This window comes from Pseudonocardia sp. N23, from assembly GCF_002583555.1.
Taxonomy (GTDB): Bacteria; Actinomycetota; Actinomycetes; order Mycobacteriales; family Pseudonocardiaceae; genus Pseudonocardia.
In genome coordinates this window covers 154,915-204,376 of sequence record NZ_BEGX01000057.1, presented here as the reverse complement: position 1 = coordinate 204,376, position 49,462 = coordinate 154,915, and the positions used below count along the sequence as shown (strand labels likewise).

45 protein-coding genes are annotated in these 49,462 nt (G+C 73.6%); 29 read left to right on the top strand and 16 right to left on the bottom strand.

The genetic code is table 11. The features are described from left to right. On the bottom strand, positions 1 to 817 hold an 817-nt coding region (locus tag TOK_RS17725; protein WP_098958977.1), incomplete at its 3' end, for an oxygenase MpaB family protein. Positions 818 to 932: 115 nt separating this feature from the next. Then, on the bottom strand, positions 933 to 1,835 hold the full coding sequence (locus tag TOK_RS34180) for a hypothetical protein (RefSeq protein WP_098958976.1): 903 nt from the start codon (positions 1,833 to 1,835) through the stop codon (positions 933 to 935). A 108-nt stretch (positions 1,836 to 1,943) separates the two neighbouring features. Between TOK_RS34180 and TOK_RS34175 the strand changes: the two genes are divergently transcribed. Then, positions 1,944 to 3,191, top strand: coding sequence for a sensor histidine kinase (locus TOK_RS34175; protein WP_253258443.1), 1,248 nt, complete (start codon positions 1,944 to 1,946; stop codon positions 3,189 to 3,191). Further along, on the top strand, positions 3,188 to 3,871 hold the full coding sequence (locus TOK_RS17710; protein ID WP_253258442.1) for a response regulator transcription factor: 684 nt from the start codon (positions 3,188 to 3,190) through the stop codon (positions 3,869 to 3,871). Before TOK_RS34175 ends, TOK_RS17710 begins: the two co-directional genes overlap by 4 nt. 4 nt (positions 3,872 to 3,875) lie before the next feature. On the opposite strand, the gene TOK_RS17705 is transcribed toward TOK_RS17710, so the two are convergent. Beyond that, on the bottom strand, positions 3,876 to 4,496 hold the full coding sequence (locus TOK_RS17705; RefSeq protein ID WP_098958975.1) for a TetR/AcrR family transcriptional regulator: 621 nt from the start codon (positions 4,494 to 4,496) through the stop codon (positions 3,876 to 3,878). A gap of 128 nt (positions 4,497 to 4,624) precedes the next feature. On the opposite strand from TOK_RS17705, the gene TOK_RS17700 reads away from it, so the two are divergent. From TOK_RS17700 to TOK_RS17645, 12 genes are all read left to right on the top strand, one after another. Further along, a complete protein-coding gene (locus TOK_RS17700; protein WP_098958974.1) occupies positions 4,625 to 6,202 on the top strand; it encodes an anthranilate synthase component I in 1,578 nt (525 codons plus the stop codon). Next, a complete protein-coding gene (locus TOK_RS17695) occupies positions 6,199 to 6,855 on the top strand; it encodes a Trp biosynthesis-associated membrane protein (RefSeq protein WP_172457620.1) in 657 nt (218 codons plus the stop codon). The genes TOK_RS17700 and TOK_RS17695 overlap by 4 nt, the downstream gene beginning before the upstream one ends. A gap of 49 nt (positions 6,856 to 6,904) precedes the next feature. Further along, a complete protein-coding gene (trpC, locus tag TOK_RS17690; RefSeq protein ID WP_098958972.1) occupies positions 6,905 to 7,744 on the top strand; it encodes an indole-3-glycerol phosphate synthase TrpC in 840 nt (279 codons plus the stop codon). 49 nt (positions 7,745 to 7,793) lie between these two features. Further along, entirely contained in the window at positions 7,794 to 9,092 is a 1,299-nt protein-coding gene (trpB, locus tag TOK_RS17685) for a tryptophan synthase subunit beta (protein WP_098958971.1), read from the top strand. After that, positions 9,089 to 9,898: a tryptophan synthase subunit alpha gene (trpA, locus tag TOK_RS17680; RefSeq protein WP_098958970.1), complete on the top strand. Its 810-nt coding sequence runs from the start codon at positions 9,089 to 9,091 to the stop codon at positions 9,896 to 9,898. Before trpB ends, trpA begins: the two co-directional genes overlap by 4 nt. A gap of 313 nt (positions 9,899 to 10,211) precedes the next feature. Next, a complete protein-coding gene (lgt, locus tag TOK_RS17675) occupies positions 10,212 to 11,237 on the top strand; it encodes a prolipoprotein diacylglyceryl transferase (RefSeq protein ID WP_098959085.1) in 1,026 nt (341 codons plus the stop codon). Between the two features lie 4 nt (positions 11,238 to 11,241). Beyond that, positions 11,242 to 11,901 (top strand): DUF2461 domain-containing protein, encoded by a 660-nt coding sequence (locus TOK_RS17670; protein ID WP_098958969.1) that lies wholly within the window; start codon positions 11,242 to 11,244, stop codon positions 11,899 to 11,901. A 130-nt stretch (positions 11,902 to 12,031) separates the two neighbouring features. Beyond that, the gene (gene pyk, locus TOK_RS17665; protein WP_098958968.1) at positions 12,032 to 13,450 is read left to right on the top strand and encodes a pyruvate kinase; all 1,419 of its coding nucleotides are present in this window, start codon (positions 12,032 to 12,034) and stop codon (positions 13,448 to 13,450) included. 37 nt (positions 13,451 to 13,487) lie between these two features. Next, positions 13,488 to 14,402, top strand: coding sequence for an acyl-CoA thioesterase II (locus TOK_RS17660; RefSeq protein ID WP_098958967.1), 915 nt, complete (start codon positions 13,488 to 13,490; stop codon positions 14,400 to 14,402). Between the two features lie 230 nt (positions 14,403 to 14,632). Beyond that, positions 14,633 to 15,181: an OsmC family protein gene (locus TOK_RS17655; protein ID WP_098959083.1), complete on the top strand. Its 549-nt coding sequence runs from the start codon at positions 14,633 to 14,635 to the stop codon at positions 15,179 to 15,181. A gap of 4 nt (positions 15,182 to 15,185) precedes the next feature. Continuing rightward, positions 15,186 to 16,487, top strand: coding sequence for an O-acetylhomoserine aminocarboxypropyltransferase/cysteine synthase family protein (locus tag TOK_RS17650; protein WP_098958966.1), 1,302 nt, complete (start codon positions 15,186 to 15,188; stop codon positions 16,485 to 16,487). Continuing rightward, complete coding sequence (locus tag TOK_RS17645; protein ID WP_098958965.1) at positions 16,487 to 16,990, top strand: CoA-binding protein; 504 nt, start codon at positions 16,487 to 16,489, stop codon at positions 16,988 to 16,990. Before TOK_RS17650 ends, TOK_RS17645 begins: the two co-directional genes overlap by 1 nt. Positions 16,991 to 17,051: 61 nt before the next feature. Here TOK_RS17645 and TOK_RS17640 read toward each other — a convergent pair whose 3' ends face one another. After that, positions 17,052 to 17,564, bottom strand: coding sequence for a hypothetical protein (locus TOK_RS17640; RefSeq protein ID WP_098958964.1), 513 nt, complete (start codon positions 17,562 to 17,564; stop codon positions 17,052 to 17,054). 131 nt (positions 17,565 to 17,695) lie between these two features. Here TOK_RS17640 and TOK_RS17635 point away from each other — a divergent pair, with 131 nt between their 5' ends. Together TOK_RS17635 and TOK_RS17630 are read left to right on the top strand one after the other, a co-directional pair. Beyond that, positions 17,696 to 18,682 (top strand): malate dehydrogenase, encoded by a 987-nt coding sequence (locus TOK_RS17635; protein ID WP_098958963.1) that lies wholly within the window; start codon positions 17,696 to 17,698, stop codon positions 18,680 to 18,682. 202 nt (positions 18,683 to 18,884) lie between these two features. After that, positions 18,885 to 19,445, top strand: a complete 561-nt coding sequence (locus TOK_RS17630) for a Uma2 family endonuclease (RefSeq protein WP_098958962.1) — start codon at positions 18,885 to 18,887, stop codon at positions 19,443 to 19,445. 27 nt (positions 19,446 to 19,472) lie between these two features. On the opposite strand, the gene treZ is transcribed toward TOK_RS17630, so the two are convergent. The 4 genes from treZ to TOK_RS17610 form a co-directional block, all read right to left on the bottom strand. Then, the gene (gene treZ, locus TOK_RS17625) at positions 19,473 to 21,209 is read right to left on the bottom strand and encodes a malto-oligosyltrehalose trehalohydrolase (RefSeq protein WP_098958961.1); all 1,737 of its coding nucleotides are present in this window, start codon (positions 21,207 to 21,209) and stop codon (positions 19,473 to 19,475) included. 42 nt (positions 21,210 to 21,251) lie between these two features. After that, entirely contained in the window at positions 21,252 to 23,624 is a 2,373-nt protein-coding gene (gene treY / locus TOK_RS17620; RefSeq protein WP_098958960.1) for a malto-oligosyltrehalose synthase, read from the bottom strand. Next, positions 23,621 to 25,804: a glycogen debranching protein GlgX gene (gene glgX / locus TOK_RS17615; RefSeq protein ID WP_098958959.1), complete on the bottom strand. Its 2,184-nt coding sequence runs from the start codon at positions 25,802 to 25,804 to the stop codon at positions 23,621 to 23,623. Before glgX ends, treY begins: the two co-directional genes overlap by 4 nt. A gap of 192 nt (positions 25,805 to 25,996) precedes the next feature. Continuing rightward, on the bottom strand, positions 25,997 to 26,461 hold the full coding sequence (locus tag TOK_RS17610; protein WP_098958958.1) for a PPOX class F420-dependent oxidoreductase: 465 nt from the start codon (positions 26,459 to 26,461) through the stop codon (positions 25,997 to 25,999). 100 nt (positions 26,462 to 26,561) lie between these two features. Between TOK_RS17610 and TOK_RS17605 the strand changes: the two genes are divergently transcribed. The 8 genes from TOK_RS17605 (at position 26,562) to TOK_RS17570 (ending at position 38,159) form a co-directional block, all read left to right on the top strand. Further along, on the top strand, positions 26,562 to 26,990 hold the full coding sequence (locus TOK_RS17605; protein WP_098959081.1) for an HIT family protein: 429 nt from the start codon (positions 26,562 to 26,564) through the stop codon (positions 26,988 to 26,990). A 1-nt stretch (position 26,991) separates the two neighbouring features. Further along, positions 26,992 to 27,624: a histidine phosphatase family protein gene (locus tag TOK_RS17600; protein WP_098958957.1), complete on the top strand. Its 633-nt coding sequence runs from the start codon at positions 26,992 to 26,994 to the stop codon at positions 27,622 to 27,624. A gap of 253 nt (positions 27,625 to 27,877) precedes the next feature. Next, positions 27,878 to 29,137 (top strand): MFS transporter, encoded by a 1,260-nt coding sequence (locus tag TOK_RS17595; RefSeq protein WP_172457619.1) that lies wholly within the window; start codon positions 27,878 to 27,880, stop codon positions 29,135 to 29,137. Between the two features lie 2,270 nt (positions 29,138 to 31,407). Next, entirely contained in the window at positions 31,408 to 32,694 is a 1,287-nt protein-coding gene (locus TOK_RS17590; protein WP_172457618.1) for a GGDEF domain-containing protein, read from the top strand. A 144-nt stretch (positions 32,695 to 32,838) separates the two neighbouring features. Next, on the top strand, positions 32,839 to 34,146 hold the full coding sequence (locus tag TOK_RS17585; protein WP_141566432.1) for a GGDEF domain-containing protein: 1,308 nt from the start codon (positions 32,839 to 32,841) through the stop codon (positions 34,144 to 34,146). A 152-nt stretch (positions 34,147 to 34,298) separates the two neighbouring features. After that, positions 34,299 to 36,296, top strand: coding sequence for a 1-deoxy-D-xylulose-5-phosphate synthase (gene dxs, locus TOK_RS17580; protein WP_098958953.1), 1,998 nt, complete (start codon positions 34,299 to 34,301; stop codon positions 36,294 to 36,296). Then, positions 36,296 to 36,961 (top strand): response regulator transcription factor, encoded by a 666-nt coding sequence (locus TOK_RS17575; RefSeq protein WP_098958952.1) that lies wholly within the window; start codon positions 36,296 to 36,298, stop codon positions 36,959 to 36,961. The genes dxs and TOK_RS17575 overlap by 1 nt, the downstream gene beginning before the upstream one ends. Positions 36,962 to 36,971: 10 nt before the next feature. Further along, the gene (locus TOK_RS17570) at positions 36,972 to 38,159 is read left to right on the top strand and encodes a cell wall metabolism sensor histidine kinase WalK (RefSeq protein WP_098958951.1); all 1,188 of its coding nucleotides are present in this window, start codon (positions 36,972 to 36,974) and stop codon (positions 38,157 to 38,159) included. 88 nt (positions 38,160 to 38,247) lie between these two features. Here the strand turns inward: TOK_RS17570 and TOK_RS17565 are convergent, their stop codons facing one another. From TOK_RS17565 to TOK_RS17555, 3 genes are all read right to left on the bottom strand, one after another. Continuing rightward, on the bottom strand, positions 38,248 to 39,474 hold the full coding sequence (locus TOK_RS17565; protein ID WP_098958950.1) for a ribonuclease D: 1,227 nt from the start codon (positions 39,472 to 39,474) through the stop codon (positions 38,248 to 38,250). Positions 39,475 to 39,509: 35 nt separating this feature from the next. Next, positions 39,510 to 40,163, bottom strand: coding sequence for a response regulator transcription factor (locus TOK_RS17560; RefSeq protein WP_098958949.1), 654 nt, complete (start codon positions 40,161 to 40,163; stop codon positions 39,510 to 39,512). Between the two features lie 316 nt (positions 40,164 to 40,479). Beyond that, positions 40,480 to 41,073: a DUF3000 domain-containing protein gene (locus TOK_RS17555; RefSeq protein WP_098958948.1), complete on the bottom strand. Its 594-nt coding sequence runs from the start codon at positions 41,071 to 41,073 to the stop codon at positions 40,480 to 40,482. A gap of 96 nt (positions 41,074 to 41,169) precedes the next feature. On the opposite strand from TOK_RS17555, the gene hemE reads away from it, so the two are divergent. From hemE to hemQ, 3 genes are all read left to right on the top strand, one after another. Further along, positions 41,170 to 42,240: a uroporphyrinogen decarboxylase gene (hemE, locus tag TOK_RS17550; protein WP_098958947.1), complete on the top strand. Its 1,071-nt coding sequence runs from the start codon at positions 41,170 to 41,172 to the stop codon at positions 42,238 to 42,240. Continuing rightward, entirely contained in the window at positions 42,237 to 43,676 is a 1,440-nt protein-coding gene (gene hemG, locus TOK_RS17545; protein WP_098958946.1) for a protoporphyrinogen oxidase, read from the top strand. The genes hemE and hemG overlap by 4 nt, the downstream gene beginning before the upstream one ends. Positions 43,677 to 43,746: 70 nt before the next feature. Beyond that, entirely contained in the window at positions 43,747 to 44,442 is a 696-nt protein-coding gene (gene hemQ, locus TOK_RS17540; RefSeq protein WP_098958945.1) for a hydrogen peroxide-dependent heme synthase, read from the top strand. A 166-nt stretch (positions 44,443 to 44,608) separates the two neighbouring features. Here hemQ and msrB read toward each other — a convergent pair whose 3' ends face one another. Both msrB and TOK_RS17530 read right to left on the bottom strand, forming a co-directional pair. Further along, positions 44,609 to 45,064, bottom strand: coding sequence for a peptide-methionine (R)-S-oxide reductase MsrB (gene msrB / locus TOK_RS17535; RefSeq protein WP_098958944.1), 456 nt, complete (start codon positions 45,062 to 45,064; stop codon positions 44,609 to 44,611). 51 nt (positions 45,065 to 45,115) lie between these two features. Continuing rightward, entirely contained in the window at positions 45,116 to 45,427 is a 312-nt protein-coding gene (locus TOK_RS17530) for a hypothetical protein (RefSeq protein ID WP_098959080.1), read from the bottom strand. 75 nt (positions 45,428 to 45,502) lie between these two features. Here TOK_RS17530 and ligD point away from each other — a divergent pair, with 75 nt between their 5' ends. Beyond that, positions 45,503 to 46,543 (top strand): non-homologous end-joining DNA ligase, encoded by a 1,041-nt coding sequence (ligD, locus tag TOK_RS17525; protein ID WP_098958943.1) that lies wholly within the window; start codon positions 45,503 to 45,505, stop codon positions 46,541 to 46,543. A gap of 141 nt (positions 46,544 to 46,684) precedes the next feature. After that, positions 46,685 to 46,918, top strand: coding sequence for a hypothetical protein (locus TOK_RS17520; protein WP_098958942.1), 234 nt, complete (start codon positions 46,685 to 46,687; stop codon positions 46,916 to 46,918). Between the two features lie 26 nt (positions 46,919 to 46,944). On the opposite strand, the gene TOK_RS17515 is transcribed toward TOK_RS17520, so the two are convergent. The 3 genes from TOK_RS17515 to TOK_RS32700 all read right to left on the bottom strand — a co-directional run. Beyond that, positions 46,945 to 48,540 (bottom strand): alpha/beta hydrolase, encoded by a 1,596-nt coding sequence (locus tag TOK_RS17515; RefSeq protein ID WP_098958941.1) that lies wholly within the window; start codon positions 48,538 to 48,540, stop codon positions 46,945 to 46,947. A 77-nt stretch (positions 48,541 to 48,617) separates the two neighbouring features. Further along, entirely contained in the window at positions 48,618 to 49,268 is a 651-nt protein-coding gene (locus tag TOK_RS17510) for an alkaline shock response membrane anchor protein AmaP (protein ID WP_098958940.1), read from the bottom strand. After that, the coding region (locus TOK_RS32700) for a hypothetical protein (RefSeq protein WP_216361993.1) at positions 49,265 to 49,462 on the bottom strand (198 nt) is incomplete at its 5' end. The genes TOK_RS32700 and TOK_RS17510, both read right to left, overlap by 4 nt.

Here is a 49,462-nt window from a genome sequence, read left to right as displayed (position 1 = left end):
CCGCCCGGCCCCCGACCCGGACGACGGTGCGGTCGAGCCGTGGCCGGTACGGCAGGCCCAGCGGCGAACGCGCCCAGTCCGGCAACAGCCCGACCGCGGCCGCGCCGAGCAGCGCGTACGGCAGCCGGGCGGCGCCGGGCAGCGGAGGCTCGCGCAGCAGGAACCGGGCCGTGTCCCGGGCCGCGGCGCTGCCGTCGAGCTCGGGCCGGAACGCCTCGATCCGCGCCTCCAGCGCCGCCTGCGACTCGGGCGGGTCGACCACGCCGAGCGCGCGGGCGACGAACGCGGCGTCGGCGACGTAGCCGTCGCGGGCCACGGCGTCGAGCGGGGTGGTGCCGTAGGCCTGGTGGGCGCGTAGGAAGCTGTCGATCTCGGCGATGTGCACCCACTCCAGCAGGTGCGGGTCCGATGCGGCGTAGGGCCGGCCGTCGGGGGCGGTGCCGCGGACGTGGTCGTGCACACCGCGGATGCGGGTGATCGTCTCCTGGGCCAGCTCGGCGGGGCCGAAGGTCGTCGACGCCAGGAAGTAGCTGGTGCGCGCCAGCCGTCCCCACGGGTCGCCGCGGAACCCGGAGTGCCCGGCGACGCCGGCCATCGCCAGCGGGTGCAGCGACTGCAGCAGCAGGGCACGCAGCCCGCCGACGAACATCGCGGCGTCGCCGTGGACGACGCGGATCGGGCGGTCCTCGGCGAACCAGCGCGGCCCGGGGGCGGAGTGGATGCGTTCGCGGCGACCGGCGCCCTCGGCGCCGGCGACCCGCTCGAACAGGCTCGCTGCGAGCCGTGATCTGAGGCCTTCGAGGCCCGGCCGTCCCATGTCCCCATCATGCGTCGGCGTCGATCACCCGGCCACCGCACAGGAAAGGTCGAGAGTGGCGATGGTCGCCATGACAGTCGTCATGGCGACCATCGCCACTCACAGGCGCAGGAGGTCACAGGGCCAGGAGTGCCCCGATCGCGCCCGACAGACCCGCGAGCAGGCCAGTCACCGCGGCCAGGCCCGCCGTCGGGACACCGCCGGTCGCCAGCGCGGTGGCGCCCATCGTCGTGACCGTCGACCACAGGCCCCAGGAGAACATCGCCGCGCACCCGGTCCAGGCCGCGGCGAGGGCGAGGCGGCGCGGGCCGCGACGGCGCACGAGCGAGACCAGCCCCCACGCCCCGGCGACGGCCAGTGCCGCGTTGACGCCCTCGGTCATGATCGCGACGCCGCCGCCGATCAGCGGCCCGGTCGCGACGTGCAGGGCGGCGCTGACCAGCGCGGTCACCGCCGCACCCCCGGCGACGACGCGCAGCACCGGCTCGACGGCCGCCGCCCGCCGGACCGGGTGGGCCACCAGAGTTCCCCAGCGCTCGCGTGCGTACCCGGCGAACGCGGCGACGAGGAACACCCCCTGCCACGCGAACCCGCCGTAGACCAGCGGCTGCACCCACGGCGCCAGCACCGTTGCCTCGGGCGGGCCGTCGAGCGAGAGCAGCGTCGCGGGCAGGACCGACACGGCCATCGGCACCAGGAACCCGGTGCCGACCCAGGCGGGGAGCAGGACCGGCAGTGCCGGGGCGCGCAGCCCGCGGCGGGTCGTCAGCACCAGGGCGAGGGCGACGACGCAGGCGTCCATCGCGACCGTCACGGCGTTGAGCACCGTCATCGACGCGCTCGCCAGCAGTGCCGGGTCGGTGACGCCCGCGCGGCCGCCGGTCAGCCAGACCGACTTGAGCACCAGGTAGGGAAGCGTCCCGGCGATCGCGGCGACGCCCAGCAGCCGGTGGCCCGGCCGCGGCCAGGACCGGGTCGGCGGGGGTGCGGGCGGGGCGAGGAGGGCGGAGGAGGTCATGGGGACGACGGTCGTCGACCCGGCGGTCGGGCGACTCCCGCGCGGGGTGGACGTGGCTCCCCCGTGTGGGGGAGCGGCCACGGCCCCGGCTCTGCGACGATCCCGGACGTGAGATGGCTGCGGTGGGTCGTCGCCCCGCTCGTCGACGGGGTGACGTGGCGGCGCGCCCTGCACCTGTTGCTCGGCGCGGTCGTCGCGCTCCCGTACGGAGCGCTGGCCTGGCTGTTCGCGCTGGCGCTCGCGTCCGGCGGGATGGACGTCTTCTCCTCGGTGGTGCTGCTGGCGCTGGCGAGCGCGGCGGCCGTGGGCGTGGCGTTCGCGCCCGGGGTGCGGGCGCTGGAGGTCACCGCGGCGCGTGCGCTGCTCGATGCGGACGTCCCCGATCCCGGTCCGCCGACGTGGCCGGCACGGCGCCGCGCCGCGGGCTGGCTGGCGCTGGTCGCGGCAACGGGGACGGTGGCGATGCTGGTGACGCTCGTCGTCGTCCCGTCGGCGATCGCGCTGGTCGCGGCCCCGTGGCGGGCGACGACGCCACTGCCGACGGGGCTCGCCGCCGCATGGTGCCCGGTCGCCGGGCCGGCGCTGCCCGTGCTGCTCGCGCACGCGGTGTCGGCGACCGGCCGGGCTCTGGGCAGGGTCGCACCGCGGCTGCTCGGGCCCGACCGCCGCGAGCGGCTGCTGGCCGAGCTCGCGGCGGCCCAGCGTGTCGCCGACGATCTCGCCGTCCGCAACCGGCTGGCCCGCGAGCTGCACGACTCCGTCGGGCACGCCCTCACGGTGACGACGCTGCAGGCGGCGGCCGCCGCCCGGGTCCTCGACAGCGATCCCGAGTTCGCCCGCCGCGCGCTCGACGCGATCGCCGACGCCGGCCGTGGCGCCCTGGACGACCTCGACCACGTCCTGGGCCTGCTCCGCGAGGACCGCGACGGAGTACCGGGCGACGCTGCTCCGCGCGCGCCCGCCGCCGATCTCACCGACCTGCACCGTCTCGTCGACGGGGCCCGCACGGCCGGGGTCGACGTGCACGTCGACGTCGCCGGGGACCTGGGTGCCGTCCCGGCCGTGGTGTCGCGGGAGGCGTACCGGATCGTGCAGGAGTCGCTCACCAACGCCCTGCGCCACGCAGGCCCCGTACCGGTCACGGTCCGGCTCGACGCCGGCGCCGGGCTGCTCGCGCTCGACGTGGAGAATCCCGTGGGCCGTCAGGGCTCTCGCGCGGGCGGCGGCCGCGGGGTGGCGGGCATGGCCGAGCGGGTGCGGGTGCTGCGCGGTGAGCTCGTCGCGGGCCGCGACGACGGCGCCTGGCGCGTCGCTGCCCGCCTGCCGTGGCCGGCTGCGCCAGGATCGGCACCGTGACCGCCCCGGAGGCGCCGGCCACCGCACGGATCGGCGTACTGCTCGTCGACGACGAGGAGCTCGTCCGGGCGGGCCTGCGCGCGATCCTCGAGTCCGAGCCCGACATCGGGGTGCTCGGCCAGGCCGCCGACGGCGCGGAGGTCCCGGGCCTGGTCGCCCGGCTGCGCCCCGACGTCGTGCTGATGGACGTGCGGATGCCCGCCGTCGACGGCATCACCGCCACCCGGGCGCTGCTCGCCCGCCCCGGCGCACCTCGCGTACTGGTGCTCACGACCTTCGGCAACGACGGGTACGTCTACGAGGCCCTGCGCGCAGGGGCGCAGGGCTTCCTGCTCAAGCGGGCCCGTCCCGCCGACATCGTCTCCGCGGTGCGCACGGTCGCCCGGGGGGAGTCGTTGCTGTTCCCGGCGGCGGTGCGGGAGCTCGTCGCCGCCGTCGGCCCGGGGACCGGCGACCGGCTCGCGGGCCGCGGGCTCACCGACCGGGAGGCGGAGGTGTTGCGCGGCATGGCTCGCGGGCTGTCCAACGCCGAGATCGCGGGGGAGCTGGTGCTGGGCGTGGAGACGGTGAAGACCCACGTCGGCAACGTGCTGGCCAAGCTCGGGGTGCGTGACCGCACCCAAGCGGTGGTGGCGGCGTTCGAGTCGGGGTTCGTCGACCCCCGGCGCCCGGTGTCCTGACCGGTCACCCCGGCGGGGAGAGCGGCCCGGTGAGGTAGCGCTGCAGGGTCGGGGCGATCGCGGTGACGATCTCGTCGTGGCCCGCGGACGCGATCGGTTCCAGCCGCAGCACGTAGCGGATCATGCCGAGCCCGATGATCTGGGTGCCGCACAGCGCGGCCCGCAGCTCGACACGGTCGGGCGCGGTCGGGCGCACGATGCGGTCGGCCAGCGCCTTGCCGACGAAGTCGCGCATCATCCGCGCCGCGCTCTCGTGGGACGCGACGCTGCGGATCAACGTCCCCAGCGGTGCCCCGCCGGTGGCGTCCCACACGGTCAGGAAGGTGCGCACGATCCGCCCGCCGAGCTCGTCGACATCGCCGGGCCGCACCCGGTCGAGGATCGTCGTGATGTCGACCGGGAAGTCCAGCGCCGCGACGAACAGCTGTTCCTTGCCGCCGAACCAGTGGTTGACCATCGCTGCGTCGACGCCTGCGCGTTCGGCGATGCGCCGCACCGTCGCACCCTCGAAACCGCGCTCGGCGAACTCCTCGCGGGCGGCGGCCAGCAGCGGCGCGCGAGTGTCCTCACCCGCCCGGCGGCGCCCCCTGCGGCGGGCGGGCGGTCCTGCGGTCGCGTCGGCCACGGCCCCATCCTCCCCGACGTGCGGTTGCGGGCGGGGGCCGTCCGCCGATCCGGGTGTGGCTCACAGCGCTCCGGGACCCTCGTCGCGGGGCTCTCGGTGGACTCCGGGGAGCCTGCGAGAATGGCCCGATGTCGACCGCCACCGCCGCACCGTCACTGGGCGCGGTCACCCCGACCCGCGAGGAGTTCCGCGCGCTCGCGGCCGGGCACCGGGTCATCCCGGTGGCCCGCAGGCTCCTCGCCGACGACGAGACGCCCGTCGGGGTGTACCGCAAGCTCGCCGGGTCCCGCTCCGGCACGTTCCTGCTGGAGTCGGCGGAGAACGGCCGGTCGTGGTCGCGATGGTCGTTCGTCGGTGCCCGCAGCGCCGCGGCCCTCACCGCGGTCGACGGCCGGCTGCACTGGACCGGTGAGGTCCCCGCAGGCCTGCCCACCGAGGGCGACCCGCTGGCCGCGGTGCGCACCGTCGTCGAGGAGCTGCACAGCGAGCCGCTGCCCGGCCTGCCCCCGCTCACCGGCGGGATGGTCGGGTACATGGGCTACGACGTGGTGCGCCGCATGGAGCGCATCGGCGACGACCCGACGACCGTCGACGACCTGGCCCTGCCCGAGCTGGTCATGCTGCTGGCCACCGACCTCGCGGCCGTCGACCACCACGAAGGCACGATCACGCTGATCGCCAACGCGATCAACTGGGACGGCTCCGACGAGCGGGTCGACGCGGCCTACGACGACGCCGTCGCCCGCCTGGACCGGATGACCGCCGAGCTCGCCGTGCCCGCACCGTCGACGGTCGGGGTGTACGCGCCGGCTGAGCCGACGTTCCTGCGCCGGCGCAGCCACGAGGACCACTGCGCGGCCGTCGAGGTCGCCAAGGAGCAGATCCGGGCGGGGGAGGCGTTCCAGATCGTCGTCTCGCAGCGGTTCGAGATGGACTGCGCGTCCGACCCGCTCGACGTGTACCGGGTGCTGCGGGCCACGAACCCCAGCCCGTACATGTACCTGCTGCACCTGGAGGACGCCGCGGGCGGCTCGCCCTTCGCGATCGTCGGGTCCAGCCCCGAGGCGCTGGTGACGGTCCGCGACGGCAAGGCCACCACGCACCCCATCGCGGGCACCCGGTGGCGCGGCGCCACCGAGGAGGAGGACGCGCTGCTCGAGAAGGACCTGCGGTCCGACGAGAAGGAACGCGCCGAGCACGTCATGCTCGTCGACCTGGGCCGCAACGACCTGGGCCGGGTCTGCGAGGCCGGCAGCGTCAAGGTGCACAACTTCTTCTCCGTGGAGCGCTACAGCCACGTCATGCACCTGGTGTCGACGGTGACGGGCACCCTGCGTCGCGACCGCAACGCCTTCGACGCCGTCGTGGCGTGCTTCCCTGCGGGCACGCTCTCGGGCGCCCCGAAGGTGCGGGCCATGCAGATCATCGAGCAGCTGGAGCCCACGCGGCGCGGCCTCTACGGCGGCATCGTCGGCTACCTCGACTTCGCGGGCGACGCCGACACCGCGATCGCGATCCGCACCGCGCTGGTCCGTGACGGCGTCGCGTACGTGCAGGCCGGCGGCGGGATCGTCGCCGACTCCGACCCGGTCGCGGAGGACACCGAGTGCCTGAACAAGGCGCGCGCCGTGCTGTCGGCGGTGGCCACCGCCGCCACCCTGGGCCCGCCCCGGCCGGTGGCGGGCCAGGAGACGCGGTCGTCGTGACGACAGCGGCGGCACCCGCGCGGACGGGACGGCGACGACTGCTCCTCGTGTGCGCCGCGCTGGCCGTCGGCGCCCTCGCGACGTGGGGTGGCGCCCGCCCCACCTGGTTCTCCGCCACCGTGCCGACGGTGCGCGGCGACGTCGAGGCGGCCGCGTCGGGCATCCAGGTCCAGCCGGTGCCGACGGCACTGGCGTTGCTCGCCGCCGCGGGCATCGCGGCGGCGGTCGCGGTGTCGGGGGTCGCGCGCCGCGTCCTGGGCGGGCTGCTCGCGCTGGTCGCCGTCGTGACGGTGTGGGCGGTCGTCGCCACGTGTGTGTCCCCGCCGACGGCGGCCCGGCTCGCGCAGCTGGCCGGACTCACCGTCGCCCCTGGCGCCGCCGGGGACGTCTCGGGCACCGCGGCGCCCGTGATCACGCTCGTCGGCGCGGTGCTCGTCGGTGCTGCCGGCGCACTGCTGGCGTTGCGGGAGAAGGGGATGCCGCGTCTGGGCGCCCGCTACGACGCACCGTCCGCGCAACGGCGCCCGGCTCCCGCCGACCCCGACCGGGCGGCCTGGGAGGACCTCGACGCAGGCCGCGACCCGACGCTCGGCCCGGCTCCCGACGCGACCGACGACAGGCCTGGTCGCGGGGGCGGTGAGGGCGCTGTCTAGCATGTTTCCAACGCCTGGAAGGCCCGAACCCGGAAGGGGACACCGCCCCATGGGCGAGCGCACGAAGCAGACCTCCGGTCCCACCGTCCTCGAGTCGATCGTCGAGGGTGTTCGCGAGGATCTTGCCGTCCGTGAGGCCGCCGTCGACTTCGCCGAGATCAAGCGGCTGTCCGCGGAGGCACCCCCGGCGCGCGACGTGATGGCCGCGATGAACGCGCCGGGCGTCGGCGTCATCGCCGAGGTGAAGCGGAGCAGCCCCTCCAAGGGGGCTCTCGCGACGATCGGCGACCCGGCCGACCTGGCCCGGCGCTACGAGACCGGCGGCGCACGGGTGATCAGCGTGCTCACCGAGCAGCGCCGTTTCGGCGGTTCGCTGGCCGACCTCGACGCGGTCCGCGCGGCCGTCGACATCCCGGTCCTGCGCAAGGACTTCGTCGTCAGCCCGTATCAGGTGCACGAGGCCCGCGCCCACGGCGCCGACCTGGTGCTGCTGATCGTCGCCGCGCTGGAGCAGAACGTCCTCGCCTCGCTGCTCGACCGCATCGAGTCCCTCGGGATGACGGCGCTCGTCGAGGTGCACACCGAGGAGGAGGCCGACCGGGCACTGGAGGTCGGCGCCCGGCTCATCGGGGTCAACGCGCGCAACCTGCACACCCTCGACGTCGACCGCACGGTGTTCGGCCGCATCGCTCCCGGACTGCCGAACAACGTTCTGCGTGTCGCCGAGTCGGGCGTGCGCGGCCCGGGCGACCTGCTCACCTACGCCGGCTGGGGTGCCGACGCGGTGCTCGTCGGCGAGGGCCTGGTCACGAGCGGCGACCCCGAGGGCGCGGTCCGCGGTCTCGTCGCGGCGGGGTTCCACCCGTCGTGTTCACGGATGGTGCGCTGAGCCGGTCGTCCGGTCCGCGCAGGCAGTGCAGCGAGTTCGAGGGAGTGCGGTGGCAGCCACCACGGGTGCGAAGCCCAGCGACGGTGTCGCGAACAGGTCCGGGCACGAGCCCGACGAGCGCGGCCACTTCGGCCGTTACGGCGGCCGGTTCGTCCCGGAGGCCCTCGTCGCGGCGCTCGACGAGCTGACCGCGGCCTACGAGAAGGCTCGCCACGACGACGAGTTCCTGAACGAGCTCGACCGGCTGCACCGCGACTACACGGGCCGCCCGTCGCCGCTGACCGACGCGCCGAAGCTCGGCGCGCACGCCGGCGGCGCGCGCATCCTGCTCAAGCGCGAGGACCTGAACCACACCGGCTCGCACAAGATCAACAACGTGCTGGGTCAGGCGCTGCTCACCAAGCGGATGGGCAAGAAGCGGGTCATCGCCGAGACCGGGGCGGGCCAGCACGGCGTCGCCACCGCCACGGCGTGCGCACTGCTCGACCTCGAGTGCATCGTCTACATGGGCGAGGTCGACACCGCCCGCCAGGCCCTCAACGTCGCCCGCATGCGGCTGCTCGGCGCCACCGTCGTCCCCGTGAAGACAGGGTCCCGGACGCTCAAGGACGCCATCAACGAGGCACTGCGCGACTGGGTCACCAACGTCGACTCCACGCACTACCTGCTCGGCACCGTCGCCGGACCGCACCCGTTCCCGGTGATGGTCCGCGACTTCCATCGCATCATCGGGCTGGAGGCGCGCGAGCAGGTCCTCGAGCGCACCGGCGCGCTGCCCGACGCGGTCGTCGCGTGCGTCGGCGGCGGCTCCAACGCGATCGGCATCTTCCACGCCTTCATCGACGACCCGGCGGTCCGGCTCATCGGCTTCGAGCCCGGCGGCGACGGCGTCGAGACCGGCCGCCACGGCGCCACCCTGGCCGAGGGCTCGCCCGGTGCGCTGCACGGCGCGATGTCCTACCTGCTGCAGGACGAGGACGGGCAGACCTCGGAGTCGTACTCGATCTCCGCGGGGCTCGACTACCCGGGCGTCGGTCCCGAGCACGCGCTGCTCAAGGACATCGGCCGCGCCGAGTACCAGCCGGTCACCGATGCCGAGGCGATGGAGGCGTTCGCGCTGCTGTCGCGCACCGAGGGCATCATCCCCGCCATCGAGTCGGCCCACGCCATCGCCGGCGCGGTCCGCCTGGGCCGCGAGCTCGGCCCCGACGCCACGATCCTGGTGAACCTCTCCGGCCGCGGCGACAAGGACGTCGACACGGCCGCGAAGTGGTTCGGCATGGTCGAGGCCGAGGAGAGCACCGCCGTCGCCGACGGCACCGCCGTCGCCGAGGGAGGCCAGGCATGAGCGCCACCGGTGGAACCTCGGACGTCTTCGCCCGCTGCAGGGCCGACGGCCGCGGCGCCCTCGTCGGGTACCTGCCCGCCGGGTTCCCGACGGTCGACGGCTCGGTCGACCTGATCAACGCGATGGTCGACGGCGGCTGCGACCTCATCGAGGTCGGTGTGCCCTACTCCGACCCGGTCATGGACGGCCCCACCATCCAGGCCGCCGCCGAGACGGCCCTGCGCAACGGGGTGCGGCTGCGCGACCTGTTCTCCGTCGTCGAGCGGGTGTCCGCCGCCGGCGGATCGGCCGTGGTGATGACGTACTTCAACCCGGTACTGCGCTACGGCGTCGACGCGTTCGCGCGCGACCTCGCGTCGGCGGGCGGGCTGGGCGTCATCACGCCCGACCTGATCCCCGACGAGGCCGACGAGTGGCTCGCCGCGTCGACAGAGCACGGCCTCGACCGGATCTTCCTGGTGGCACCGTCGTCGACCGAGGAGCGCATCGCCTCGACCGTCGCCGCGTGCACCGGCTTCGTCTACGCGACGTCGATCATGGGCGTCACCGGTGCCCGCGACAGCGTCGCCGACGTCGCCCCCGAGATCGTGGCCCGCACCCGGCCGCACACGAGCCTGCCGATCGGGGTCGGGCTGGGTGTGCGGTCCGCCGCGCAGGCCGAGCAGGTGGCCTCGTTCGCCGACGCCGTGATCGTCGGCTCGGCGTTCGTGACCGCGGCGACCGACCGTGGTCCCGACGGCGTCCGTGACCTCGCGGCCGACCTGGCCGGCGGCGTCCGCGCCGCGGGGGCCCGCACCCCCGCCTGACCGCCCGCGCGCAAGCTCACGGTGCGCGACGGCTGCCTCGACGACACGGTGTTGCGCCCGGACGGACCGCGCGCAACGTCACTGCTGTCCGGCGGCGTCCGGCGGACCGTGAGGTTGCGGACGGCCCTCTGCGCGCACCCTCACTGGTGCTCGGCGGGCGATCACGGCCGTGAGGTCGCGGCCGCCTTTTCGCGCGCAACCTCACGGGTGTCCGGGTGGCGACGGGCCGGGAGCCGGGTGGGTGAGGGACGCCCGACCAGGCGTGACGGGTGAGCGATAACGTGGCGGCGTGAGCACCACCCTGGCGGCCCTGATGCCGGCGTTCATCCCGAGCCCCGACCGTGGCGTGTGGCATCTCGGCCCGCTCCCGATCCGGGCGTACGCGCTGTGCATCATCGCGGGCATCGTCGTCGCGGTCTGGTGGGGCGAGCGGCGCTTCGTCGCCCGCGGCGGCCGGGCGGGCACGGTCGTCGACGTCGCGGTGTTCGCGGTGCCGTTCGGGCTCGTCGGCGGCCGGCTCTACCACGTCGCGACCGACTGGCGGACCTACTTCGGCCCCGGCGGCAACCCGATCGACGCGCTCAAGATCTGGCAGGGCGGGCTCGGCATCTGGGGCGCCATCGCTCTCGGCGCGATCGGTGCCTGGATCGGCTGCCGCCGCCGTGGGGTGCCGCTGCCGTTCTTCGCCGACGCGGTCGCGCCCGGGATCGTGGTCGCCCAGGCCATCGGCAGGCTCGGCAACTACTTCAACCAGGAGCTCTACGGCGGCCCGACGGACGCGCCGTGGGGCTTGGAGATCTACAACCGCGTCGACCCGGCGACCGGCCTGTCCGACCCGCTCGGTGGTGTCGCCCTCGACCCGACGCCCGTCGCGATCGTCCAACCCACGTTCCTCTACGAGCTGATCTGGAACCTCCTCGTCGCCGGGGTGATCGTCTGGGCGGACCGCCGGTTCCGGCTGGGCCACGGCCGGGTGTTCGGGCTCTACGTCGCCGGATACACATTGGGGCGCTTCTTCATCGAGCTCATGCGCACCGACCCGGCGACGACGGTGTTCGGGGGCATCCGCATCAACGTCGTCGTGTCGGCGGTGGTGTTCGTCGCCGCGGTCGCCTACGTCGCGATCGTCCGGGGGCCACGCGAGACGCTCACCGGCCCCGCGGCGCCCGACCCGGAGGACTCCGGACCGGACGGCGCGGCGCCCGAGCCCGACAGGGACCCCGAGCCCGACAGGGACCCCGAGCCCGACAGGGACCCCGAGCCCGACCGGGCGACCGGGACCGACCGGGCCACCGGCGAGGACGCCGGGAAGGTCCGCTCCCGGGACGCGGGGGCCTGAGCGGGTGGCGGCCGCGAGCGGCCCGGCAGGCGGGTTCACCGGCTTCGGGGACGGCGCCGTCGAGTTCTACGACGGTCTGGGCGCCGACAACAGCAAGGCGTACTGGACCGACCAGCGTGGCGTCTACGACGAGGACGTCCGCGCGCCGATGCTCGCCCTGCTGGCCGACCTGGAGCCGGAGTTCGGAGGCGGCAAGGTGTTCCGCCCCTACCGCGACGTGCGCTTCTCGAAGGACAAGACGCCCTACAAAACGCACTGCGGTGGGTTCGCCCCGCCGTACTACGTGCAGGTCTCCTCCGAGGGACTGATGGTCGCGGTCGGCTACTACCGGATGGAGTCCGACCAGGTCGCCCGCTTCCGGACCGCCGTCGACGACGAACCCCGTGGCGCCGACCTGCAGGCCCGGCTGGCCGGCGGGGAGAAGAAGGGCCTGGAGGTGGGCGGGGAGACGCTGACCCGTGCACCCCGCGGGTTCGCACCCGACCATCCGCGCATCGACCTGCTGCGCCACAAGTCGCTGCACCTGTCCCGGCGCTGGCCGCCCGACGACGTGCTGCACGAGCGCGACTGCCTCGACCGCGTCGCGCAGGTGTGGCGTGCCGCGCGGCCGCTCGCGGAGTGGCTCGCCGACCACGTCGGCCCCAGCGAGCGCCCGCGCCGCTGACGCCCCGGCCAGGCCGAACGGCGGGAACGACTGCGGGACACCGGCGCGCCGGGAGATCGTTGCCGCCTCGACACCGAACTGTCCGAAGCGGTGTTCCTGATCGGTTCAGTAACGCGATAAGCTCAGGATCGTGAGTCGTCGAACCAAGATCGTCTGTACCATTGGGCCCGCTACCGCGACGCCGGAGCGGATCCGCGAGCTCGTCGAGGCAGGCATGGACGTCGCCCGGCTCAACTTCAGCCACGGCAGCCGCGAGGACCACAAGCGCGTCTACGAGATGGTCCGCGAGGCCGCCGACGCCGAGGGTCGCGCGGTCGGCATCCTGGCCGACCTGCAGGGTCCGAAGATCCGCCTCGGCCGCTTCGCCGCCGGCCCCACCGAGTGGCACACCGGTGAAGAGATCCGCATCACCGTCGAGGACGTCGCGGGCACGCACGACCGCGTCTCGACGACGTACGGCGGCCTCGCCGCCGATGCGCGCGCGGGCGACCGGCTGCTGGTCGACGACGGGAAGGTCGGCCTGCGGGTCGTCGCCGTCGAAGGCCTCGACGTGGTCTGCAAGGTCACCGAGGGTGGCCCGGTCAGTGACAACAAGGGCATCTCGCTGCCCGGCATGAACGTCTCGGTGCCGGCGATGAGCGAGAAGGACTGCGGGGACCTCGCGTTCGCGCTCGACCTGCGGGTCGACATCGTGGCGCTGTCGTTCGTGCGCAGCCCCGCCGACATCGACGCCGTCCACAAGATCATGGACGAGCGCGGCGGCCGGCTGCCCGTCGTCGCGAAGCTGGAGAAGCCCGAGGCGGTCGACAACCTCGAGGCCATCGTCCTGGCGTTCGACGCGATCATGGTCGCCCGCGGCGACCTCGGCGTCGAGCTGCCGCTGGAGAACGTCCCGCTGGTGCAGAAGCGCGCGATCCAGATCGCGCGGGAGAACGCCAAGCCGGTCATCGTGGCCACGCAGATGCTCGAGTCGATGATCACCAACTCGCGCCCGACCCGCGCGGAGGCCTCCGACGTCGCCAACGCGGTGCTCGACGGCGCCGACGCGGTGATGCTGTCGGGCGAGACCGGTGTCGGTCGCTACCCGATCAAGTCGGTGCGCACGATGGCCCAGATCATCGAGGCCGTGGAGGCGGGCCCGGCCACGGTGCCGCCGCTCAACCACGTGCCCCGCACCAAGCGCGGCGTGCTGTCCTACGCGGCGCGCGACATCGGCGAGCGGCTCTCGGCGCGGGCGCTGGTGGCGTTCACACAGTCCGGCGACACGGTGCGCCGCCTCGCCCGGCTGCACACGCGGCTCCCGCTGCTGGCGTTCACCCCGACCCCGGACGTGCGCAGCCAGCTGTCGATGACGTGGGGTGTCGAGACGTTCCTGGTTCCGTTCGTGGAGTCGACCGACGCGATGGTCCGCCAGGTCGACCACGCGATGCTGGCGCTGGAGCGGTTCCAGCCGGGCGACCTCGTGGTCATCGTCGCCGGGTCCCCGCCCGGGACCGTGGGCTCGACCAACTCGATCCGGGTGCACCGCCTGGGCGAGGAAGACATCTGACCCGCACCCGGGGCGGGCGCCGCGGGGGTTTGCGAGGATGCGGCGTGTGACCGCCGCTCCCCGCCGCCCCGACGTCGCCGCCGACGGTGTCGAACACGGACAGGTCGTCCTCGACGAGCTCGTCGCCCTGCTCGACGTCACCGAGACCGGCCCGGACAGCTTCCAGGGCACCAGCCCGGACAGCCGTGAACACCGCGTCTACGGCGGTCAGGTGCTCGGGCAGGCGCTGGTCGCGGCCGGCCGCACGGTTCCGCCGGGCCGGTCGGTGCACTCGCTGCACGCCTACTTCATCCGCGGCGGCGACCCGCGTACGCCGATCGAGTACCGCACCGAGCGCGTCCGCGACGGCCGCTCCTTCACCACCCGCCGCGTGCTGGCCGTGCAGCGCGGCGAGGCGATCTTCGCGCTGTCGGCGTCGTTCCAGGTCCCGCAGGAGGGGTTGGTCCACGCCGTGCCCGCGCCGCTGGACGTGCCGTCGCCGGAGACGCTGCCCGACCTCGGCAGCCGCCGCGCCGCGGGCCACGGCGGCGACTGGCTGGGCCGGGCCGAGCGCCCGGTCGACATACGGTTCGTCGACGAGCCCGTCTGGGTCGCCGACCGGGCCGCGACGCAGGAGCCGATCCGGGCGTGGCTGCGCGCCGACGGCACCCTCCCCGACGACCCGCTGGTGCACCTCTGCGTGCTGACCTGGGCGTCGGACATGATGCTGCTGAGCTCGGTCGTCGCCCGCCACGACATGGGCGCGACGCAGGTGCAGATGGCCAGCCTCGACCACACCATGTGGTTCCACGCGCCGGTCCGCGCCGACGAGTGGCTGCTCTACGAGTGCTGGTCGCCCGCGGCGTCGGGTGGGCGCGGGCTCGCGACCGGCCGGTTCTTCACCCGCGACGGCACGATGGTCGCGAGCACCGCGCAGGAGGGCCTCGTCCGGCTGCCGCGCTCCGGCTCCTGAGCGACGGCTCGACGACCACCGGTGACCACCGGCCCGACGTCGCCCGTCCCGGGCCTGGCCGGGCGTCGTCGCGTCAGGTATGACTGGCTCATGCCCGGTAGGTCGCGCCCGAACGTTCTCGTCCGGCGCCGCCACGTCGACCACGGGCTCGTCAGCACCTGCGCGTGTCCCGGTCGTCGCTGACCGCTCCGCCGCGCCCTCTCGTCACCGCACCCCTCGCAGGAGTCACCATGTCCGTCGCAGCCAACCTGTCCGGAACCGAGCGCGACGAGAGTCTCCGCCGCACCCTCGACGTCAGCAGCCAGAAGTTCACCGAGAAGCCCGACCGGGCCGTCGCCACGTTCCGGGCCTCGGGCGAGGGCGGCAGCGGGACGCGCACCGACATCCGCATCGGCCGCCACCACGTCGTCATCGACGAACCTGCCGGCCTCGCCGGCGACGACGCCGCGCCCAGTCCCGTGGAGTTCGCGCTGGCGGGGCTGCTGGCCTGCCAGGTCGTCACCTACCGGGTGTGGGCGGCGAAGCTGGGCATCCCGCTCGACGACGTGTCGGTCGACGTCGAGGGTGACCTCGACCGGCGTGGCTTCTTCGGCGTCGGCGACTCGGTACGTGCCGGCTTCACCGACGTGCGGGTCGTCGTCACGCTGTCCGGGCCCGCGGAGCAGGAGCGCTACCAGGAGCTGGCGGCGGTCGTCGACGAGCACTGCCCGGTGCTCGACACGTTCCGCAGCCCGGTCCCGGTGACCGTGGAGCACCGCGTCGTCGCCAAGGCAGTATGACGCGATGACCGAACAGCAGGAACGTCGCTGGGGCTTCCGTACCCGCGCCGTGCACGCCGGGGCCGTCCCCGACTCGGAGACCGGCGCCCGCGCGGTGCCGATCTACCAGTCGACGAGCTTCGTCTTCGAGAACACCACCGACGCCGCCAGCTTGTTCGCGCTGCAGAAGTACGGGCTGGTCTACAGCCGCATCGCCAACCCGACGGTGGCGGTGTTCGAGGAGCGGATGGCCTCGCTGGAGGGTGGCCTCGGCGCGGTCGCGACGGCCAGCGGCCAGGCCGCCCAGTTCCTGACGTTCGCGGCGCTGGCCGGGGCGGGTGACCACATCGTCGCCGCCGCGGGCCTCTACGGCGGCACCGTCACCCAGCTCGACGTCACGATGCGCCGCTTCGGCGTCGACACCACGTTCGTGGCGGGCGGTGACCCGGCCGACTTCGCCGCGGCGCTGACCGACAGGACCCGGTTCGTCTACGCCGAGGCCGTGTCCAACCCGGGCGGCGAGGTCGCCGACATCGCCGGCCTGGCCGAGGTCGCGCACGCCGCGGGCCTGCCGCTGATCATCGACGCCACCGTCGCCACCCCGTACCTGTGCCGGCCGATCGAGCACGGCGCCGACATCGTGATCCACTCGGCGACGAAGTTCATCGGCGGCCACGGCACGACGCTGGGCGGTGTCGTGATCGAGTCGGGCAGGTTCGACTGGGGCAACGGCAACTTCCCGTCGATGACGACGCCCGTCGCCTCCTACGGCGGCCTCGACTGGTGGGGCAACTTCAAGGAGTTCGGCTTTCTCACCAAGCTGCGCGCCGAGCAGCTGCGCGACGTCGGTGCCTCGCTGTCCGCGCACTCGGCCTTCCTGCTGATCCAGGGTGTGGAGACGCTGCCGCAGCGGATGGACACCCACATCGCCAACGCCCGCGCCGTCGCCGAGTGGCTCGACGCCGACCCCCGGGTGTCCTGGGTGCGCTGGGCCGGGCTGCCCGGGCACCCCGACCACGAGCGGGCGAAGCGCTACCTGCCGCAGGACCCCGGCGCGGTGTTCTCCTTCGGGGTGGCCGGTGGGCGCGCCGCGGGGGAGCGGTTCATCGAGGCGGTCCAGCTGTGCAGCCACCTCGCCAACATCGGCGATGCGCGCACCCTGGTGCTGCACCCCGCGTCGACGACGCACCAGCAGCTCTCCGCCGAGCAGCTGACCGCCGCCGGCGTCGGGGAGGACCTGATCCGGATCAGCGTCGGCATCGAGGACGCCGAGGACATCCTGTGGGACCTCGACCAGGCGCTCGCCGCCGCGGTGAAGGAGAACTGATGGGCACCGAGGCCACGAACACCGACGAGTGGCGCAACCCGCTCGCGCCGGCGCGGCGCGAGATCCTCGACCGCACCCGCACGATCGCCATGGTCGGCGCGTCGCCGAACCCGGCGCGGGCCAGCAACTTCGTCGCGACGTACCTGCTGTCGAGCACCCGCTACGACGTGTACTTCGTGAACCCGTTCGCCACCGAGATCTTCGGCCGGCCCGTCTACAAGACGCTGGCCGACCTACCGGTCGTGCCCGACCTGGTCGACGTGTTCCGCAAGCCCGCCGACCTGCCCGCCGTGCTCGACGAGACCCTCGCCCTCGGCGGTGTGCAGACCTGGTGGCTGCAGTTCGGGCTGTGGGACGCCGAGCTGGCCCGCACGGCCGAGACGGCCGGGGTCGACGTCGTGATGGACCTGTGCGTCAAGGTCGAGCACGCCCGCTTCCACGGCGGCCTCCACCTCGCGGGCTTCGACACCGGCGTCATCTCCAGCCGCCGCCGCACCGCCTGACCGCACCACCCGACCGCAGCGTTCCGCCGGGTTCGAGGGTCGAGCCCGGCGGAGCGCCTGCTCAGCCCACGCCCGCGGTCGTCGCCGCCCGGACCACCCAGAACGCCAGCCCGGCGACGAGGAACAGCGCCCAGGACGGCCACCGCCGCCGCCGGGCGACGAGCCACGTGAGCAGGCCGGCGACCAGCACCGCCGCGACGATCACCAGCAGGAGCAGCACCACCGACGACGTCGACGGCGGCGCGCCCGCGACCACGAACACCAGCACCAGGTCGACCACACCCCACACCGCGGCGGCGAGCAGGGGCCGCCCCGGCCCGGTGCCGGTGGCCCGCTCGCCGACGGGCGGCGGGGGGAGCTCCTCGGCGGCCGGGTACGGCGGGGCGCCGGGCATGGGCTGGTGCGGGGCGAGCCGGTCGGGATCGACGACGCTGTAGCCGGGTGCGCCACCCTCCCAGCCGAACCGCTCCCGCGCGCCCGTCGTCCCGGCCGAGTCCGGCGAGTCCGGCGAGTCCGACGGGTCGGGAGGCTCCGGCGGGTCCGACGGGCGCTCGGCAGGGGTCGGCTCGGGCATCGCTCGACGCTAACCCACGCCGTGCCGTTCGGGGCCGCAGGCCGACCGCCGACGTACGTCACTGTCCTGCAGGCGCTGCGCGTGATCCCCGTCGCGGCGCACACGCCCGCGGAGGGTCTAGCCTGCCGGGCGTGTCTACCCCTCCTGTCACCGTCACAGTCACCGGCGCCGCTGGCCAGATCGGTTACGCGCTGCTGTTCCGTATCGCGTCCGGGCAGCTCCTGGGGGCCGACACCCCCGTCAAGCTGAACCTCCTCGAGATTCCCCAGGCGGTGAAGGCCGCCGAGGGCACCGCCATGGAGCTCGCCGACGGCGCCTTCCCGCTGCTCGCGGACGTCGACATCTTCGACGACGCCACGAAGGCGTTCGACGGCGCGAACGTCGCGCTGCTCGTCGGCGCCCGGCCCCGCACGAAGGGCATGGAGCGCGGCGACCTGCTCGAGGCCAACGGCGGCATCTTCGCCCCGCAGGGCAAGGCCATCAACGCCGGCGCGGCCGACGACATCCGCGTGCTGGTCGTCGGGAACCCGGCCAACACCAACGCCCTCATCGCGCAGTCCGCCGCGCCGGACGTCCCTGCCGAGCGGTTCACCGCGATGACCCGCCTCGACCACAACCGTGCGCTCTCGCAGCTCTCGGCGAAGCTGTCGGTGCCGGTGTCCGAGATCAAGAAGATGACGATCTGGGGCAACCACTCCGCCACCCAGTACCCCGACCTGTTCCATGCCGAGGTCGGCGGCAAGATCGCTGCCGAGCAGGTCGAGGAGTCGTGGCTGCGCGACACCTTCATCCCGACCGTCGCCAAGCGCGGCGCCGCGATCATCGAGGCCCGCGGGGCGTCGTCGGCCGCATCGGCGGCGTCGGCCGCGATCGACCACGTCCACACCTGGGTCAACGGCACCGCCGACGGCGACTGGACCTCGATGGCCATCCCGTCCGACGGCTCCTACGGCGTCGCCGAGGGCATCATCTCCTCGTTCCCCGTCACCTGCCGAGGCGGGCGGTACGAGATCGTCCAGGGCCTGGAGATCGACGCGTTCTCCCGTGAGCGGATCGACGCCACCGTCGCCGAGCTCGTCGAGGAGCGCGAGGCCGTGAAGGCTCTCGGCCTGCTCTGAGGTCGCGGCCCCGGCTCGACGTCCCCGGATCGAGGTCCCCGGCTCGGCGTCCCCGGATCGAGGTCAGGAACGGCACTTTCCCGCAACCCGGTTGCGGGAAAGTGCCGTTCCTGCATGTGCGGGGGGCAGGCGGCAGACCACATCCCGTCCCGGAGATGGTTAGGATTGGCACACGTCCGCCGGAGAACGTGGAGGCCCGTCCGTGACCGCAGCCGTCGTCCGCAGCACTCTCGCCGACCTGCTCAGCGAGCCCGACGACGGCCGCGTCCGTGAGCTGCACGACGGCGAGATCGTCGTCCTCCCCGAGCCCGACGAGGATCAGGTCTGGCACGTGCGGCTGCTCGACCTGATGCTCGGCGTCGGCGCGCCGGACAGCGTCGAGATCCACCACGGCACCGGCGTGCACGTCGACGAGGCGAACTTCTTCGTCCCCGACCTCCTGGTCGTCCGTGCCGGGACCCCGTTCCACGACAACGGGTTCGACGCCTCCGGGGTCGTGCTCGTCGTCGAGGTGCTGGGGCCGCGGACCCACCACGCAGACCGCATCCTCAAGCCGTGGCGCTACGCCGAGGCGGGGGTGCCGTACTTCTGGCGTGTCGACCAGGGGCCCCGGCTGGTCGCGCTGCGGCTCGACGCCACACTCGGCGACGGGCACTACATCTACGACACCGAGCTGGTGCCGTGCGAGAACGCCGAGGTCCCGCACCCGTGGGTGGCGCAGATCGACATGGCCGAGTTCGTCGACCCGCCCAGCCGCCGCTGAGCCGCCCCTGCAGCGCGGACAGACCTCTCAGAGCAGCGCGATCGCGAACGCCTCCGGCGGCACGATGATCAGGTTCTGCTCGGCCGCGGCCGGCTCCGAGGCCAGCAGGATGCGCGCGACGCCGCGTTCGAGGGCGACCGTCGCGTCGGTGTGACCGAGGTTGACGACGACCCGGATCCGGCCGCGGTACACGACGATCGTGCGTGCGGCCTCGTCCACGTCGACCTCGACGTCGTCGAGCCACGGGTCGGACAGCTCGGGCCACTGCCGGCGCAGGGCGATCAGCTCCCGGTGCAGCGACAGCAGCGTCGCGTGGGGCTCCTGCGCGGGCTCGTCCCAGTCGAGCTTGGAGTCGAGGAACGTCGACTCGGCGTTGGGGTCGGGCACCTCGGAGGCGCCCCAGCCGTGCTCGGCGAACTCGGCCGTGCGGCCCTCGCGGACGGCGTCGCGCAGCGCGGCGTCGGGGAAGTGGGAGAAGAACTGCCACGGGGTGCGGGCACCCCACTCCTCGCCCATGAAGAGCATGGGGGTGAACGGGGAGGTGAACACGAGGGCAGCCCCGCAGGCCAGCTGCCCGGGCGTGAGCGACTGGGTGAGCCGGTCGCCTGCGGCGCGGTTGCCGATCTGGTCGTGGTTCTGCAAGTAGGCGAGGAAGCGGTGGCCGGGGATGCGTCGCGTGTCGACGGGGGCGCCGTGCACCCGTTTGCGGAAGCTCGACCACGTGCCCTCGTGCAGGAACGCCCGGCACAGCACGTGGCCGAGCCCCGTCAGCCCGGCCGCAGCGAAGTCGCCGTAGTAGCCCTGACCCTCGCCCGTCAGCACGCTGTGCAGGCTGTGGTGGATGTCGTCGGCCCACTGGGCGTGCAGACCGTAGCCGCCACCCTCGCGGGAGGTGACGAGCCGCGGGTCGTTGAGGTCGGACTCCGCGATCAGCGACAGTGGCCGCCCGACGTGCGACGAGAGCGACTCGACCTCGACGGCCAGCTGCTCGAGGACGTGGACGGCGCGGGTGTCGCGCAGGGCGTGGACGGCGTCGACGCGCAGCCCGTCGATATGGAAGTCCCGCAGCCACATCAGGGCGTTGTCGATCGCGTAGCGGCGCACGTCGTCCGACCAGGGGCCGTCGAGGTTGAGCGACGGGCCCCAGATGTTGCTGCCCGCGAAGTACGGGCCGAACCGGTCGAGGTAGGCCCCGGACGGGCCCAGGTGGTTGTAGACGACGTCGAGCACGACGCCGAGGCCACGGGCGTGCGCGGCGTCGACGAACCGCTTCAGCCCGTCCGGGCCGCCGTAGTTCTCGGTGACGGCGTACCAGCCGACGCCGTCGTAGCCCCAGTTCCACGGCCCGTCGACGGCGTTGACCGGCAGCAGCTCGACGAGGTCGACGCCGAGGTCGACGAGGTGGTCGAGGCGGCGGATCGCGGCGTCGAACGTGCCGTCGGGGGTGAAGGTGCCGATGTGGCACTCGTAGAGCACCGACCCGGGCAGCTGGCGGCCCGTCCACGTGGTGTCGGTCCAGATGAAGTGATCCTGGTCGTAGCGGCGCGACGCCGCGTGCACCCCCCCGGGCTGCCACAGCGAGCGCGGGTCGGGCAGCGGGGTCTCGTCGTCGCCCACGAGGAAGGCGTACGCGCTGCCGTGTTCGGCGCCGTCGATCTCCGCGTGCCACCAGCCGCCGGGGCTCGGGTACATCGGATGCGTCCCGCCGTCGACGACGACGCGCATCTGCTCGTGCTCGGGCGCCCAGACCCGGTACTCGGCCACGTGCGTGGTGTTCCTCTCGGAGGGTCGTGCGGGGGATCGGGATCAGGCGGGACGGACGAGCAGCGCCACGGGGTAGCGCGCCAGCAGGTCGGCGAGCCGCGGGGCGGATCCGTCGACCGGGGTGTCGGTGACGATGTCGTGCCAGTCGTCGGCGCCGTCGGGCAGCGGGAGGACCGTGTCGCCCCAGCCGCCGCGGGCGGCCAGGCCCACCGGGAGCCGGGTGGCCACGGCGACCATCCCGGACGCCTGCCGGCCCGGCCCGAGCAGCGACGCCGTGCCGCGCGCGAACGCGACGGCGTGCTCGGCCGCGGGCCCCGACGCCGGCAGCGCCCGGTACCCGGCGAACAGCTCCGGGCGGTAGCGGCGCAGCCGGGCCGCGGTGGCGGTGACGAGCAGCTTCGCTGCGCCGTCGGGACCGACCGCGGGCAGCTCACCGTCGTCGATGCGCGCGAGTGCCGCGCGCCGGGCGGCGAAGTCGACAGGCCGGCGGTTGTCCGGGTCGACCAGGGAGTACTCGAAGAACTCGGTGCCCTGGTAGACATCGGGGACGCCCGGCCCGGCCAGCTGCAACAGCTTCTGCCCCAACGAGTTCGACCGGCCCGCGCCCTCGATGCGCGCGACGAACGCCTCGATCTCGGCGACCAGGTCGGGATCGGACAGCACCTGGCCCGCCCAGGCGGCGACGGCCTCGTCGACGACGGCAACGGCGTCGACATGGCTGGTGACGAGCTTCGCCTCCTTCGACGCCTTGGTGAGGTAGCCCGACATCCGGTCGGCCGGGATCGGCCACGCGCCGACGAGGCACTGCCACGCGAGCAGCTCCAGCGACCGGTCGGGCAGCGGCCGGCGCGCCGACCAGCGACGGACCACGTCGGCCCACTCGGCGGGCATCTCCGAGAGCACCGCGAGGCGGGCGCGGACGTCCTCCGACCGCTTGGCGTCGTGCGTCGACAACGTGGTCATCGTGGCGGGGGTGCTGGCCTCGCGGGCGGCCGCCGTGGCGTGGAACTCGGCGGGGGAGACCCCGAACCGCTCGGGGGCCCCGCCGACCTCGTTGAGCGCGACGAAGCGGTTCCAGCGGTAGAACGCGGTGTCCTCGACGCCCTTGGCCATCACCATGCCCGAGGTCTGCTGCACGCGGGTGGCGAGCTCGCCGTCCGGGTCGGCCAGCATGGCCGCGTGCAGCGCGGCGAGCCGGTCGGCCAGGTCGGGGCGGTGGGTACGGGCCACGGTGACCGCGGTGTCGAGCGAGTCGCGGCCCTCGGGCAGGTAGCTGCGGTAGACGGGGAAGCCGCACAGCAGCTCGGCGACCGCGTCGGTCAGCTCCTCGCGCGGGACTCCGAGAACGGCGGCCGCGACGCCCGCGATGCGGCGTACCTCGGCGGCCAGGATCGTCGACGCCACCTCGCGCCGCGCCCGGTGCTCCCCGGTGTGTGCGGACTCCTTGACCCCGACGTGCTCGGCGGCGAACTGGGTCAGCAGTCCGGCGCCCGCGGGGTCGACGAACACCCCGCAGATCTCGCGCAGCGCCTCGTAGCCGGTGGTGCCGTCGACCGGCCACGACGCGGGCAGCTCCTCGCCCACACCCAGGATCTTCTCCACGAGCAGCCACCGGTCGGGCCCGATCGCCGCGCGCAGCCGCCGCAGGTAGCCGCCCGGGTCGGACAGGCCATCGGGATGGTCGACGCGGATCCCGTCGACGTCGCCCTCGCCCACCCAGCGCAGCACCTCGGCGTGGGTCGCGTCGAACACCGCCGGGTCCTCGACACGGACCGCCGCGAGCGTCGAGACGTCGAAGAACCGCCGGTAGGTCAGCTCCCCGGCGCCGCGCTTCCAGGAGACGAGCCTGTAGTGCTGGCGCTCGTGCACCTCGCGCGGCGTGCCCCCGCCGGTGTCGGCGGCGACGGGGAAGGCGTGCTCGTGGTAGCGCAGCTCCGTGCGGTCGCCGGACAGGGTGAGCGCGTCGAGTGCCGTTGCCTCGTCCTCGCCGAGGACCGGCAGCAGCACCGGGCCCGCGGCCCAGTCGACGTCGAACTTCTCCGCGTGCCGCGACTCCCGGCCGTGGGCCAGGACGTCCCACCACCACGGGTTGGCCAGCGGGACCTCGACGCCGACGTGGTTGGGCACGATGTCGAGCAGCAGGCCCAGCCCACGCTCGCGCAGCGCAGCGAACAGGTCCTTGCGGCCCAGCTCGCCGCCGCGCTCGACCGACACCCGGGTCGGGTCCACCACGTCGTAGCCGTGGTTGGACCCCGCGCCGGACTCGAGCAGCGGCGACGCGTACAGCGCGCCGACGCCCAGCGCGTCGAGGTAGTCGAGCAGGGCGACCCCGTCGGCGAAGGTCTGCTGCGCGGAGAACTGGAGCCGGTAGGTCGACGAGGGCACCCGCAGGTTCACCCGCTGCGCGTCGTTCATCGCGTCGCGGCCTCGACGCGCTGCAGCACCATGATCGACCGGGCGGGCACGACACGGGTGGACCCGGCCGTCACCGTCACCGGGTCGGCCGCCACGGTGCCCGGTGTCGTCGCCAGCGAGGTGACCTCACCGGTCGCCGAGTCGACGACGACCGCCCAGCGCGTGCCGAACTCGGCCGCGGGCAACGTCGCCTCGATGTCCTCCCAGTGCGCGTTGAGCAACAGCAGGAACGAGTCGTCGGTGACACGCTCGCCGCGGTGGTCGGCCTCGGTGATGCCCTCGCCGTTGAGGAAGACCAGTACGCACTTGCCGAACCCGGAGTCCCAGTCCTGCTCGGTCATCTCCTCGCCGGACGGGGAGAACCACGCGATGTCGGGCAGCGCCGTCGGGGTGTCGCCGGTCTCCGAGCGGCGACGTGGCCGGATCGGGCGGCCCGCGAAGAAGCGTCTGCGCCGGAACACCGGGTGTGCGTGGCGCAGCGCGGCCACCCCACCGGTGAACCCGATCAGCCCGGCGTTCTTGCTCGCCAGCGACCAGTCCATCCACGCGATCTCGTTGTCCTGGCAGTAGACGTTGTTGTTGCCGCCCTGGGTGCGGCCCAGCTCGTCGCCGTGCAGCAGCATCGGCACGCCCTGGGACAGCAGCAGCGTCGTGATGAAGTTGCGCTGCTGGCGGGCCCGCAGGACGAGGACGTCCTCGTCGTCGGTCGGCCCCTCGACCCCGCAGTTCCAGGACCGGTTGTGGCTCTCGCCGTCGTTGCCGCCCTCGCCGTTGGCGTCGTTGTGCTTGTCGTTGTAGGACACCAGGTCAGCGATCGTGAAGCCGTCGTGCGCGGTGACGAAGTTGATCGACGCGTAGGGCCTGCGGCCGTCGGCCTTGTACAGGTCGGAGCTGCCGGTGAGTCGCGACGCGAACTCGCCGAGGGTGCCCGGCTCGCCGCGCCAGAAGTCGCGGACGGTGTCGCGGTACTTGCCGTTCCACTCCGTCCACAGCGGCGGGAAGTTGCCGACCTGGTAGCCGCCGGGGCCGACGTCCCACGGCTCGGCGATGAGCTTGACCTGGCTGATCACCGGGTCCTGCTGCACGAGGTCGAAGAACACGCTCAGCCGGTCGACGTCGTAGAACTCCCGCGCCAGCGTCGAGGCCAGGTCGAACCGGAACCCGTCGACGTGCATCTCCGTCACCCAGTACCGCAGCGAGTCCATGATCAGCTGCAGCGTGTGCGGGTTGCGGACGTTGAGCGAGTTCCCGGTGCCCGTGTAGTCCATGTAGTACCGCTGGTCGTCCTCGACGAGGCGGTAGTACGCGCGGTTGTCGATACCGCGCATCGACAGCATCGGGCCCATGTCCGAGCCCTCGGCGGTGTGGTTGTAGACGACGTCGAGGATGACCTCGATACCCGCCTCGTGCAGGTCACGCACCATCGCCTTGAACTCCTGCACCTGGCTGCCGGGCCGGCTGCCGGACATGGCGTAGGCGTGGTGCGGGGCGAGGAAGGCGATCGTGTTGTAACCCCAGTAGTTCGCGAGGCCCCGCTGCTCGAGGTGGTGGTCGGTGATGAACTCGTGCACCGGCATCAGCTCGACGGCGGTCACCCCGAGTGTCTGCAGGTGCTCGATCATCGCCGGGTGCGACAGGCCCGCGTAGCTGCCGCGCAGCTCCTCCGGGATGTCCGGATGGTTGACCGTCAGGCCCTTGACATGCGCCTCGTAGATGATCGTCTCGTGGTACGGGACCTTCGGCGGCCGGTCCGAGCCCCAGTCGAAGAACGGGTTGATCACCACGGACTTGGGGACGAACGGTGCCGAGTCGGCGTCGTTGCGGGTGTCGGGGTCGTCGAAGACGTAGCCGAAAACCGCCTCGTCCCAGCGGACCGGGCCGTCGAGGGCCTTCGCGTACGGGTCGATGAGCAGTTTGTTCGGGTTGCACAGCAGGCCCTGCGCCGGGTCGTGCGGGCCGTGGATCCGGTAGCCGTAGTGCTGGCCGGGCTCGACCCCCGGCAGGTAGCAGTGCCACACGAACCCGTCGACCTCGGTGAGCCGGACGCGGGTCTCCTCCCCGTCGGCCTCGAACAGGCACAGCTCCACCCGCTCCGCGACCTCGGAGAAGATGGCGAAGTTCGTTCCGGCGCCGTCGTAGCTGGCGCCCAACGGATAGGCGCTACCGGGCCACGGCCGCATGTGCTCCTCGTTCCCCGGCCACGGCCGGACTCTCGAATCGGTCTGATGACCCGCAACCCGGTCCGCCGGCCGGGCACGCGGGAGCGACCGGGGTGGACCGAAATCCATGGGCGGGGAGGGTCTGGACGCCCGCGGACACGCTACCCGGGCGCACCGACACCCCGCCCGCCCTGCGACCGCCCCGCGGGCGGATCAGCCGGCGAGCCGGGCCGGGAAACCACCCGTCGCGATCGGGCCCCAGCGCGTGGGCGTGACCCTGATCAGCGCCTTCCCCTGCGCGGTCATCGCGGCGCGGTACTCGTCCCAGTCCGAGTGTTCGCCCGAGATCACACGGAAGTACTCGACGAGCGGTTCCACCGCGTCCGGCAGCGTCACCAGCTCGGCGTCGCCGTCGACCTGCACCCACGCGCCGTTGAACTCCTCCGACAACACCATCACCGACGCCCGGCCGGTCCGCGCGACGTTGACCGACTTCGCACGCTCCGGATAGGTGGCGACGACGAGCCGGCCCTGCCCGTCGACCCCGCCGGTCACCGGGGACAGCTGCGGTGACCCGTCGGCACGGGTCGTGACCAGCACGAACCGGTGGCGGGGGCGGACGAAGTCGAGGAGGCCGTCGAGGGCGACGCGGGTGTTCGTGGCGATCGTGCGCGGCATGCCCCGACCATAGGGGCTGCCCACGGTCTCCTGCCCACGGTCGGGCGGCCGCCGCGTCACGAGGTGATCGGCACCGCCGCGCCGGGTAGTGTTCGCGGCGATGAGCACCCTCTTCACGAAGATCATCGACGGCGAGCTGCCCGGCCGGTTCGTCTGGTCCGACGACACGTGCGTCGGCTTCCTGTCGATCAACCCGCTCGGGCCCGGCCACACCCTGGTCGTGCCGCGCGCGGAGGTCGACCACTGGGTCGACGCCCAGTCCGGCCTCATCGCCCACCTGACCGCGGTCTCACACGTCATCGGCAACGCGGTGCGGACGGTGTCGAACCCGCCGCGCGTCGGCCTGCTCGTCGCCGGGTTCGAGGTCCCGCACCTGCACGTGCACGTGTTCCCGGCCTGGGACATGGCGGCGTTCGACTTCGCCAACGCCGCGAAGACCGTCGACGACGCCGAACAGGACGCCCACGCCGACGCCCTGCGCGTGGCGCTGCGCGACGCCGGGCACGGCGCCCACGTCCCCGACGCCTGACGTGCAGCTGGTCCTCGTCCGGCACGCGCTGCCGCACCGCGTCCACTCCGACGGCAACGGCACTCCCGCCGACGCTGCCGACCCCGGGCTCACCGAGCTCGGTCACCGCCAGGCCGCGACGCTGGTCGAGGCACTCGGCGGCACGGTCGTCGACGGCCTCCACAGCAGCACCATGGCCCGCGCCGTCGAGACCATCGCGCCCCTGGCCGGCGCCCTCGGGCTGCAGCCGGCCCGCACCGCCGACCTCGCCGAGTACGACGTCGCCGACCCGCACTACGTCCCCGTCCACGAGATGGCCCGGCTCGACCCGGCGTCCTGGAACCGGCTGCGCGCGGGGCTGCTGCCCGAGCACGTCGACGTCGACGCCTTCCGCGCCCGCGCCGTCGCCGCCGTCGAGGCCGTCGTCGCCGCCCACCCCGGGCAGGGCACCGCGGTCGTCGTCGCGCACGCGGGCGTGCTCAACATCTATCTGGCGCACGTCCTGGGCATCGAGCGGCCGCTGCCGTTCCCGCTCGACTACGCCGGGATCACCCGGGTCGTCTGCGGCCGCGACGGGCGCCGCACCGTGCGCAGCGTCAACGAGATCGGGCACGTCGCCCCGCTGCTGGCGGAGGTCGGGGCGGCACCGGGCTGACAACGGCCCGCGCCGTCGCCGAGAGGGGTGACGTCCGGCACCCGACCGCAGCCCGGTGCTGACCTGGCGCGTTCGGCTGAATACGCTCGGTTGCGAAGATCGCCGGACCGGGTCGGGCCGGCAGTGTTCGGAGGTTCGTAGGGGAGGTCGCCGCGCGATGACGGGCCGGATCGGGGGTGACACCGGCGACGACAGTCGCGGCGCCGGTGAGGTCCCCGCGCCCCCCGTGGTCCCCTCGCCTGCCGTGGGTCCTGTGCCCGACGCAGACCCCCCGTCCGCCCCGGCCGGGCCGTCCCCCGAGGTTCCGCGTCGCTCCGTCTTCGCCGGCCGCGAGTTCCGCAGCCTGTGGGGCGCCGAGCTCGTCTCCGCGGTCGGCGACCAGCTCGCCCGGCTCGCCCTCGCCGTCCTCGTGTACGAGCAGACCGACTCGGCGAGCTGGTCCGCACTCGTCTACGCGCTCACGTTCCTGCCCGCCCTCGCCGGCGGAATCCTGCTCGGCGGCCTCGCCGACCGCTACCGCCGCCGCGAGCTCATGGTGACCGTCGACCTCGTCCGCACCGTGCTCGTCGCCCTCATGGCGCTGCCCGGGCTGCCGCTGACCGTCATGTGCGGGCTGCTCGTCGTCGTCGTGCTGCTCTCGTCCGTGCACAGCGCCGCCCAGGCCGCTCTGCTCCCACTCGCGCTGCCGGGGGAGATGTACGAACGCGGCCTCGCCGTCCGCCAGATCACCGGCCAGGCCGTGCAGCTCGGGGCCTTCGCCGGCGGCGGCCTGCTGCTCGTCGCCATCGCCCCACGGACCGCGCTGCTGGTCAACGCCGCGACCTTCCTCGTGTCCGCGCTCGTGCTGCGGGCGGGCGTGCCCGCCCGACCCGCACCCGAGCGCTCCGCCGACGCCGACCAGCGCCTGACGTCCGTCGTCCGCGACGGGGCCGAGGCCATCCGCGAGATCCTCGCCGACCCGGTCCGCCGCACCATGCTCGGGCTGGTGCTCCTCGTCGCCGTCTACATCGTTCCCGAGGCCATCGCCGCGCCCTACTCGGCCGCCGTCGAGAACACCCCCATCGGGACCGGCCTGCTCATGGCCGCCGACCCGGCGGGCAGCGTCGTCGGGGCCTACGTGTTCCAACGTTTCGTCCCCGCCCACGTGCGGACCCGCCTCATCGGCGTGCTGGCCGTCCTCGCGGGCGTGCCACTCCTGGCCTGCGCCCTGCACCCGGGCCTGTGGACGTCGGTCGCGCTGTGGGTCGTCTCCGGCGCGCTGTCGACGGCCTTCATGGTCCAGGCCCAGGCCCTCTTCGTGCGCGCCACACCCGATGCACGTCGGGGAAGCGTCGTCGGCGTCGCCGCGTCGTGCCTGATCGCCGCCCAGGGCCTCACGGTGTTCCTCGGCGGCGTGCTCGCCGACCACATCGGCCCGCCCGACACCGTTGCTGTCGCCGGTGCCGTCGGGATGGTCCTCGCGCTCGGCGGCGCGCTCGCGTGGCGTTCCGCCCAGGCCCGCTCCGGGAGCTGACGAGCCCGGCCCGGGACCGCCGACCGCTCGGTGACCTGTCGTCGGCGGGCCCGTCGTGGGCCCGCACCGTCCGTCCACAGTGGTGGGTGCTCGCGGCCTCCCGTGGCGTCGGGCGGTCGTCCTCGGAACGAGGGGCGGCGATCACTCGCTGTCGCCGCCCCAGAGTCTGCTGCCGGGTCACCGGCTCGTGCAGCGCATCAGCGCGTCTCTCCTCGTCGCCGGCCTGCGACGTCCCGCCGGGCACGGGACACGGTGTGGCCGGGGTCGTACGTGTGGTGGGGGCCGCGTCACCAGGACTTGTTGCGCACAGCGGCGTTCCTCTCGCGATCGTGCGTCGGTCGGGTCGGCGTCACGGGCGTGGTCACCAGGACTTGTTGCGCATCGGGCGGTCCTTCCTGCTCGGGCTGTCGGACGGGGGCGGGTCACCAGGACTTGTTGCGCATCGCGTGCTCCTCGGGCTCGTGCGGGTCGGTGGGGCGGGAAGGCGGTCACCAGCTCTTGTTGCGCATTGCGGCTCCTCTGTCGGCGGGGCTGAGGGGCTGTGGAGTCACCAGGACTTGTTGCGCACGCCGTGCTCCTCTCGGGTCGGGCCGTACCGGGGGCGGTCGTGGTCACCAGGACTTGTTGCTCACCGGAGCTCCTCGGGTCGTGGGGTGTGGGACGGGGCGGGTCACCAGCTCTTGTTGCGCACTGCGGCCCCTTCTGCCGGTCGGTCGGTCGGGTCGGGCGTCACCAGGACTTGTTGCGCAAGGGGTCCTCCTGATCGGTGGTGGTCATCGGTCGGAGTGGGTCACCAGCTCTTGTTGCTCACGGGTCCTCCTCGTCGGGTCGATGGGGCGGGGGCGGTCACCAGGACTTGTTGCGCACGTCGTGCTCCTCTCGGCTCGGGCGGTCGGGTGGAGGTGGGTCACCAGCTCTTGTTGCGCACTGCGGCTCCTTCGGTCGGACGGTCGGTCGGGTCGGGCGTCACCAGGACTTGTTGCTCACCGGGCTCCTCCGGTCGTCGGGTCAGCGGGGCTGTGGTCACCAGGACTTGTTGCTCATCGGGCGGTCCTTCCTGCTCGGGTGGTCGGGTCGTGGGCGGGTCACCAGGACTTGTTGCGCACGTCGTGCTCCTCTCGGCTCGGGTGGTCGGGTTGGCGGGTCACCAGCTCTTGTTGCGCATTACGGCTCCTTCGGTCGGTCGGTCGGTCGGGTGGCCGGGCGGTGGGTGTCACCAGGACTTGTTGCGCATCGGGCGGGTCCTTCCTGCTCGTTGGTCGGGTGACGGGCGGATCACCAGCTCTTGTTGCTCACGGGTCCTCCTCCTCGTGGTCCGGTCCGGTCCGGTCTGCGGTGGTGTCACCAGGACTTGTTGCTCACGTCGCGCTCCTTCCGGGTGGGTCCGTCGGGTGGGGGTGGGTCACCAGCTCTTGTTGCGCACTGCGAGCTCCTTCTGTCGGTGGAGGTCGGTCGGCTGTCGGTCGGGGTCACCAGGACTTGTTGCGCACTGCGTCCTCCTTCGGCTGTCGGTCGGGGTGGGCGTCGGCAGGTCTCACCAGCTCTTGTTGCGCACGGTCACTCCTCTGCCTGCGGCGGCCGCCCGCTCGTCGTGGTGTCGACGGGGTCGGACGCGGTACCCGGTCCGACGTCGACGACGGTCGGATCCGTTCGCGTTCACCAGCTCTTGTTGCGCACCGTGAACTCCCTCCGATGTGGATGCGGCGCAACGACATGACGAATTGCGGGCGGCTTGTTGCGCATGCACCTATTCCTCTTCCCGTTTCCGGAATGCGTGCTGAAATCGACGCGGCGCGCCGAGGCGGAGTCGTTCGTCGTGACGTTCCGGGTTCTGCGCGCGATGAATTCCGTGAGGCGACCGCAAAGGTGTTCCGGCGGTTGCCGTCGCCGCGCGCGGGCCGTCCGGCGCGTGGGGTCCGCGGAGCTCCGACCACGTCGGTGGGGCCTGCGAACCTGCGGGGACGGCAGGAACGGCGCGCTCGTCAGTGCCAGCTCTTGTTACGCACTGCGCACCTCCTCCCGTGTCCGAGCGTGGTCGACCACGCTCGGTGACCCCGGGCACGTTCTCATGTGCCGTTGGGCTCACTGCTCATGACAGCGGCTGCCGCGATCAACTATTCTCACGTCCGGTGACAGCCGGACGACTGAGAGTATGAATGAGTAGCGAACTGGGCGATGGAAGTACTCCGGACGGAGCATTTCCACGCCCGTGGCGAATCACTCGATGGGCCGTGTGGAACGTGCCTGCTCGAGTGATGCTGCCTGTATTCGTGGTCGAACTGACCGCACTCGCTCTCGTCGTTCTGAGTGCCACTGCTCCGGGTCTGTCCACGGGACGACTTCTCGACGCGGGCACGCTGATGTTGCTGGGCGTCCTGCACACCGAGATCGCGGTCCGTGCCGAACGGGTGCGACGACGCGTCACCGAGACCCCGCACGTCGACCTCAGCTCGGTCTGGACCTTCGCCGGCGCGGTGCTCCTGCCGCCGGTGCTCGCGACGGGTGTCGCGATAGTCGTCTTCACGCATCTGTGGTGGCGGGCGTGGCGGCCGCGGGTGCCGGTCTACCGGCAGGTGTTCAGCACGGCCACCGTCGTCCTGGCCTGTCTCGCGGCGGGTGCGGTCGTCGGCTACGTCGCCCCCGATCACGTGGCTACCGGCCTCGGCTCGGGTGCCGGCCCGTTCGCGCTGGTCCTGGCGCTGCTCGTGTACACGACGATCAACAGCGGGCTCATCGCCGGCGCGATCGCGGTCAGCTCGCCGAACCCCACGGTCACCACGGTGCTGGGGCACTGGGACGAGAACGCGCTCGAGCTGGCCACGCTGTGCCTGGGCGGGCTCACGGCGATCGTCCTCGCCATCAACCCCTGGTTGGTCGTGTTCGTACTGCCCGCGCTGCTGGTGCTGCACCGCGCGGTGCTGGTGCGGCAGCTGGAGGAGGCGGCCAGCACCGACGGGAAGACGGGGCTGCTCAACGCGGCGGCGTGGCATGCCTACGCCCAGCGTGAGGTGGGTCGCGCGGTCCGTCAGGGCGGGTCCGCCTCGCTGCTGATCCTCGACCTCGACCACTTCAAGTCGGTGAACGACCGGCACGGCCACCTCGCGGGCGACGAGGTGCTCTCGGCGGTGGCGGCGACGTTGCGCGACGAGGTGCGGGAGAACGACCTGGTCGGCCGGTTCGGCGGCGAGGAGTTCGTGATCCTGCTCCCGGGTGTCGACGACAGCGACTACGGCAGCGCGGAGCTGCGGCTGGTGGCCGACCGCATCCGGCGGCGCGTGGAGAGCCTGGCTATCCAGATGCCGACGCCGGACGGCCCGCTCACGATCAGCGGCCTCACCGTCTCGATCGGCGGCGCCGCGTACGGAACCGACGGCACCGACCTCACCCGCCTCATGGAGACGGCCGACTCGGCGTTGTACTCGGCCAAGCGCTCGGGTCGCAACCGCGTGCACGTCGGTCAGCACAGCCGCCCCGACCGGATGCCGGGCCGGACCGGCTCGGGTCCCGCCCTCACCGAGGCCGTGGGCGAGAGTGGCGAACCTCCCGTCGCCGGCTGACCTTCTGTACAGGCGTCGTCACCTGGTGTGACGTGTACGGACGGAATCCACCCCGTTGAGTGACCGACCTTCGACTGACAGTTCCGACCGGGGTCACTAGCCTCGTACCTCGTCGGCATCGAAGTGTCCGGGGGAGGCTCGATCGTGTTGGCGTCCTCGGCTCGCTGGGCACTCTGGTCGGAACCGCTCCGGGTGCGGGTGCTCGTCCTCACCGCGGAGCTCCTCGCGGTCGTGTTCGTGGCTGCGGGCTGGCTCGTCAACATGGGCCGCGACGGGGCGGGCATCGTCGCAGGCGACGTCGTCCTGGGTGCCTGGTTGCTGGTCCTGGGCACGGTGCACATCGAGGCCGCCACCGGCATCGAGCGGGTGCGCCGCCGGGTCGCGGCGACCGCCTACTTCGACCTCAGCTCCGTGTGGACGTTCGCCGCGGCGCTGCTGCTGCCGTTGCGGATCTCGGCGGCGGTGGTCGTCGTGCTGTACGCCCATCTGTGGCTGCGGGTGTGGAAGCCGGCGGGTGTGCCGCTGTACCGCCTCGTCTACACGGCCGCCACCGTCGTGCTCGCGGCCCAGGCGGCCCACGCGGTGGTCGCTCCGGTTCGCGACGGCGGTGCCGGGGAGGGGCTGCCGGCACTGGGCTGGGTCGCGCTGGCCGCGGTGGCGTACCTCCTGGTCAACAACGTGCTGGTCGCGGCGGCGATGGCGCTGGGCGGCGGTCGGCCGTCCGCGCGCGAGCTCGTCGGCGGTGTGGACGACCACGTCCTGGAGCTGGCGACGCTGTGCCTGGGGGTGATGGTCGCCCTGGCGCTCACGGCCGACCGGTGGACGGCGGCGCTGGCGCTGGCCCCGCTGCTGGTGCTGCAGCGCGCGGTGCAGGTCCGACAGCTCGAGGAGGCGGCGACAACCGACCAGAAGACCGGCCTGCTCAACGTCGCGGCGTGGCGGGCGGAGGCGAACCACCAGCTCGGCCGGGTCCGCCGTACGAACGGCTCGGCCGCGGTGCTCATCGCCGACCTCGACCACTTCAAGGCCGTCAACGACACCCACGGGCACCTGGTGGGCGACGCGGTGCTGGCAGCGGTGGCGGCCGAGCTGCGGGCCGAGGTCCGGCAGGACGACCTGGTGGCGCGCTTCGGCGGTGAGGAGTTCGTCGTCCTGCTGCCCGATCTGCCGGGGACGGGGGCTGGACGTCGTGAGGTGCTCGCCGTCGCCGACCGGGTCCGGCGCCGGGTGGAGCGGCTCGGGGTACCGGTGACGACGTCGGCGGGCCCGCTCGTCGTCGACGGTCTGACGATCTCGATCGGCGGCGCGACCTTCCCTGCCGACGGGCAGGACCTGGAGACGGTGCTGGCCGCGGCCGACGTGGCGCTCTACGCGGCGAAGGACGCGGGCCGCAACACGGTCCGGGTCACGGCCGCACCGCTCGTCCCGCAGGCACGCACCGCCCAGGACTGAGCGGGCCCGCGCCACCCGTCGGAACGCCGCCGGGTGGCCGTCGGCGCACTCGGCTGCCGCACGGCGATCGTCCGTGTGCCACTCGTCGAGAGAGGGCGCCGGGGGCGTGGACGCGCCGGGTCGGATGATCCCCACGACCGTATGGTGGAGGAGTGAGCCTGTTGCGTTCCCTCCATGGTCCGCGTGACCTCCGCCGGCTCGGCCCGGCCGAGCTGGCCGAGCTCGCGGCCGAGATCCGCCGGTTCCTCGTCACGTCCGTCTCGCGCACGGGGGGCCATCTCGGCCCCAACCTCGGCGTCATCGAGCTGACGATCGCGTTGCACCGCGTCTTCGACTCGCCGCACGACACCCTGATCTGGGACACGGGCCATCAGGCCTACGTCCACAAGCTGCTCACCGGCCGCCAGGACGGCTGGGACCGGCTGAAGATGACGGGCGGGCTGTCGGGTTACCCGAACCGCGACGAGAGCGAGCACGACGTGGTGGAGAACAGCCACGCGTCGACGTCGCTGTCGTGGGCCGACGGGCTCGCGCGCGCGTACGCGCTCAAGGGGGAGAACCGGCACGTCGTCGCCGTCATCGGCGACGGGGCGCTCACCGGCGGCATGGCCTGGGAGGCGTTGAACAACATCGCCGCGGCGCCGGACCGCAACGTGGTCGTCGTGGTCAACGACAACGGCCGGTCGTACTCGCCGACGATCGGGGGTCTGGCCGACCGGCTGGCGTCGCTGCGGCTGCAGCCCGGCTACGAGCGGGTGCTCGACGCGGGCAAGCATGCGCTGCGCGGTACCCCGGTGGTCGGTCCCGCGATCTACGCCGGCCTGCACGCCCTCAAGGCCGGGGTGAAGGACGCGATCAGCCCGCAGGAGCTGTTCTCCGACCTGGGCCTGAAGTACTTCGGTCCGATCGACGGGCACGACGTGGCAGCGATGGAGTCGGCGCTGCAGCGCGCCCGCCGCTTCGGCGGGCCGGTGATCGTGCACGCGGTGACGCGCAAGGGCAACGGCTACCTGCCCGCGGAGAACGACGCGGCCGAGCAGATGCACAGCCCGTCGGCGTTCGACCCGGCCACCGGCCTGCCGACCGGGCCGAAGACCCAGGGCTGGACGAGCGTGTTCTCCGAGGAGATGGTCGCCCTCGGTGCGCTCCGGCCCGACGTCGTGGCGATCACGGCGGCGATGCTGGGCCCGGTGGGGCTCGCGAAGTTCGCCGAGACCTACCCGGAGCGCTGCATCGACGTCGGCATCGCCGAGCAGCATGCGCTGACGTCGGCGGCGGGGCTCGCGCGGGGTGGCCTGCACCCGGTCGTCGCCCTGTACTCGACGTTCCTCAACCGGGCGTTCGACCAGCTCATGTTCGACGTGGCGCTGCACGAGCAGGCGGTCACGCTGGTCCTCGACCGGGCGGGCGTGACGGGCAGCGACGGGCCGTCGCACAACGGGATGTGGGACCTGTCGATCCTGGGCGTCGTCCCGGGCATGCGGGTGGCCGCGCCCCGCGATGCGGGGACGCTGCGCGAGGAGCTGGCCGAGGCCGTCGCCGTCGAGGACGGCCCGACGGCACTGCGGTTCCCCAAGGGCGCGGTCGTCGAGTCGGTACCGGCGGTGCGCCGTATCGGTGGACACGGCATCGGCGCGGTCGACGTGCTGGTCGAGCCTGCCTCCGGTGCCGAGGCGCCGACGGTCCTGCTGGCGTGCGTCGGCGCGTTCGCCGAGCTCGGGGTGGCGGCGGCGGAACGGTTGGCACACCAGGGGATCGGCGTCACCGTCGTCGACCCGCGCTGGGTGCTGCCGGTGCCGCAGGCGATGGTCGAGCTCGCGGCGGCGCATCAGCTCGTCGTCACGGTGTCGGACTGTGGCCGCCACGGCGGGTTCGGCTCTGCGCTGTCGGACCTGTTGCGCGCCGACGAGGTCGACGTCCCGAGCCGCGACATCGCGCTGCCGCAGGCGTTCCTCGACCACGGCAGCCGCGCCGACCTGCTCTCGGCCGTGGGCCTCACCGCGCAGGACGTGGCCCGCCGTGTCACCGAGTGGGCGTCGGCGCTGCCGGGCTGCCGCGTCGTCGAGGGTGCGGTCGACGGCGGCATGCTCCAGGCGCCGGTCTCGCCCGAGGAGCGGACCGCGGGGGAGTCCGAGGACCGGGCCCGCTGATGCGCGTTCTGGTCGTGGAGGACGAGCGCCCGCTCGCGGAGGCGGTGGCCCGCGGACTACGCCGCGAGGGCATGGCGGTCGACGTCGCCTACGACGGCGTGGAGGGTCAGGAGAAGGTCGGCATCACCCGCTACGACGTGGTGCTGCTCGACCGCGACCTGCCGTCGATGTCGGGCGACGAGCTGTGCGCCGAGATCGTCGCGTCGGCGGCGACGACACGGGTGCTGATGCTCACGGCAAGTGGGTCGGTGGCCGACAAGGTCGACGGCCTGTCCCTCGGCGCGGACGACTACCTGGCCAAGCCCTTCGACTTCCCGGAGCTCGTGGCACGGGTCCGGGCCCTCGGCCGGCGGGCCACCCCGGCCACCCCGCCGCTGCTCGTCGCGGGTGACGTCTCGCTCGACCCGGCGCGCCGGACGGTGCGCCGTGCCGCCGAGCCGGTCGAGCTGACGCGCAAGGAGTTCGGCGTCCTCGAGGTGCTGATGGGGGCCGGCGGGGCCGTGGTGTCGAGCGAGGAGCTGCTGGAGCGGGTCTGGGACGAGAACGCCGACCCGTTCACCACGACGGTGCGGGTCACCGTCATGACGCTGCGCAAGAAGCTGGGCGATCCGGGCGTGATCGAGACCGTCGTCGGCGCCGGGTACCGCGTTCCGGCGGCAGGCTGACCGGGCGGACATGGCCACGCCCGGCACGCCGGGGCCGCCGGGCACCCCTGTCGCCCGGCGGCCGGGACCTGGGCTGCGCCCGCGGCTGACCGTGCTGGCGACCGTCCTCGTCGCCCTGGTCAGCGTGCTGCTGCTGTGGCTGGGGTGGCTGCTCGTCGGCCGGGTCGCGGAGAGCGCCGTGCCGGCGTTCCCGGCGGGCGGGACGGTCCGCGTCGGTGGGGTCGAGGTCGACGCCGGTCATGTGGGGGCGGCGGTCGGTGAGGCGGCGCGGGCGGAGGTGCTGCGCGCCGGGCTGATCGCGTTCCCGCTGGTGGTGATCGCGGCCGCGGTGGTGTCGTGGGTGCTGGTCGGGCGCGTGCTCGCACCACTGCACGCGGTGACGGCCACGGCGCGGCGGCTGTCGGCGGAGTCGCTCGACGAGCGGATCGCGCTGCGCGACGCCCGCGGCGAGGTCGCGGAGCTGGCCGAGGTGTTCGACGCGATGCTCGACCGGCTGCAGGCGGCGTTCGACGGGCAGCGCCGGTTCGTCGCCAACGCGAGCCACGAGCTGCGGACCCCGCTGGCCGTCCTGCGCACGGAGGTCGACGTGACGTTGGCCGACCCGGACGCCGACGTCACGGAGCTGCGCCGGATGGCCGGGGTCGTCCGCGACGCAACCCGTCGGGCCGACGAGCTGGTCGGGGCGTTGCTGCTGCTGGCCCGCACCCAGGCGGTCGAGCACGTGGACGGCGACGCGGTCGACCTCGGCGAGCTGGCCGCGTCCGGGGTGGCGGCGGTCTCGGGGGACGCGGCGGCGCGCGGCCTGCGGTTCGCGGTGACCACGGGGCCCGCGCACATCGCGGGCGACCCGGTCCTGCTCGCCCGCGTCACCGGCAACCTGCTGGAGAACGCGGTGCGCCACAACGTGTCCGGCGGTTGGGTCGAGGTGTCGACGGCGCTCGTCGACGGCGGCGTGGAGTTGCGCGTCGCGTCGAGCGGCCCGGTGATCGCGCCGGACCGGGTGGCGGAGCTGTTCGAGCCGTTCCGCCGCGGCCCGCGGGAACGGACGGGCGACACCCCGGGCAGCGGTCTGGGGCTGTCGATCGTCCGGGCGGTGGTGCTCGCGCACGGGGGCGCCGTCCGCGGTGACGCCGTGCCGGGCGGCGGGCTGGCGGTGACGGTGCGGTTGCCTGCGCCGACGCGCGTCCCGCGTCGCTGACAGTGTCGTCCCAGCCGGTGTCGTCCCAGCCGGTGTCGTCCCAGCCGGTGTCGTCCCTGCCGGTTCCGACGGCGGGTCCGCGAAGGGGTCAGGCGCGGGCGGTGACCGCCGTCTCGAGCAGCGACGTGGTCAGCTCGACCTGCCACGGCCGCGCACCGCCGGCGGTGAGGGCGGTACGGACGTCGCCGTCCGCGGGCGGGGCCCAGCAGATGCGGCGCAGCAGATCGGGCAGCAGCAGGTTCTCGACGGGGATCGTCCACTCCTCGCTGAGCGTGGCGAGCGCGGCGCGCGCCGCGGAGAGCCGGGCCGCCGCCTCGGGGTCGCGGTCGGACCAGCGTGCCACCGGCGGCGGACCGTCGCCGGGAACGGTCGACCGGGGCAGCTCGTCGCCGGGGAGCTTCGCCGCCTCGTCGACCGCGGCGAACCAGTACGACGTGAGCCGCCGCTGCGAGCGCCCACGGAACACCGGGAGCGCCGCCAGCGCACCCGGTGAGGTGGGCGCGACGACGGCGGCCTCGACGATCGCCGAGTCGGGCAGGACCCGACCCGGCGCGATGTCGCGTTCGGCGGCGAGCTTGTCGCGCGCCTCCCACAGCGCGCGTACCGCGGCGAGTGACCGGGGCTTGCGCACCTTGTGGATCCCGGACGTGCGCCGCCACGGCTCCGCACGCGGAGCCGGTGGGGGAGCGGTGCGCACGGCCTCGAACTCCTGCTCGGCGAACCCGAGCTTGCCCTGGTCGGCGAGCATCCCGGCGAGCAGGTCACGCAGCTCGACGAGCACCTCGACGTCCAGGGCCGCATACACGAGCCAGTCCTCGGGGAGCGGTCGTCGGGACCAGTCGGCGGCCCCGTGGCCCTTCTCGAGTGCCAGTCCGAGCAGCTGTTCGACCATCGGCCCGAGCCCGACGCGGGGGAGACCGGCGAGCCGGCCCGCGAGCTCGGTGTCGAACAGCGACGTCGGGAGGAGCCCGACCTCGGCCAGACACGCCAGATCCTGCGATGCCGCGTGCAGCACCCACTCCGGACCGGTCAGCGCGGGAGCGAGAGCCGACAGGTCCGATCCCAGTGGGATCGGGTCGACCAGCGCCGATCCCGCGCCTTCCCGGCGCAGCTGCACCAGGTAGGCCCGTTGCGAGTAGCGGAAGCCCGAGGCCCGCTCGGCGTCGACCGCGATCGGGCCGGAGCCCGCCGCGAAGTCCGCCGCGATGCGCTCCAGCGCCTGCGCGTCGGCCACCACGTCGGGCAGGCCGTCGGCAGGACGCAGCAGGGGCACGGGTCCGTCGGGGTGACCTTCTCCGCCGGTCGTGCCGTCCACCCCATGGCGTGGGGGAGCGCTGGGTTGGTTCGTCGTCAGCGGATGACTCCCGCACGCATCGCGAGCGCCACCATCTGCGCCCGGTCACCCGTGCCGAGCTTGCGCCCGATGCGCGACAGGTGGCTCTTGACGGTCAGCGCCGACAGGCTCAGCGCTTCGCCGATCTCCTTGTTCGACTGGCCGTCCGCGACGAGCTGGAGCACCTCCACCTCACGGGCCGAGAGCTCCCGCGGGGTGTTGTCGGTCCCGGGGACGCGCGTGCCCGTGGCGAGGAGCGGTGCCACCGTCGGGTCGGCGTAGACGCCGCCGTCGAGCACACGCTTCACGCCGTCGGTCACGACGGCCGGGGAGGCCGACTTGAGGAGGTATGCCTGGGCACCGGCCTGGAAGGCCGAGCGGACGGCGTACGGGTCGTCGGACGACGCGAGCACGACGAGCCGGTTCCAGCCCAGCGCGCGCAGTTCGGTGACGAGATCGAGCCCGCTTCCGTCGGGCAGTCCGAGATCGAGGATCGCGAGGTCGCACGGTCCGTGCGCCTGCGCTCGGGCACGGGCTTCGGCCACCGAGGCGGCCTCGTGCACCGTTCCTGCCCCCATCGAGCGCAGTCGCGCGGCGATCGCCTCGCGAAGGAGCGGGTGGTCATCGACCACCAGCACCGAGAAAAGCTCTTCCCGCGGGTGCGGGACCATGGAAGGCGACAGCACAGCTCCCGTGGAACTGCGCAGTGGTGCGCCCTGGCCCACAACGGCCACGTTCATACCTCCCTGGAGTCGGTCGTTGCCCCCCGACCGGCACCAGAACCCCGGACCGACGGAGAGTTGCGCCCGACCGCCCGAGGAGGTGTCGTGGAGGAAGCGTAGCCCCCCAAGCGGTCTAACGTCGTGTATCCGATCGAACTTCTCCGGGTGAAAGTTACAGCGTTGTCGCGCCGCGTACACCCGTTCGGGTGATCAACTCTCTGTCACCGATCGACTCCTCGGCATGTAATCCCTGGTGAGCACGCGCTTATACCGTTCGGCGCGCGAGTTTCGGCACGCCGACCGGCGGGAGCCCCGCGGCCGTCGCGACGAGCGTTGCGAATGCCTCGGCGTGTCGGGTGAGCGTGTCGGGCTCGTCCACGGGGGTCCAGGAGGCTCTCAGCTCGACGTCGTCGTCACGACGAGGGCCGGCGATGTCACCGAACCGCACCGACGACGTCTGCGTCACCGTCCCGCCCAGTGCCGTGTGCGTGGCGCCGCACCCGTCGAGCGACTCGGTCAGCCAGGACCACGCGATCACCGGGAGCATCTCGTCGCCGAGCTGCTCGCGCTCCAGCCGCGCCTGGACGAAGCAGACGAGCCGGAAGGCGCCGTCCCACTTGTCCTGGCCCGCCGGGTCGTGCAGGAGGATGAGCCGGCCGGAGGTGTCGGGCTCGTCGAGGTCGTCGAGTCCGTCGCCGCGGTGGCCGACGTCGGCCTCGACGCTGTACGCCCATGAGAACGGTGCCAGCCGGGGCGGTGCGTCGAGCGGCCGGACGACGAGCTCGGGTCGCGGCCGGTACGACTGCAGCGACGCGACCGCGCGGCGGAACTGTGGTGGTGTGGCGGTCGTATCGGGCACGAGCGGGGACTCTAGGTCGCGGCCCCGTCGGCCCGGGTCAGGCGCGCCGGTATCCGATCGGGGGACCTGCCGCGACCTGTGGGATCATCGTCTCCGATGGCTGCCCTCACCGAACTCGAGCACACCGGTGCCGCCCGCCGCGAGCTGGACTCCGCCCCGTTCCTGGTGGCCGCGCGCGGTGGCCGGCCGTCACGGCTGCCGGTGTGGTTCATGCGCCAGGCCGGGCGTTCGCTGCCGGAGTACCGCGCCCTGCGCGCCGGTACCGGCATGATCCAGGCCTGCCTCGATCCCGAGCTCACCTGCGAGATCACCGTGCAGCCGGTCCGCCGTCACGGCGTCGACGCGGCCATCCTCTTCAGCGACATCGTCGTGCCGCTCTACCTGTCGGGCATCGGCGTCGACATCGTGGCCGGTGTCGGGCCCGTCGTCGCCCGGCCCGTGCGGACCGCCGCCGACGTCGAGGCGCTGCCGACACTGCACCCCGAGCAGGTCACCCCGGTCACCGACGCGATCCGGCTGCTGCTCGGCGCACTCGGCGAGACCCCCCTCATCGGATTCGCGGGGGCGCCGTTCACCCTCGCCTCCTATCTCGTCGAGGGCGGCCCCAGCCGCAACCACGAGAAGACGAAAGCGCTCATGCACAGCGCCCCGGAGGTCTGGCACGCGCTCCTCGCCCGCCTCGCCGAGTCGACCTCGGTGTTCCTGCGGGCGCAGATCGCCGCCGGTGTCGACGCGGTCCAGCTGTTCGACTCCTGGGCGGGTGCGCTGTCCGAGCGCGACTACCGCTCCTACGTCGCGCCGCACTCGGCCGCGGTCCTCGGACCGCTGGCCGCGGCGGGCATCCCGCGCATCCACTTCGGCGTCGGTACCGGTGAGCTGCTCGGCGCGATGTCCGAGGTCACCGACGTCATCGGTGTCGACTGGCGGATCCCGCTCGACGAGGCCGCCCGCCGCGCCGGCGGCACCCACCCCGTGCAGGGCAACCTCGATCCGGCTGTGCTGTTCGCCGACGCCGCGTCCATCGAGGCCGAGGTCCGGCGTATCGCCGGCGAGGGCCGGTCCGCCCCCGGCCACGTGTTCAACCTCGGCCACGGGGTCCTCCCCGAGACCGACCCCGACGTCGTCACGCGCGTCGTCGACCTGGTCCACACGCTGCCCGTCCGGTGACGTCCCCGGCCGCTGCCCCCACGATCGCGCCCACGATCGCGGTGGTCGGGGCCGGGATCTCCGGGCTGGCCGCCGCCCACCGGTTGCGCACCCTGCTCGGCGATGCCGCCCGGATCGTCGTCTGCGAGCGGGCCGCCCGCACCGGCGGCGTCCTGCACACCGTCGACCTCGGCGGGGTCGCCGTCGACGTCGGCGCCGAGGCCTTCCTCGCACGCCGTCCCGAGGTCCCCGCCCTGCTGGCCGAGCTCGGGCTCACCGGCCGCGTCGTCCACCCCACCCGGGCGGCCGCGTCGATCCGCGCAGGCGCCCGGACCGGGCCGCTGCCGACCGGGACGCTGCTCGGGGTGCCGACGCGCGCCGCCCACCTCGGCGACGTCCTGTCCGCCGAGGGGCTCGCCGCCGTCGCCGCCGAACCCGGACTGCCCCTGGACTGGGAGGTGGGCGGCGACGTGGCGCTCGGTGGGCTGCTGCGCGCCCGGTTCGGCCCCGAGATCGCCGACCGCGTCGCCGACCCGCTCCTCGGCGGTGTCTACGCCGGCCGCGTCGACGCTCTCGGCCTGCGAGCCACCATTCCCGCGCTCGCCGCCGCCCTGGATGCCGGCGCACCGTCGGTCACCGAGGCCGCCTCCGGGATCACCGGCCCCGCCACCGCCGGGCCGGTCTTCGGCGCCCTCGACGGCGGCTACGACGTCCTGCTCGACGCGCTGACCGCCGCCGCCCACCCCGAACTGCGGCTCGACACCACCGTCCGGTTGCTGGAGCGGACGGGCACCGGGTGGCGTCTCACCCTGGGTCCCGTGCCGGAGCCCGAGCACCTCGACGTCGACGCCGTCCTCCTCGCCGTGCCCGCCCCCGCGGTACGCAGGCTCCTCGCCGACGGCGTCCCCGCCGCCGCGGCCGCCGCCGGGCGCATCGAGCTGGCCTCGTCGGTCGTCGTCGCGCTGGCCTACCGCGCCGCCGACACCGCGGCCCTGCCCGCCACCTCAGGTGTGCTCGTCGCCGCCGACGAGCCGCTCTCGATCAAGGCCGCCACCCACACCTCGGTCAAGTGGGGGCATCTCGCCCCGGCCACCACCGACGGCCTCGTCCGGCTGCGCGCCTCCCTCGGCCGGTTCGGGGAGGCCGAGACACTGCAGGTAGACGACGCAGCGCTCGTCGCCATGGTCCGGGCCGACCTCGCCACCCTGCACGGCATCACCGCCGCACCCGCTGCCGTGCACGTCCAGCGCTGGGGCGGCGGGCTGCCGCAGTACGCCGTCGGGCACGTCGACACCGTCGCCGCGATCGAGGCCGCCGTCGCCGCGCACCCCGGGCTCGCCGTCGCCGGGTCGGCGCTGCACGGGGTCGGGGTCCCGGCCTGCGTCGGCACCGCCCGTGCCGCAGCGGAACGCATCGTCGCGGCGCTCGCCAGCACTGACCACGTTTCCCGCCGCTGATCCCCGCCGGGTCCGTGGCCCCGCCCACGTGCCGGGTCCGGCGGCGGGCCGGCTCAGTAGACTCGGGCTCATGGCACGCCTGGACTACGCGCAGCTCAACGACACGATCCGCTACACCATGTGGTCGGTGTTCCGCGTCGAGGCCGGCAAGCTGGGCGAGGACCGCACCGCCGTCGCCACGCAGGCCGCGGAGTTCGTCGAGGCGCTCGACGGCAAGGGCGTCGTCGTCCGCGGCGTGTACGACCTCGCGGGCCTGCGCGCCGACGCCGACTACATGGTCTGGTGGCACGCCGAGACCGTCGAGGCCCTGCAGGCCGCGTACGCCGACCTGCGCCGCAGCACCGCGCTCGGGCGCGCCTCGGTCCCGGTGTGGAGCCAGGTCGCGCTGCACCGCCCCGCCGAGTTCAACAAGAGCCACATCCCGGCCTTCCTCGCCGGTGAGGACGCTCGCCGCTACGTCTGCGTCTACCCGTTCGTCCGGTCGCTGGACTGGTACCTGCTGCCCGACGACGAGCGTCGCAAGATGCTCGCCGACCACGGCAAGGAGGCCCGCGACTTCCCGGACGTGCGCGCCAACACGGTCCCGGCCTTCGCGCTCGGCGACTACGAGTGGATCCTCGCCTTCGAGGCCGACGAGCTTCACCGCATCGTCGACCTGATGCGTCACCTGCGCGCCACCGAGGCCCGCCGCCACGTCCGCGAGGAGATTCCGTTCTACACGGGCCCGCGCGTCGAGATCGGCGATCTGGTCAGCACCCTGCCCTGACCCCGACGCGGCGCGTCCTGCGACAAGCTCGCGACCGCGCCGAGCTCGACGTGAGACTGGTTCGATCATGGCCGACCCCAGTCCGATGTCGCGCTCGGCGCGAGTCTCATGTGTGGGTCCGGCGTCAGGCTCACGCCGAACTCGGCGTCGGGGGTGGCCGCGTCGGTCAGGCGGGGTCGGGCTCGAGCGTCATCGAGATGCTGTTGATGCAGTACCGGAGGTCGGTCGGCGTCGCGTAGCCCTCGCCCTCGAAGACGTGGCCGAGGTGGCTGTGGCAGTTGGCACACAGCACCTCGATGCGGCGCATCCCCATGCTGGAGTCGACGCGCTCGATCACGGCGGCGGAGTCCTTCGGGCTGAAGAACGACGGCCACCCGCAGTGCGACTCGAACTTCGTCTCGCTGCGGAAGAGCTCGGCCCCGCAGGCCCGGCAGTGGTAGACGCCGACGGTCTTGGTGTCGGTGTACTCGCCGGTGAAGGGCCGTTCGGTGCCCGCCTGCCGCAGTACCTGGTACTCGGCGGGGGAGAGCTCGGCGCGCCACTCCTCGTCGGACTTCGCGACGGGAGCCTCGTCGAGCTCGGTGTCGGTGCTGGACTCCTGGCCACGGCTGAACAGACCCATGCGTCCACGCTAACCCTTCGTGCAACCCGGCGGAGGATCACGGGCGAAGGCTCACCGGGCCATGATCGTGAGGACCGCGGTGAGGATCGTCGAGGCCACGTACACCACGCCCGCGAGCAGCAGCAGGACGACGAGCACGGCTGCCCACCGCCGGCCGCCTTCCGCGCGGTTGGCGGCGTCGGCGAAGTCGCCGACCCCGGTGAGCGAGGCCTCGACGGTGAAGGACGGTTCGCGGCGCATCCGGTCGAGGTGGGCGGCGAAGGCCTGCGCCTCGGGTTCGCCGGGGTCGAGGCCGAGCAGCTCGTCGTCGAACATGTGTGATCCAGGGCCCGGGTCGGGCTGGTCGGGATCGCACACGGCCATCGTCCGAGGGTAGCGGCCCACCCCGTCGGGGCCGGGACGGCGACGTGGCGGCGCGATGACGGTAGCGTCGCGCCCATGGCGGCCAAGACCGTGGTGCAGCTGACCGTGCCGGGGCCCGAGGGCGACCGGGAGGTGCGGCTGTCGAGCCCGGACAAGGTCTACTTCCCGGAGCGGGGCATCACGAAGCGCCAGGTGGTGGAGTACTACCTGGCCGTCGCCGAGCCGATGACGCGGGTACTGATGAACCGGCCGACGAACCTCAAACGCTTCCCCGACGGCGTCGACGGTGAGCCGTTCTTCGCCAAGCGGCTGCCCAAGGGGGCGCCGCCGTGGGTGCGGACGGCGCAGGTGACGTTCCCGAGCGGGCGCAAGGCCGACACGCTGGCGCCGTCGGAGCCTGCGGTGATCGCGTGGGCGGCCAACCTGGGCACCCTGGACTTCCACCCGTGGCCGGTCCGGGCCGCCGACACCGACCGTCCCGACGAGCTGCGCATCGACCTCGACCCGCAGCCCGGCACCGACTTCTCCGACGCGGTCGCCGTCGCGGCGGTGCTGCACGAGGTGCTCGACGAGGCGGGCCTGGTGGGCTGGCCGAAGACGTCGGGCGGGCGCGGCGTCCACGTGTTCGCCCGGATCCGGCCGCAGTGGTCGTTCATCGAGGTGCGCCGCGCGGTGATCGCGATCGCCCGCCGGGTGTGCGAGCGCATCCCGGAGCAGGCGACGGTCGACTGGTGGAAGGAGGAGCGCGGCGAGCGCGTCTTCCTCGACTACAACCAGGCCGCGCGGGACCGGACGATCGCGTCGGCGTGGTCGGTGCGGGGGCTGCCGCGGGCGACGGTGTCGATGCCGGTGACGTGGGAGACGCTGCCGACGGTGGCGCCGGAGGACTTCGACGTGCTCACCGTGCCGGCCCTGCTGGAGCGGGACGGGGACGCGCACGCGGGGATGGACGACGCGGTCGGGGGGATCGAGTCGGCGCTGGAGTGGTTCGCCGCCGACGAGCGCGACCGCGGTCTCGGTGAGCTCCCGTACCCGCCGGAGTACCCGAAGATGCCGGGCGAACCGATGCGGGTGCAGCCCTCACGGGCGCGGGCGGGGAAGGACGCCGGGGCCTGACCCGGGCGGTCGTTCCTGTGCGTCGGCTGTGTTCTGGCGCAAGGGGTTCCCCGGATCGGGGAGGGTTGCGGGGCAGAGTAGTTTGCTACCCCATGTAGTCGGCTGAACACGATGCCGAACCGGACCCTCGAGGGGAGAATTATGAGTCTCGTTGCGGTGCTTGCCGAGATGCCCGATCTGCTGGAGCGCACGATCAGTGAGCACGCTCCCGATCACCTCGGTCAGTGCCGTGAGTGCCGGGACTCGTCGGGTGTGTCGGCGCCGTGGCCCTGCGTGATGCGCGAGATGGCCGACGAGGCGAGTGACATCCGCCGTGGCGGACTGCCCGGCACCTACGGCGGCCGGCACCGCCCGCTGCGCTCGGTCCGCGCCTGAGCGGACGGGCCCCGGCCCGGTGGGGCTCAGGGCGGGCACACCGTGTCGGCCTGTGGCATCTCACCCTGCACCAGCATCCGGTCGACGACCCCGGCGACGCACGGGGTCCGCGGGTAGCTCCCGGTGCCGGTGCCCTGCCACGTCACCAGCCGCGCGGTCGCGAGCGCGCCGGCGGCCCGGCGGACCGACTCGGCGCCGACCCGCGGGTCGTGCGCGGCACCCAGCGCGAGGATCGGCGGCGCGCCGGGGACGGGCCCGGGGTCGGGCAGCCCGGCTCCGGCGGGCCAGGGCGCGCAGGCCAGCAGCTGCGTCGCGAGCGGCGCCCCGAACATCGGGTATGCGCCGCCCCAGCGCTGGACGAGCCCCGTCACATCGGGCGGGGTGAGCCGGCGGTTGGTGTCGTTGCAGGCCGTCGCGAGCGCCGAGTCGAACCGGCCTTCGCGGCCGAGGACGGGCGCGAGCAGGGCGAGCATGGCGTCGGGGACCCCGCGGTCGGCGTCGGCGAGCGCCGAGGTCAGGGCGGGCCAGGAGCGGGGTTCACCGACCGTCGCGAACAGGGCGGTGACTGCGACACCCGCGGTGAGCCGGCGCCCGTCGGCCGCCGCGACCGGCTGGGTGCGCAGCCGCTGGAGCAGCCCGGTGACAGTGGCCCGTGGGTCGGCGCCCAGAGCGCACGAGCCACTGGCGGCGCAGGAGGCGGCGAACGCGTCGAACGACTGTTCCGCGCCCGCCGCCCGGGCCTCGGTGACGTCGGGCTCGGCGGCGGCGGGGTCGGGCGGCCCGTCGAGGACCAGCCGGCCCACGTTCGTGGGGTGGGCGCTGGCCCAGAGCGTCAGTGCGGTCGCGCCGTCGCCGATGCCGACGGCCGAGAGCTGTTCGACGCCCAGGTCCTCGCGGAGCCGTTCGACGTCGGCGGCCGTGGAAGCGGTCGAGTAGGCGGTGAGGGCGTCGGGCTCGGTGAGGTAGCAGTCCTGCACGACCGAGCGGGCGTCCTCCAGGACGGACGCGAGGACCCGGTCGGTCGCGGCGCCGGGGGCGGTGGTGTCACCGTCGAGGATGCCGAGGCGGGCGTCCTCGGGGGAGCAGTCCAGCAGGTCGGAGCCGGCACCGCGACGGTCGAGGCCGACGACCTGGTAGCCGGCGAGCACCGCGGCCGAGACCTGGGTGGCGAGCGTGGCTCCGTGGCGGGCCGAGGGGGCGGTGGCGCTGTCGCCGAGGACGAGCAGCGGTGGCCGGTCCCGGGGAGCGTCGGCGGCAGAGGTGACGACGACGCCGACCCGGCTGGTGCCGCGGCCGCGCCGGCTGGGGTCGGTCGGGACGTCGATGTCGCCGCACTGGACGCGCAGCGCGACCCCGCCCGCCTGGGCCGGGTTGCCCAGTGCGGCCAGGGTGTCGGCGGTGCAGTCGGTGAGCCGGATCGTCGGGCGCATCGGGCCGGGCCGGGGGAGTGCGGGTGGGGCCGTGGTCGCCGTCGGCGGTGGGGGTGGTGCCATCCCGTCACCGCCGACGACGGCGACCGGCGGGCGTTGCGACGGGCCGACCGCGCACGCGGTGGTCAGGGCGACCAGCGCAACTGCCGAGACCGCACCTGCGACGCGGGCGCGTCGCCGAAGACCTGACACGCGCCGGTTCTCCCCTCACCGTGGATGCGTGTGTCAGCTTTGCCGACGGCCGGTGTGACGACGGTGAGCACGCGTGCTCAGCGCACCCGCGGCCCCTCGGTGCTGTCGGTCTCGATGCGGACGGCGACGGGCAGCACGCGGCCGCCGAAGGCGTCGGTCGCCGCGGCCAGTACCTCGTCGGGGATGCGCCGGCACACCTCGGCGACGTCGGCGTCCTCGGCGAGCCAGACGGTCAGGCGCAGTGCCGGGTCGCGCTCGTCGCCGACCATGCGGGCCCGCGCCCGGGAGATGCCGGGCAGGCTGCGTGCCTGGCCGGCGACGGCGTCGGCGACCGCGGCGGAGGTGACGACGACGGAGGTGCCGGCGCCGGCGTCGACGGAGAGGTCGGGCCGGCGTTCGGGGGCGAGGGCGCGGACCGCCCACACCAGGCCGAGGACGACGAGAAGGACACCGACGACGATCGCCACGATGCGCGAGACCATGGGCTGGGACCGCAGGGCGTCGACGATCATCGGGTCGAGCAGTGGCCGCTCGGCGCGGCCGCTGCCGAACACCCCGAACGCGAGCAGTGCGGTCCCGGCGCCGGCGAGCAGGGCGAGCAGCCCGATGAGGCCGACGACGCGGCGCTCACGTCCGGCGGAGCGTGCGACGGCGCGACGGGACCGGCGGCCGGCCCGCGGGTCGGGCACGGCCGCGGTGGCGGTGGTGAGGTCGGTCGTGGCGCTCATCGCGGACCACCCAGGGTGCGGACGAGGACGGCGACGCGGGGCCGGGTCTGCAGCGGCAGGTCGTCGAGAAGTGACTCGACGTCGGCGCGGACGCTGTCGGCGAGGCGGGGCGTGCCGGCGGGCGTGGCCGTGAGGTCGACAGTTGTGGGGTCGGCAGCTGCGGGGTCGACAGCGGTGGGATCGGCGGCTGCCGG

What these genes read in the sequence shown, in the direction of transcription:
- TOK_RS34180 (WP_098958976.1), bottom strand. Translation starts at nt 1,835, where the DNA reads ATGACCTCCTCCGCCCTCCTCGCCCCGCCCGCACCCCCGCCGACCCGG.
- TOK_RS17700 (WP_098958974.1), top strand. Translation starts at nt 4,625, where the DNA reads ATGTCGACCGCCACCGCCGCACCGTCACTGGGCGCGGTCACCCCGACC.
- trpC (WP_098958972.1), top strand. Translation starts at nt 6,905, where the DNA reads ATGGGCGAGCGCACGAAGCAGACCTCCGGTCCCACCGTCCTCGAGTCG.
- trpA (WP_098958970.1), top strand. Translation starts at nt 9,089, where the DNA reads ATGAGCGCCACCGGTGGAACCTCGGACGTCTTCGCCCGCTGCAGGGCC.
- lgt (WP_098959085.1), top strand. Translation starts at nt 10,212, where the DNA reads ATGCCGGCGTTCATCCCGAGCCCCGACCGTGGCGTGTGGCATCTCGGC.
- TOK_RS17660 (WP_098958967.1), top strand. Translation starts at nt 13,488, where the DNA reads ATGCGGCGTGTGACCGCCGCTCCCCGCCGCCCCGACGTCGCCGCCGAC.
- TOK_RS17655 (WP_098959083.1), top strand. Translation starts at nt 14,633, where the DNA reads ATGTCCGTCGCAGCCAACCTGTCCGGAACCGAGCGCGACGAGAGTCTC.
- TOK_RS17650 (WP_098958966.1), top strand. Translation starts at nt 15,186, where the DNA reads ATGACCGAACAGCAGGAACGTCGCTGGGGCTTCCGTACCCGCGCCGTG.
- TOK_RS17645 (WP_098958965.1), top strand. Translation starts at nt 16,487, where the DNA reads ATGGGCACCGAGGCCACGAACACCGACGAGTGGCGCAACCCGCTCGCG.
- TOK_RS17640 (WP_098958964.1), bottom strand. Translation starts at nt 17,564, where the DNA reads ATGCCCGAGCCGACCCCTGCCGAGCGCCCGTCGGACCCGCCGGAGCCT.
- treY (WP_098958960.1), bottom strand. Translation starts at nt 23,624, where the DNA reads ATGAACGACGCGCAGCGGGTGAACCTGCGGGTGCCCTCGTCGACCTAC.
- glgX (WP_098958959.1), bottom strand. Translation starts at nt 25,804, where the DNA reads ATGCGGCCGTGGCCCGGTAGCGCCTATCCGTTGGGCGCCAGCTACGAC.
- TOK_RS17610 (WP_098958958.1), bottom strand. Translation starts at nt 26,461, where the DNA reads ATGCCGCGCACGATCGCCACGAACACCCGCGTCGCCCTCGACGGCCTC.
- TOK_RS17605 (WP_098959081.1), top strand. Translation starts at nt 26,562, where the DNA reads ATGAGCACCCTCTTCACGAAGATCATCGACGGCGAGCTGCCCGGCCGG.
- TOK_RS17575 (WP_098958952.1), top strand. Translation starts at nt 36,296, where the DNA reads ATGCGCGTTCTGGTCGTGGAGGACGAGCGCCCGCTCGCGGAGGCGGTG.
- TOK_RS17570 (WP_098958951.1), top strand. Translation starts at nt 36,972, where the DNA reads ATGGCCACGCCCGGCACGCCGGGGCCGCCGGGCACCCCTGTCGCCCGG.
- TOK_RS17560 (WP_098958949.1), bottom strand. Translation starts at nt 40,163, where the DNA reads ATGGTCCCGCACCCGCGGGAAGAGCTTTTCTCGGTGCTGGTGGTCGAT.
- hemE (WP_098958947.1), top strand. Translation starts at nt 41,170, where the DNA reads ATGGCTGCCCTCACCGAACTCGAGCACACCGGTGCCGCCCGCCGCGAG.
- hemQ (WP_098958945.1), top strand. Translation starts at nt 43,747, where the DNA reads ATGGCACGCCTGGACTACGCGCAGCTCAACGACACGATCCGCTACACC.
- msrB (WP_098958944.1), bottom strand. Translation starts at nt 45,064, where the DNA reads ATGGGTCTGTTCAGCCGTGGCCAGGAGTCCAGCACCGACACCGAGCTC.
- TOK_RS17530 (WP_098959080.1), bottom strand. Translation starts at nt 45,427, where the DNA reads ATGGCCGTGTGCGATCCCGACCAGCCCGACCCGGGCCCTGGATCACAC.
- ligD (WP_098958943.1), top strand. Translation starts at nt 45,503, where the DNA reads ATGGCGGCCAAGACCGTGGTGCAGCTGACCGTGCCGGGGCCCGAGGGC.
- TOK_RS17520 (WP_098958942.1), top strand. Translation starts at nt 46,685, where the DNA reads ATGAGTCTCGTTGCGGTGCTTGCCGAGATGCCCGATCTGCTGGAGCGC.
- TOK_RS17510 (WP_098958940.1), bottom strand. Translation starts at nt 49,268, where the DNA reads ATGAGCGCCACGACCGACCTCACCACCGCCACCGCGGCCGTGCCCGAC.